General features: G+C 67.1%; 51 protein-coding genes and 1 tRNA gene (2 of these 52 only partly in view). 25 read left to right on the top strand and 27 right to left on the bottom strand.

Features of this window, described 5'->3' with window-relative positions; genetic code table 11:
• The 3 genes from AC1DYK_RS06700 to AC1DYK_RS06690 form a co-directional block, all read left to right on the top strand.
• Window positions 1-297, top strand: the 3' end of a protein-coding gene (locus AC1DYK_RS06700) for a tetratricopeptide repeat protein (protein WP_478165545.1). Its footprint begins 546 nt before the window's first position; the window shows 297 of its 843 coding nt (coding positions 547-843); its start codon lies beyond the left edge, outside the window; the stop codon is at window positions 295-297.
• Window positions 298-457: 160 nt separating this feature from the next.
• The gene (locus tag AC1DYK_RS06695) at window positions 458-1018 is read left to right on the top strand and encodes a GAF domain-containing protein (protein WP_478165544.1); all 561 of its coding nucleotides are present in this window, start codon (window positions 458-460) and stop codon (window positions 1016-1018) included.
• Window positions 1019-1207: 189 nt separating this feature from the next.
• Entirely contained in the window at window positions 1208-1621 is a 414-nt protein-coding gene (locus AC1DYK_RS06690) for a hypothetical protein (protein WP_478165543.1), read from the top strand.
• Window positions 1622-1624: 3 nt separating this feature from the next.
• Here the strand turns inward: AC1DYK_RS06690 and AC1DYK_RS06685 are convergent, their stop codons facing one another.
• Both AC1DYK_RS06685 and AC1DYK_RS06680 read right to left on the bottom strand, forming a co-directional pair.
• Window positions 1625-2224 carry an isochorismatase family protein gene (locus AC1DYK_RS06685; RefSeq protein ID WP_478165542.1) on the bottom strand — a complete coding sequence of 200 codons (600 nt, stop codon included), beginning with the start codon at window positions 2222-2224 and terminating at the stop codon, window positions 1625-1627.
• A gap of 87 nt (window positions 2225-2311) precedes the next feature.
• Window positions 2312-3373 (bottom strand): PQQ-dependent sugar dehydrogenase, encoded by a 1062-nt coding sequence (locus AC1DYK_RS06680; protein ID WP_478165572.1) that lies wholly within the window; start codon window positions 3371-3373, stop codon window positions 2312-2314.
• 290 nt (window positions 3374-3663) lie between these two features.
• Between AC1DYK_RS06680 and AC1DYK_RS06675 the strand changes: the two genes are divergently transcribed.
• Window positions 3664-4224, top strand: a complete 561-nt coding sequence (locus AC1DYK_RS06675; RefSeq protein ID WP_478165541.1) for a C40 family peptidase — start codon at window positions 3664-3666, stop codon at window positions 4222-4224.
• Window positions 4225-4377: 153 nt separating this feature from the next.
• On the opposite strand, the gene lpdA is transcribed toward AC1DYK_RS06675, so the two are convergent.
• The 4 genes from lpdA to aceE all read right to left on the bottom strand — a co-directional run bounded on the left by lpdA (window position 4378) and on the right by aceE (window position 11268).
• Entirely contained in the window at window positions 4378-6204 is a 1827-nt protein-coding gene (lpdA, locus tag AC1DYK_RS06670; RefSeq protein WP_478165540.1) for a dihydrolipoyl dehydrogenase, read from the bottom strand.
• Window positions 6201-6791: an MFS transporter gene (locus AC1DYK_RS06665; RefSeq protein WP_478165539.1), complete on the bottom strand. Its 591-nt coding sequence runs from the start codon at window positions 6789-6791 to the stop codon at window positions 6201-6203. The genes lpdA and AC1DYK_RS06665 overlap by 4 nt, the downstream gene beginning before the upstream one ends.
• 70 nt (window positions 6792-6861) lie before the next feature.
• On the bottom strand, window positions 6862-8514 hold the full coding sequence (gene aceF / locus AC1DYK_RS06660; RefSeq protein WP_478165538.1) for a dihydrolipoyllysine-residue acetyltransferase: 1653 nt from the start codon (window positions 8512-8514) through the stop codon (window positions 6862-6864).
• Between the two features lie 39 nt (window positions 8515-8553).
• The gene (gene aceE / locus AC1DYK_RS06655) at window positions 8554-11268 is read right to left on the bottom strand and encodes a pyruvate dehydrogenase (acetyl-transferring), homodimeric type (RefSeq protein WP_478165537.1); all 2715 of its coding nucleotides are present in this window, start codon (window positions 11266-11268) and stop codon (window positions 8554-8556) included.
• A gap of 205 nt (window positions 11269-11473) precedes the next feature.
• Here aceE and AC1DYK_RS06650 point away from each other — a divergent pair, with 205 nt between their 5' ends.
• The 5 genes from AC1DYK_RS06650 (at window position 11474) to AC1DYK_RS06630 (ending at window position 18326) form a co-directional block, all read left to right on the top strand.
• Entirely contained in the window at window positions 11474-14011 is a 2538-nt protein-coding gene (locus AC1DYK_RS06650) for a PAS domain-containing sensor histidine kinase (protein ID WP_478165536.1), read from the top strand.
• Window positions 14008-14640 carry a response regulator transcription factor gene (locus AC1DYK_RS06645; protein WP_478092149.1) on the top strand — a complete coding sequence of 211 codons (633 nt, stop codon included), beginning with the start codon at window positions 14008-14010 and terminating at the stop codon, window positions 14638-14640. Before AC1DYK_RS06650 ends, AC1DYK_RS06645 begins: the two co-directional genes overlap by 4 nt.
• 77 nt (window positions 14641-14717) lie before the next feature.
• Window positions 14718-15578 carry a bifunctional methylenetetrahydrofolate dehydrogenase/methenyltetrahydrofolate cyclohydrolase FolD gene (folD, locus tag AC1DYK_RS06640; RefSeq protein ID WP_478165535.1) on the top strand — a complete coding sequence of 287 codons (861 nt, stop codon included), beginning with the start codon at window positions 14718-14720 and terminating at the stop codon, window positions 15576-15578.
• 34 nt (window positions 15579-15612) lie between these two features.
• The gene (locus tag AC1DYK_RS06635; protein ID WP_478165534.1) at window positions 15613-17661 is read left to right on the top strand and encodes a M3 family metallopeptidase; all 2049 of its coding nucleotides are present in this window, start codon (window positions 15613-15615) and stop codon (window positions 17659-17661) included.
• Between the two features lie 35 nt (window positions 17662-17696).
• A complete protein-coding gene (locus AC1DYK_RS06630) occupies window positions 17697-18326 on the top strand; it encodes a glutaredoxin family protein (protein WP_478165533.1) in 630 nt (209 codons plus the stop codon).
• 14 nt (window positions 18327-18340) lie between these two features.
• Here the strand turns inward: AC1DYK_RS06630 and rpiA are convergent, their stop codons facing one another.
• Entirely contained in the window at window positions 18341-19042 is a 702-nt protein-coding gene (gene rpiA, locus AC1DYK_RS06625; protein ID WP_478165532.1) for a ribose-5-phosphate isomerase RpiA, read from the bottom strand.
• Window positions 19043-19089: 47 nt separating this feature from the next.
• Here rpiA and AC1DYK_RS06620 point away from each other — a divergent pair, with 47 nt between their 5' ends.
• Complete coding sequence (locus AC1DYK_RS06620) at window positions 19090-20157, top strand: quinone-dependent dihydroorotate dehydrogenase (protein ID WP_478165531.1); 1068 nt, start codon at window positions 19090-19092, stop codon at window positions 20155-20157.
• Window positions 20158-20167: 10 nt separating this feature from the next.
• Here the strand turns inward: AC1DYK_RS06620 and AC1DYK_RS06615 are convergent, their stop codons facing one another.
• The 13 genes from AC1DYK_RS06615 to uvrB all read right to left on the bottom strand — a co-directional run bounded on the left by AC1DYK_RS06615 (window position 20168) and on the right by uvrB (window position 31087).
• Entirely contained in the window at window positions 20168-20854 is a 687-nt protein-coding gene (locus AC1DYK_RS06615; protein WP_478165530.1) for a phage holin family protein, read from the bottom strand.
• Window positions 20855-20899: 45 nt separating this feature from the next.
• On the bottom strand, window positions 20900-21208 hold the full coding sequence (locus AC1DYK_RS06610; RefSeq protein ID WP_478165529.1) for a glycine zipper domain-containing protein: 309 nt from the start codon (window positions 21206-21208) through the stop codon (window positions 20900-20902).
• Window positions 21209-21301: 93 nt separating this feature from the next.
• Entirely contained in the window at window positions 21302-22399 is a 1098-nt protein-coding gene (locus AC1DYK_RS06605; RefSeq protein ID WP_478165528.1) for an NAD(P)/FAD-dependent oxidoreductase, read from the bottom strand.
• Between the two features lie 55 nt (window positions 22400-22454).
• Window positions 22455-22529, bottom strand: a tRNA-Val gene (locus AC1DYK_RS06600).
• A 67-nt stretch (window positions 22530-22596) separates the two neighbouring features.
• Window positions 22597-23316 (bottom strand): DNA polymerase III subunit epsilon, encoded by a 720-nt coding sequence (dnaQ, locus tag AC1DYK_RS06595; protein WP_478165527.1) that lies wholly within the window; start codon window positions 23314-23316, stop codon window positions 22597-22599.
• On the bottom strand, window positions 23316-23654 hold the full coding sequence (gene fdx / locus AC1DYK_RS06590) for an ISC system 2Fe-2S type ferredoxin (RefSeq protein ID WP_478090824.1): 339 nt from the start codon (window positions 23652-23654) through the stop codon (window positions 23316-23318). The genes dnaQ and fdx overlap by 1 nt, the downstream gene beginning before the upstream one ends.
• Before the next feature lie 3 nt (window positions 23655-23657).
• Complete coding sequence (gene hscA, locus AC1DYK_RS06585) at window positions 23658-25514, bottom strand: Fe-S protein assembly chaperone HscA (protein WP_478165526.1); 1857 nt, start codon at window positions 25512-25514, stop codon at window positions 23658-23660.
• A gap of 42 nt (window positions 25515-25556) precedes the next feature.
• On the bottom strand, window positions 25557-26075 hold the full coding sequence (gene hscB / locus AC1DYK_RS06580) for a Fe-S protein assembly co-chaperone HscB (protein WP_478165525.1): 519 nt from the start codon (window positions 26073-26075) through the stop codon (window positions 25557-25559).
• A gap of 60 nt (window positions 26076-26135) precedes the next feature.
• Window positions 26136-26459, bottom strand: a complete 324-nt coding sequence (gene iscA, locus AC1DYK_RS06575) for an iron-sulfur cluster assembly protein IscA (RefSeq protein ID WP_286507593.1) — start codon at window positions 26457-26459, stop codon at window positions 26136-26138.
• A 1-nt stretch (window position 26460) separates the two neighbouring features.
• Window positions 26461-26874, bottom strand: coding sequence for a Fe-S cluster assembly scaffold IscU (iscU, locus tag AC1DYK_RS06570; RefSeq protein ID WP_478165524.1), 414 nt, complete (start codon window positions 26872-26874; stop codon window positions 26461-26463).
• A 19-nt stretch (window positions 26875-26893) separates the two neighbouring features.
• Window positions 26894-28114 (bottom strand): IscS subfamily cysteine desulfurase, encoded by a 1221-nt coding sequence (locus tag AC1DYK_RS06565; protein ID WP_478165523.1) that lies wholly within the window; start codon window positions 28112-28114, stop codon window positions 26894-26896.
• Window positions 28115-28191: 77 nt separating this feature from the next.
• Window positions 28192-28728, bottom strand: a complete 537-nt coding sequence (gene iscR / locus AC1DYK_RS06560; RefSeq protein ID WP_158720462.1) for a Fe-S cluster assembly transcriptional regulator IscR — start codon at window positions 28726-28728, stop codon at window positions 28192-28194.
• A gap of 256 nt (window positions 28729-28984) precedes the next feature.
• Window positions 28985-31087: an excinuclease ABC subunit UvrB gene (gene uvrB, locus AC1DYK_RS06555; protein ID WP_478165522.1), complete on the bottom strand. Its 2103-nt coding sequence runs from the start codon at window positions 31085-31087 to the stop codon at window positions 28985-28987.
• A gap of 106 nt (window positions 31088-31193) precedes the next feature.
• Here uvrB and AC1DYK_RS06550 point away from each other — a divergent pair, with 106 nt between their 5' ends.
• The 5 genes from AC1DYK_RS06550 to AC1DYK_RS06530 all read left to right on the top strand — a co-directional run bounded on the left by AC1DYK_RS06550 (window position 31194) and on the right by AC1DYK_RS06530 (window position 35760).
• The gene (locus AC1DYK_RS06550) at window positions 31194-32390 is read left to right on the top strand and encodes an amino acid aminotransferase (RefSeq protein ID WP_478165521.1); all 1197 of its coding nucleotides are present in this window, start codon (window positions 31194-31196) and stop codon (window positions 32388-32390) included.
• Entirely contained in the window at window positions 32363-32971 is a 609-nt protein-coding gene (locus AC1DYK_RS06545; protein ID WP_478165520.1) for a nucleotidyltransferase family protein, read from the top strand. Before AC1DYK_RS06550 ends, AC1DYK_RS06545 begins: the two co-directional genes overlap by 28 nt.
• 111 nt (window positions 32972-33082) lie before the next feature.
• Window positions 33083-34486, top strand: a complete 1404-nt coding sequence (locus tag AC1DYK_RS06540) for a polyhydroxyalkanoate depolymerase (protein ID WP_478165519.1) — start codon at window positions 33083-33085, stop codon at window positions 34484-34486.
• Between the two features lie 4 nt (window positions 34487-34490).
• Window positions 34491-35117, top strand: a complete 627-nt coding sequence (locus AC1DYK_RS06535) for an RnfABCDGE type electron transport complex subunit B (RefSeq protein WP_478165518.1) — start codon at window positions 34491-34493, stop codon at window positions 35115-35117.
• Window positions 35118-35124: 7 nt separating this feature from the next.
• Window positions 35125-35760: a LysE family translocator gene (locus tag AC1DYK_RS06530; protein WP_478165517.1), complete on the top strand. Its 636-nt coding sequence runs from the start codon at window positions 35125-35127 to the stop codon at window positions 35758-35760.
• Between the two features lie 12 nt (window positions 35761-35772).
• Here AC1DYK_RS06530 and AC1DYK_RS06525 read toward each other — a convergent pair whose 3' ends face one another.
• From AC1DYK_RS06525 to scpA, 6 genes are read right to left on the bottom strand one after another with little or no spacing between them, the layout of a single operon-like run.
• Window positions 35773-36249, bottom strand: a complete 477-nt coding sequence (locus AC1DYK_RS06525; RefSeq protein WP_478165516.1) for a VOC family protein — start codon at window positions 36247-36249, stop codon at window positions 35773-35775.
• Window positions 36246-37277, bottom strand: coding sequence for a biotin synthase BioB (gene bioB, locus AC1DYK_RS06520; protein WP_478165515.1), 1032 nt, complete (start codon window positions 37275-37277; stop codon window positions 36246-36248). The genes AC1DYK_RS06525 and bioB overlap by 4 nt, the downstream gene beginning before the upstream one ends.
• On the bottom strand, window positions 37278-39326 hold the full coding sequence (locus AC1DYK_RS06515; protein WP_478165514.1) for an acetyl-CoA carboxylase biotin carboxylase subunit: 2049 nt from the start codon (window positions 39324-39326) through the stop codon (window positions 37278-37280).
• Between the two features lie 17 nt (window positions 39327-39343).
• A complete protein-coding gene (locus AC1DYK_RS06510) occupies window positions 39344-40876 on the bottom strand; it encodes an acyl-CoA carboxylase subunit beta (RefSeq protein WP_478156463.1) in 1533 nt (510 codons plus the stop codon).
• 47 nt (window positions 40877-40923) lie between these two features.
• Complete coding sequence (gene meaB / locus AC1DYK_RS06505; RefSeq protein ID WP_478165513.1) at window positions 40924-41985, bottom strand: methylmalonyl Co-A mutase-associated GTPase MeaB; 1062 nt, start codon at window positions 41983-41985, stop codon at window positions 40924-40926.
• A 2-nt stretch (window positions 41986-41987) separates the two neighbouring features.
• A complete protein-coding gene (scpA, locus tag AC1DYK_RS06500) occupies window positions 41988-44147 on the bottom strand; it encodes a methylmalonyl-CoA mutase (protein ID WP_478165512.1) in 2160 nt (719 codons plus the stop codon).
• A 123-nt stretch (window positions 44148-44270) separates the two neighbouring features.
• Between scpA and AC1DYK_RS06495 the strand changes: the two genes are divergently transcribed.
• Window positions 44271-44918, top strand: a complete 648-nt coding sequence (locus AC1DYK_RS06495) for a GntR family transcriptional regulator (protein WP_478165511.1) — start codon at window positions 44271-44273, stop codon at window positions 44916-44918.
• A gap of 140 nt (window positions 44919-45058) precedes the next feature.
• On the opposite strand, the gene dusA is transcribed toward AC1DYK_RS06495, so the two are convergent.
• Entirely contained in the window at window positions 45059-46045 is a 987-nt protein-coding gene (dusA, locus tag AC1DYK_RS06490; protein WP_478165510.1) for a tRNA dihydrouridine(20/20a) synthase DusA, read from the bottom strand.
• Window positions 46046-46209: 164 nt separating this feature from the next.
• Between dusA and AC1DYK_RS06485 the strand changes: the two genes are divergently transcribed.
• From AC1DYK_RS06485 to xylB, 9 genes are all read left to right on the top strand, one after another.
• A complete protein-coding gene (locus AC1DYK_RS06485) occupies window positions 46210-47790 on the top strand; it encodes an aryl-sulfate sulfotransferase (RefSeq protein ID WP_478165509.1) in 1581 nt (526 codons plus the stop codon).
• A gap of 232 nt (window positions 47791-48022) precedes the next feature.
• Window positions 48023-49330, top strand: a complete 1308-nt coding sequence (locus tag AC1DYK_RS06480) for an ABC transporter substrate-binding protein (RefSeq protein WP_478165508.1) — start codon at window positions 48023-48025, stop codon at window positions 49328-49330.
• Between the two features lie 55 nt (window positions 49331-49385).
• Window positions 49386-50243 carry a carbohydrate ABC transporter permease gene (locus AC1DYK_RS06475; protein WP_478156468.1) on the top strand — a complete coding sequence of 286 codons (858 nt, stop codon included), beginning with the start codon at window positions 49386-49388 and terminating at the stop codon, window positions 50241-50243.
• A gap of 10 nt (window positions 50244-50253) precedes the next feature.
• Window positions 50254-51078 carry a carbohydrate ABC transporter permease gene (locus AC1DYK_RS06470; RefSeq protein WP_478165507.1) on the top strand — a complete coding sequence of 275 codons (825 nt, stop codon included), beginning with the start codon at window positions 50254-50256 and terminating at the stop codon, window positions 51076-51078.
• Between the two features lie 169 nt (window positions 51079-51247).
• Window positions 51248-52279, top strand: coding sequence for an ABC transporter ATP-binding protein (locus tag AC1DYK_RS06465; RefSeq protein WP_478165506.1), 1032 nt, complete (start codon window positions 51248-51250; stop codon window positions 52277-52279).
• A 16-nt stretch (window positions 52280-52295) separates the two neighbouring features.
• Window positions 52296-53714 (top strand): D-arabinitol 4-dehydrogenase, encoded by a 1419-nt coding sequence (gene dalD, locus AC1DYK_RS06460; protein ID WP_478165505.1) that lies wholly within the window; start codon window positions 52296-52298, stop codon window positions 53712-53714.
• A complete protein-coding gene (locus AC1DYK_RS06455) occupies window positions 53711-54499 on the top strand; it encodes an L-iditol 2-dehydrogenase (RefSeq protein WP_478165504.1) in 789 nt (262 codons plus the stop codon). Before dalD ends, AC1DYK_RS06455 begins: the two co-directional genes overlap by 4 nt.
• A 24-nt stretch (window positions 54500-54523) precedes the next feature.
• A complete protein-coding gene (locus AC1DYK_RS06450) occupies window positions 54524-55462 on the top strand; it encodes an AraC family transcriptional regulator (protein WP_478165503.1) in 939 nt (312 codons plus the stop codon).
• Between the two features lie 12 nt (window positions 55463-55474).
• Window positions 55475-56197: the start of a xylulokinase gene (gene xylB, locus AC1DYK_RS06445; RefSeq protein ID WP_478165502.1), read on the top strand. The gene runs 732 nt beyond the window's last position; only the first 723 of its 1455 coding nucleotides appear in the window; the start codon lies at window positions 55475-55477; the stop codon falls past the right edge of the window.

Here is a 56197-nt window from a genome sequence, read left to right as displayed (position 1 = left end):
TATCTGAACCTCGGCGCGATGCTGTGCGAAGCCGGCCGCGACGCCGAGGCCGTGGCGCTCTACGACACGGCCCTGGCGCGCTGTCCCGATGTGGCCCTGCTGCACTTCAATCGCGCGGTGGCCTTGGAGGACCTCGGCCGCTACCCAGAGGCCCTTCAAAGCTACGACCGCTGCCTGGTGTTGGAGCCCTGCATCGGTGATGCGCACTTCAATGCCGCGAGGCTGCACGACCATCTGGGAGACAAGCAACAGGCCATTCGCCATTTCAGCGCCTATCGCCGCCTTCAAAAGAAATGAACGGATCTGGCTTTTTGGCGACTCGGCCGCATGCCGTTAGAACTATCGACCGCCTGCCGATGCGGAAAAGCGACCCAGGCCCGACTTTGTGCGCACGGGGCCGGTTCGCGCTCGCAAATCCGACCCCAAAGCGCGGGTCTGCCGGCAAAATTGCTTATCTATGAAAACGATCCTCGAGAGCGGACCCGAAGCGGCGGATGACTGGGCCACGCGCATCGCCACCGTGACGGCGCATGCCGACGTGCGCGACAACGGCCTGATCGCGGGCTCGATCGGCAGCCTGCTGCGCGTGGTGCGCGAGCAGCTCAATCTCGAGGTGGTCTTCGTCGGCGAGTTCGTCGACGGCCATCGCGTGTTCCGCCACATCTCTTCGAAGGCCGACGATGCGGTCATCAAGCCAGGCCAGTTCCACCCGCTGGACGAAACCATCTGCCAACGCATCGTCGACGGCCGGATGCCGTCGATCGTGCACGACGTCGCGAGAGTCCGCTCGGACTACGGTCTGGCCGGCTATTACGAGGCGCTCGGCGGCCACATCGGGGTGCCGGTGCGCCTCTCGGATGGCACGCTGTACGGCATGCTGTGCGGATTCAGCTTCGAGGCCTGCCCCCATCTGGACCCGCGCGACGTGAGGCGGCTCGAGATGGCCGCGAATGCCACGGCCCGCCTGATCGCGCAGGCCGAAGGGCGCGACGTCGACTTGCTGGTTCCGGCCCACTGATCGGCTGCGGGCCCGGGCGACGTTGGGCCCCAAACGTCAAAAGCTGTATCCCCTTCGACGCTCCGATCCGCCGAATGGCGGATACACATCCGCGTCCGCCGGGCCCAGACTGACTGCCCGGCGTTTGGCAACGGAACCCATGAACCCAGACTTCCACACCCTCGGCGCAGCGGCGGCGGCTCGCCGCGGATGACGCCGATCCCTCCCGTGCCCGCCATCGTCTGCGTGCGCCGCAAGTCGGCGCTGCTCGCCGCCATCTCCCTGTTGCTGGTCGCGCTCGGCTGGCAGGGCCATGCGATGGGCTACCCGATGGGCATGACGCTGCTGGCCGCTTCCACGGTGCAGGCCATGATCTGCTGCGCGATGTTCCGCAACCGGCTGCTGAAGGCGATGGTTGCAGCCAATTTCCTGCTCTTCCTTTTCCACGCGATCGTCATCAGCCATTTCCTGGGGCAAGACAGCGCGCCGATCATCTTCCATTTCGCAGACTTCGGCTGCGCCGTCGTCGGCGGCGCCTCGCTCGTGTTCACACCGATCGAGACCATGGCCTTGATCGTGCGCGAGGCCTATCTCCGGCGTCCGCGGCCGCGCACCCCGCCCTGATCCCTATCGGATCAAGGCCTGCAGGTCCCTGAAGCGTGGATGCTCGGCCGTCCGCAGCCATTCGAATCCGACCATCTCCGTGGTCACGAGCTCGGCGCCCGCGCCGGCCAGCCGGTCGAAGGCCGCGTCGCGGTTGCGCTCGGTGCGCGAGCTGCAGGCGTCGGTCACGACCCAGACTTCGAATTCGTCCTCGATCAGGTCGAGCGCGGTCTGCAGCAGGCACACATGGGCCTCGCAACCGGCGATCACGATCGTGTTGCGCTCCTCGGCCGCGGCCGGCTTCTGCAGGTGCTTGGGCAGGCTGCGCGCGTTGCCCTGCGGTGCCTTCGCCGGCGCCCGCAGCCATTCGCCGAGGCCCTCCTCGGCACCGCTGAAATGCATCTTGGCCAGCGTGCGCTGGCACAGGGCGCGGATGTCGGGCAGGTTCTCGCCGAGCTTCGACGGGTTCTGCTCCGTGCCCCAGACCGGGACCTCCACCAGCCGGGCGATCTCGCCGAGCCGGACCGCGTTCTTCGCGACGGCCTCGGCCTCGAAGATGGCGGGCATCAGGCGCGCCTGGTAGTCGACCAGAACCAGTTGGGATTGCGATGCATCGAGCAGCATGGGGAAACTCTTTCGGGGAAATACGTTGGAAGCCCCTAGACCGTACCACCGAACAGACCGTCGACCGTTGCCGAAGCTCTCAGGCTTTCAGTCCGGCAACAAGCGGATCAGCTTGCCGTTGGATTCGTCGGTCAACACATAGAGCAGGCCGTCGGGCCCCTGCCTCACGTCGCGGATGCGCGCCCTGCCGCCTTCGAGCAGCTTGTGCTCGGCCGTGACCTTGCCGTCCTTGAGTTCGATCCGGTCGAGGTAGCCGAACTTCAGCGATCCGATGAAAAGGCCGCCCTTCCAGCCGGCACCGTAGCGCTCGCTGGTCAGGAAGGCCATTCCAGAGGGCGCGATCGAAGGCACCCAGTAGTGCAGCGGCTGCTCCATGCCCTCCTTCTGCGTGATGCCGTCGCCGATCCTGCCGCCGCCATAGTTCTCGCCATAGGTGATCACCGGCCAGCCGTAGTTTCGGCCGGCCTGCGGGATGTTGATCTCATCGCCGCCTTGGGGCCCATGCTCGTGCATCCACAGGGTTCCGTCGGGCGCCAGCGTCGCACCCTGGCCGTTGCGGTGGCCGTAACTCCAGATCTCCGGCAGCGCGCCCGCGCGACCGACGAAGGGATTGTCGGCAGGCACCGACCCGTCCTTGCCGATGCGCACGATCTTGCCCAGGTGGTTGTCGAGCCTCTGGGCGTCTTCCTTGCGGCTGAAGCGATCACCGAGCGTGAGGAACAGCGTGCCGTCCTTGGCCTCGACGATGCGGCAACCGAAGTGGTTCCGGCTCGCCACCTTGGGTTTCTGGCTGAAGATGACGCTGACGCCTTCGAGCCGGCTGCCATCGGCAGACAGCCGGCCCCGCGCCAGCGCCGTGCCGTTGGCCGCCCCCCCCGCCTCCGGCTCGGAAAAGCAGAAGTACAGCGTGCGGTTCCGGGCGAAGGCCGAATCGACCTGCACATCCAGCAGCCCGCCCTGCCCACCCGCCGCGATCGGTGGCAAACCGGCCACCGGCGCACCCAGCTTGCCATCGGCAGTGACGACCCGGAGCCGCCCGGGCCTCTCGGTCACGAGGAAGCGCCCGTCAGGAAGAAAAGCCAGGCCCCAGGGGCTCTCGAGGCCTGAGGCGACAACCTCCGGCCGCGGCTCGGCGTGCGCGACGCCCATCGCCGCCACGGCACCGATCAGGAGACGGGACGACCACCTGCAGACGATCCGGTGCAACAGCACTTTCATGCTTTCCTTCGAAACGGCGAATTCTGGAGCAGCGCCATTTCAACCCGAATTGCAAATCTTTTGCATTACATCGAGCCAAACACTTATCACCCATAACGGTGACTTTTACATTTGGGGATGTGAGAAAAGGAAAAAATTCTTTTCCCGACAATCATTTACATGCAAAATCCCGAATCCGCATGAAATTGACACCCCTGAGTGTCGTCCATATCCTACGCGCCATGCGATTTTTACTCCTCTCCGCCAGCCTGCTGCTCGCCTTTGCAGCCCACGCAGCACCGCAGCTGGACCGGACCGATGACCACCCTGCCGAAGCGCTGACCGTGGACAGGGGCCTGCTGGGTCAGTTCCAGCAGGTTCGCCAGACGGTTGCCGCCCGCACCTCCGATCTTGTGGTCACGGCCATCGGCTTCCTGGGCGTTCCGTACCGCCGCGGCGGCAACACCGTCGAGACCGGCTTCGACTGCAGCGGCTTCGTCCGCGCCATGTACAACCAGACGGTGGGCCACCTGCTGCCGCGCCGTGCCGAAGAGCAGGCCGCCGCCACCGAGAAGATCGACCGCAGCGAACTCAAGCCCGGCGACCTGGTGTTCTTCAACACCATGCGCCGCGCCTTCAGCCATGTGGGCATCTATGTCGGCGAAGGCAAGTTCATCCATTCACCGAAGCCGGGTGCGCAAGTCCGGGTCGAGGACATGAGCGGCAGCTACTGGCAGCGTCGCTTCAGCGGCGCGCGCCGGGTCGCCGCAGCGCAGGACGAGGGCAAGACCTCGGGCGAATAGTCCCAGCCCAAGCCGCACGAAAAAAACCCGCGCCAGGCGGGATTTTTTTTGGGTCGGCCCTTCCAGGAATACCGCGAATCCGGCTTTGCCGGTCCGCCGGTATCGCCCCCTGCAAGGGGGTGGGCGGCTACACGAAGTGAGCCCACCTGGGGGTCATCGCTTGATCGGCGGCAGGTCCGTGCAATGGCCGTGCACCGCCTCCGCGGCCAGGCCGATGCTCTCGCCCAGCGTCGGATGCGGATGGATGGTCTTGCCGATGTCGTAGGCATCGGACCCCATCTCGATCGCCAGCGCGATCTCGCCGATCATGTCGCCGGCATGGGTGCCGACGATGCCGCCGCCGACGATGCGATGCGTTTCGGCATCGAACAGCAGCTTGGTGAAGCCCTCGTCGCGGCCGTTGGCGATCGCCCGGCCCGAGGCCGTCCAGGGGAACAGGCCCTTCTCGATCTTCACGCCCTCGGCCTTGGCCTGGTCCTCCGTGAGGCCAACCCAGGCGACTTCGGGATCGGTGTAGGCCACACTCGGGATCACGCGGGCATTGAAGGCCGCGCTGGACAGTTCCTTGTCGCCCTTCTGCTCGCCGGCGATCACCTCGGCCGCCACGTGCGCCTCGTGCACCGCCTTGTGCTCCAGCATCGGCTGGCCGACGATGTCGCCGACCGCGAAGATGTGGGGCACGTTGGTGCGCATCTGGATGTCGACCGGGATGAAGCCGCGGTCGCTGACGTTGACGCCGGCCTTCTCGGCGCCGATTTTCTTGCCGTTGGGGCTGCGGCCGACGGCCTGCAGCACCAGGTCGTAGAGCTGCGGTTCCTTCGGCGCCTGCTCGCCTTCGAAGGTCACGCGGATGCCGTCCTTGGTGGCCTCGGCCCCGACGGTCTTGGTCTTGAGCATGATGTTGTCGAAGCGCGGCGCGTTGAGCTTCTGCCAGACCTTGACGAGGTCGCGGTCGGCGCCCTGCATCAGGCCGTCGAGCATCTCGACCACATCGAGCCGCGCGCCCAGCGTCGAATAGACCGAGCCCATCTCGAGGCCGATGATGCCGCCGCCCAGGATCAGCATGCGCTTGGGATCGACACCGAGCTCGAGCGCGCCGGTGGAGTCGACCACCCGCGGGTCCTTCGGCATGAACGGCAGGTGCACGGCCTGCGAACCTGCCGCGATCACGCAATGGCGGAACTTGACCGTCTGCGACTTGTCGGTCGTCTGGCGGCCGTCGCCCGTGACTTCCTGCACCTTGACGTGGAAAGCATCGATGAACTCGCCGACGCCGCGCACCGTCGTCACCTTGCGCATCTTGGCCATCGCGGCCAGGCCGCCCGTGAGCTTGGCCACGACCTTGTTCTTGCGGCCGAGCAGCTTGCTGCGGTCGATGGTCGGCGCGCCGTAGCTGACGCCGAGATCGGCGAAGTGCTTGACCTCGTCGATCACCGCGGCGACGTGCAGCAGCGCCTTCGACGGGATGCAGCCGACATTCAGGCAGACGCCGCCGAGCGTCGCGTAGCGCTCGACCAGGATCACCTTGAGCCCGAGGTCGGCCGCGCGGAACGCGGCCGAATAGCCGCCGGGGCCGGCACCGAGCACCAGCAGATCGCAGTCGAAATCGACCGAGCCGGCATAGCTCGATGCGGCGGCCGGTGCCGGTGCCGGCGTCGCCGCAGCGGCGGCCTGCTTCGGCGCGGATGCCGGCGCGGCAGCGGGCGCTGCCGGTGCGGGCGCCGGTGCAGCGGCAGCGCCCTCGACCGCGTCCAGCGTCAGCACCACCGAGCCCTCCTTGACCTTGTCGCCGACTTTCACGGCCACCGACTTGACCACCCCGGCATGGGAGGACGGAATCTCCATCGAGGCCTTGTCCGATTCCACCGTGATCAGCGACTGCTCGGCCTTCACCGTGTCGCCGGCCTTCACCAGCACCTCGATCACCGCGACTTCATCGAAATCGCCGATGTCGGGCACCTTGACTTGTAGTTCGCTCATTTGGACACCTTGAGTTTGAGTGTGAGAGAGTCGACCGGTCCGGCCGAATTGCGATCGAATTCGCAGGCCGCGGCCACGCCGGCCTCGGCGACGTCGCGCGCCGACCGCGCCTTGTCGTAGACCGCGTGCATGGCGCCGAGCGCAAAGCTGCGTCCCGAGCCGATGCTCCAGAACTGCTTGAACTCGAACACTTCGCGGTAGCTGTAGATACCGTAGATGCCGCTCGCGTTGGCCAGCAGCATCGTGAACTGGCTCGACTCGTAGGGCTCGTGCTCGTCTTCCTTGGTCTGCAGGAAGAAGGAATCCTTCAGCACCGGATGCAGCAGCGTGAAGGTGCGGAAGATCTCGTCCTTGCTGCCGAAGCGCAGCGCCTCCGTGGGCTGCGCAGCCAAGGCGTGCTGCAGCACCAGGAAATGCGCCGCAGCGCCGGCCACCGCGAACATGCTCTCGCCCGCCGCGTCCTTGACCATGAACAGCTTCTGATTGGCTTCGGCGCGATGCGACAGCCGCGTGTCGCCGAAGGTCACCAGCGAATCCGCCGCCATCACGACCTGGCCGCCCTTGCGGACAGCCACCACGGTCGTCATAGGGGCTCGCGCCGGGCCGCCCCAAGGGAGCCGCCCCCTTCAGGGGGAAGCGCCACAGGCGCCTCGGGGGTCATAGCAGCACCCGTCGGAAGTCCGCGAGCACCTGGCCCAGGTAGGCGTTGAATCGTGCCGCCGCGGCGCCGTCGATCACGCGATGGTCATAGGACAGCGACAGCGGCAACGTCAGGCGCGGCACGAACTGCTTGCCGTCCCACACCGGCTTCATCTGGCCCTTGGACAGGCCCAGGATGGCCACCTCGGGCGCATTGATGATCGGGGTGAAGTGCGTGCCGCCGATGCCGCCGAGCGAGCTGATCGAGATGCAGCCGCCCTGCATGTCGGCCGAGCCGAGCTTGCCGTCGCGCGCCTTCTTGGCGAGCTCGCCCATTTCCTGGCTGATCTGCAGCACGCCCTTCTTGTCGGCGTCTTTCAGCACCGGCACCACCAGGCCGTTCGGCGTATCGGCCGCGAAGCCGATGTTGTAGTACTGCTTATAGACCAGCTGGTCGCCGTCCAGGCTGGTGTTGAAGTCCGGAAACTTCTTCAGCGCCGAGACCACCGCCTTGATCACGAAGGCCAGCATCGTCACCTTGACGCCCGACTTCTCGTTCTCCTTGTTGGTCGCCACGCGGAAGGCCTCGAGCTCGGTGATGTCGGCCTCGTCGTTGTTCGTGACGTGCGGGATCATCACCCAGTTGCGATGCAGGTTGGCGCCGCTGAGCTTCTTGATGCGCGACAGGTCGCGGCGCTCCACGGTGCCGAACTTGGTGAAATCGACCTTGGGCCAGGGAATCAGGCCCAGGGCTTCGCCGCCGCCACCCGCAGGAGCCTTGGCGCCGACAGCCTTGGTCGTGGCCGCACCGCTCATCACCGCCCGGGTGAAGCTCTGGACGTCTTCCTGGGTGATGCGCCCCTTGGGGCCGCTGCCCTTGACTTCCTCGAGCGGCACGCCGAGTTCGCGCGCGAACTTGCGCACCGAGGGCGAGGCATGCGGCAGCTTGCCACTGGGCGCGACCGTGGGGTCGTGCGCCGGTGCGGCGGCGGCCGGCGCGGCGGCGGCGGGTGCCGGTGCGCTCGCCACCGCGGGTGCGGCGGCTGCAGCTGCCTGCGCCGGAGCTGTGGCCGGCGCTGCCGAAGCCGCGCCCGCACTGCCTTCGATCACCGCGATCAGGTCGCCGATGTTGACCGTGTCGCCCACCTTGACCTTGAGCTCCTTGAGCACGCCGGCCGCGGAGGACGGGATCTCCATCGACGCCTTGTCCGACTCCACCGTGATCAGCGACTGCTCCACCTTGATCGTGTCGCCGGGCTTCACCAGCACCTCGATCACGGCGACGTCCTTGAAGTCGCCGATGTCGGGCACCTTGATGTCGATCGGTCCGGCCGCGGCCGCCGGTGCCGGGGCAGGCGCCGGCGCCGCTGCGGAGGCCGTTGCCGGTGCAGCGGCCGCCGCGGGAGCAGGTGCCGCGGCAGGCGCCGCCGCACCCTCGCCTTCGAGCACCAGCACCACCGAGCCTTCCTTGACCTTGCTGCCGACCTCGACCTTGAGTTCCTTCACGACGCCGGCCTGGCTCGACGGGATCTCCATCGAGGCCTTGTCCGACTCCACCGTGATCAGCGACTGCTCGGCCTTCACCGTGTCGCCGACCTTGACCAGCACCTCGATCACCGCGACCTCGTCGAAGTCGCCGATGTCCGGCACCTTGATTTCCACTGTTGCCATATCGTGTGTCTCCCGCCCTTCGGGCGCCGTTGATTGGTGTTATGCGTAGAGCGGGTTGATCTTCTCGGCGTTGATGCCGTACTTCTTGATTGCGTCTGCCACCTTCTGGGCCGGCACGGTGCCGTCCTCGGCCAGCGCCTTCAGCGCCGCCACCACGATGAAGTGGCGGTTGACCTCGAAGTGCTCGCGCAGCTTGTTGCGGAAGTCGCTGCGGCCGAAGCCGTCGGTGCCGAGCACCTTGTAGTTGCGGCCCTTCGGGATGAACGGGCGGATCTGCTCCGCATAGGCCTTCATGTAGTCGGTCGACGCCACGACCGGGCCGGCGCTGGCCGACAACTGCTGCGCAACGAACGAGACGCGCGCCGTTTCGGTCGGATGCAGCAGGTTCCAGCGATCGGCCTCCTGGCCGTCGCGCGTCAGCTCGTTGAAGCTCGGGCAGCTCCAGACCGCGGCGCTCACGCCCCAGTCCTTCTCGAGCAGTTCCTGGGCCGCGAAGCTCTCGCGCAGGATGGTGCCGCTGCCCAGCAACTGCACCGAAGGCGACTTGGCCTTGAGCGCCGGCGCCTGCTTGCACAGGTACATGCCCTTGATGATCTGCTCCTCGGTGCCGGGCTGCAGGCCGGGCATCGGGTAGTTCTCGTTGAGCAGCGTGATGTAGTAGTAGACGTTGTCCTGCTTCTCGACCATGCGCTTGAGGCCGTGGTGCAGGATCACGCCGACCTCGTGCGAGAAGGTCGGGTCGTAGCTGACGCAGTTCGGGATCGTGTTGGCCAGGATGTGGCTGTGGCCGTCCTCGTGCTGCAGGCCTTCGCCGTTCAGCGTGGTGCGTCCCGAGGTGCCGCCGAGCAGGAAGCCGCGTGCCTGCATGTCGCCGGCCGCCCAGGCCAGGTCGCCGATGCGCTGGAAGCCGAACATCGAGTAGTAGACATAGAACGGCACCATGATCCGGTTGTTGGTGCTGTACGAGGTGGCAGCCGCGATCCAGCTCGACATGCCGCCGGCCTCGTTGATGCCTTCCTGCAGGATCTGGCCGGCCTTGTCCTCGCGGTAGTACATGACCTGGTCCTTGTCGACCGGCGTGTACTGCTGCCCCGCGGGGTTGTAGATGCCGATCTGGCGGAACAGGCCTTCCATGCCGAAGGTGCGGGCTTCGTCGACCAGGATCGGCACCACACGCGGACCCAGCGCCTGGTCGCGCAGCAGCTGCGTGAGGAAGCGCACATAGGCCTGCGTGGTCGAGATCTCGCGCCCTTCGGCGGTCGGCTCCAGCACGGCCTTGAAGGTCTCGAGCGACGGCACCGTGAAGCTCTCGTCGGCCTTCACGCGGCGATGCGGCAGGTAGCCGCCGAGGGCCTTGCGGCGCTCGTGCAGGTACTTCATCTCGGGCGTGTCGTCGGCCGGCTTGTAGAACGGCAGGTCGGCGATCTGGCTGTCCGGGATCGGGATATTGAAGCGATCGCGGAAGGCCCTGATGTCCTCGTCGCCGAGCTTCTTGGTCTGGTGGACCGTGTTCTTGCCTTCGCCGATCTTGCCCATGCCGAAGCCCTTGACCGTCTTGACCAGCAGCACGGTCGGCTGGCCCTGGTGCTTGACGGCGGCGTCGAAGGCGGCATAGACCTTCTGCGAATCGTGGCCGCCGCGGCGCAGGTTCCAGATCTCGTCGTCGCTCATCTTGGCGACCATCTCGAGCGTGCGCGGATCGCGGCCGAAGAAGTGCTTGCGCACATAGGCGCCGTCGTTGGCCTTGAACGACTGGTAGTCGCCGTCGTTGGTCTCCATCATGATCTTGCGCAGCGCGCCGTCCTTGTCGCGCGCCAGCAGCGGATCCCAGTTGCTGCCCCAGATCAGCTTGATCACGTTCCAGCCCGAGCCGCGGAATTCGCCCTCGAGCTCCTGGATGATCTTGCCGTTGCCGCGCACCGGGCCGTCCAGGCGCTGCAGGTTGCAGTTGATCACGAAGACCAGGTTGTCGAGGTTCTCGCGCGCCGCCAGGCTGATCGCGCCGAGCGACTCGACCTCGTCCATTTCGCCGTCGCCGCAGAACACCCAGACCTTGCGGTTCTCGGTGTTGGCGATGCCGCGGGCGTGCAGGTACTTGAGGAAACGGGCCTGGTAGATCGCCATCAGCGGGCCCAGGCCCATAGAGACGGTCGGGAACTGCCAGAACTCGGGCATCAGCTTCGGATGCGGGTAGCTCGACAGGCCCTTGCCGTCGACTTCCTGGCGGAAGTTCAGCAGCTGTTCTTCGGTCAGGCGGCCCTCGAGATAGGCGCGGGCATAGATGCCGGGCGACACATGGCCCTGGATATAGAGGCAGTCGCCGCCGTGGTTCTCGCTCTCGGCATGCCAGAAGTGGTTGAAGCCGGCGCCGAACATGCTGGCCAGCGAGGCGAAGGAGCCGATGTGGCCGCCGAGGTCGCCGCCTTCGGGCGGGTGGTGGCGGTTGGCCTTGACGACCATCGCCATCGCATTCCAGCGCATGTAGGAGCGCAGGCGCTCCTCGATTTCGGCGTTGCCCGGCGAGCGCTCCTCCTGGACGGTCTCGATGGTGTTCACATAGGCCGTATTGGCCGAGAACGGTTTGTCGATGCTGTTCTGGCGCGCGTGCTCGAGCAGTTGCTCAAGCAGGAAGTGCGCACGCTCGGGCCCCTCGCTCTCGATGACGGCCGACAGGGCGTCCATCCATTCACGCGTCTCCTGCGCGTCCAGGTCGTTCGCGGCCGAGCCGAACAGGTTCTCGGGATTTGCCGACATGTTTGTCTCCTTTGTGAGGGGGGTGTGGCTGTAATTTAGTGCCGTATCCGGCAGCGCGCGGAGTTTCGCACAGAATTCTTTGAATTTCAAATGGTGCTTACTGATTTCTTATTATGAAATTCACCAATGAAATGTGGCCGCACATCGGTCCCTGACACTCGCCTGCCGCCGCTCGATGGCAGGGGCCATCACCTAAACTTGGCCGATGCCCCTTTCCTCTCCGATCGCGGTCGCCCGCAGCGCCGCATCGCCGCTGTCGTGGTGGCGCCGCKGGTGGCGCCGCCAGACGCCGGTGCTGCAGGACGCCGTGGCGATGCTCGCGCCGCTGGCCGCCGTGCTGCTGTTCCTCGCGGCCATCGTGTCGGCGTTCTGGTACTTGCGCGCCGAGGAAGTGGAACGGGTCCAGGAGTCGGTGAAGCGCGATGTGGAGTACGCCCAGCAACGCGTGCGCTTGCGGCTGCTGGAGCGCCAGGAGCAGCTGATGCGGCTCGCGCGCGACGCCTCCAACCGCGAAATCGACCCCGCCGAGTTCACCAGCCGCGCGGAGTCGCTGGTGAGCCAGTTCCCGGAGTTGCAGTCGGTCAGCTGGATCGACGATCGCCGCCGCTTCAAGGCCAATTACGCCGCGCCGAGCGTCCATCCGGCGCTCCAGCATGCGATCGGCGAGGTGCTGCGACCGGGCGACATCGAGAGCAACTACGCGCTGGCGCGCGAGCTGCGCCAGCCGGTCTTCTCGCAGCCGCTGGCCGGCGGCGAGCCGCCGCCGATGCTGGGGCTCTATATCCCGTTGTTCGACCAGGGCCTGTTCGCCGGGATGCTGCTCGGAGAGTTCTCGATCGATGGACTGCTGCGCTACGGCATGCCGTCCGAGGTCTCGGCGCGCTACGCGGTCTCGCTGCTCGACGCCAAGGGCGGCCTGATCGCCGGCAACACGGTCGCCAACCCGCGCGGCGCCGGTACGCGGCTGCTGCCCTGGACGGCGCGCACCAACGAGTACGAAGTCCCGGTCTCTCCCGTGGGCAACGCGCTGGTGCTGAGGGCGCAGGCCTACCGCACCTCGCAGGGCGTGGTCGGCAACGGCCTCTTCTGGCTGGTCGGCGCGCTCAGCGTGCTCACCAGCTGGATGCTGATCGGCACCTGGCGCCACACGCGCAGGCGGCTGCAGGCGCAGCAGGCGCTGGTCGCCGAGACCAACTTCCGGCGCGCGATGGAGAACTCCATGCTGACCGGCATGCGCGTGCTCGACCTCGAAGGCCGCATCACCTATGTCAACGCGGCCTTCTGCGCCATGACCGGCTGGAGCGAGAACGAGCTGGTCGGCCAGACCCCGCCCTTCCCCTACTGGCTTGAATCCGACCGCGAGGTCATGAACGAGCGGCTCGAGGAAGAGCTGCACGGGCGCGCCCTGCCCGGCGGCTTCCAGGTCCGGGTGAAACGCCGCAACGGCAGCGTCTTCAACGCCCGGCTCTATGTCTCGCCGCTGATCGACGCCCGCGGCCACCAGACCGGCTGGATGACCTCGATGACCGACATCACCGAGCCGACCCGGATCCGCGAGCAGCTGTCGGCCTCCTACGAGCGCTTCACCACTGTGCTGGAAGCGCTGGACGCCTCGGTCTCGGTGGCCCCGCTGGGCAGCGAGGAGCTGCTGTTCGCCAACAAGCTCTACCGGCTCTGGTTCGGCTCCAACACGGTCGGCCACCTCGGCATGGTGGCGCAGGCCGGCGTGCCGGCGACCCAGGCGCGCGATGAAGAACTGGACGACGTCGACTCCTTCGCCGGACTGCCGATCGACCAGCTCACCGCCGCCCAGCCGGCCAACAACGAGATCTTCGTTCCGGAGCTCGGCAAGTGGCTCGAGGTGCGCTCGCGCTACCTGACCTGGGTCGACGGCCGGCTGGCCCAGCTGGTGATCGCCACCGACATCACGCCGCGGCGCGACGCCGAAGACCTGGCAGCGGCCCAGGCCGACCGGGCCCACGCCGCCAGTCGGCTGATCACCATGGGCGAGATGGCCTCCAGCGTCGCGCACGAGCTCAACCAGCCGCTGACCGCGATCACCAACTACTGCAACGGCATGGTGTCGCGCATCAAGGGCCAGCAGATCGATTCGGACGCCCTGCTCGCGGCACTCGAGAAGACCTCGAAGCAGGCCCAGCGCGCCGGCCAGATCATCCAGCGCATCCGCTCCTTCGTGAAGCGCAGCGAGCCCAACCGGACGCCGGCCGAGGTCTCGACCATGGTCAGCGAGGCGGTCGAACTGGCCGGCATCGAGTTGCGCCGGCGCAACGTGCGCCTGAACCACTACGTGGCCGCGCGGCTGCCGATCCTGCGGGTTGACCCGATCCTGATCGAGCAGGTGATGGTCAACCTGCTGAAGAACGCGGCCGAGTCGATCGACCTGGCCAACCGGCCGCTGGCGCGCCGCAGCGTCGAACTGCGGGTGCTGCCCAAGACCATCGACGGCCAGCCCGCGGTCGAGTTCTCGGTCCAGGACACCGGCATGGGTCTGGCCCCCGAAGTGATGGAAAGGCTCTACGAGGCCTTCTTCTCCACCAAGCCCGAGGGCATGGGGATCGGCCTCAATTTGTGCCGCACCATCGTCGAGTCGCACCGCGGCCGGATGCAGGCGGAGAACATCTACAATGGGCCGGATGTGGTCGGATGCCGTTTTTCCTTCTGGTTACCGGTGTTGGACGCTATCGATTCCGTAGCAAGCAACGAGGCGAAAGTACCTGCATGAGTTTGATTCCGAAGAAGGGCACGGTCTATGTCGTCGATGACGACGAAGCAGTCCGCGATTCGTTGCAATGGCTGCTCGAGGGCAAGGACTACCGAGTCCGCTGCTTCGATTCGGCCGAATCCTTCCTGTCGCGCTACGACCCGCGCGAGGTGGCCTGCCTGATCGTCGACATCCGCATGGCCGGCATGTCCGGCATCGAGCTCCAGGACCGGCTGATCGAGCGCCGCTCGCCGCTGCCGATCGTGGTCATCACCGGCCATGGCGACGTGCCGATGGCGGTCGACAGCATGAAGAAGGGTGCGATGGATTTCATCCAGAAGCCCTTCAACGACGAGGCGCTGGTGACGCTGGTCGAGCGCATGCTCGAACACGCGCGCGGCGCCTTCGCGCAGCACCAGCAGTCGGCCAGCCGCGACGCCCTGCTGTCCAAGCTCACCGGCCGCGAGGCCCAGGTGCTCGAGCGCATCGTCGCCGGCCGCCTCAACAAGCAGATCGCCGACGACCTCGGCATCAGCATCAAGACGGTGGAGGCGCACCGCGCCAATATCATGGAAAAGCTCAACGCCAACACCGTGGCCGACCTGCTGAAAATCGCCCTCGGACAGGCGGCGACGCCGGCCAAGGCCTAGCCCGGCCGCCCCGGCGCTCCCGACCGACCTCACGCCTGCGCAAGCGGGCGTTTCCATTTCTGAAGATCGAAAAAACGATGACAGCTCAACTGATCGACGGCAACGCCCTCTCCAAGACGCTCCGCACCGAGGTCGCGGCCCGCGCCGCCGCGCTCAAGGCCCGCGGCGTGGTCCCCGGCCTGGCGGTGGTGCTGGTCGGCGAAAACCCCGCCAGCCAGGTCTACGTGCGCAACAAGGTCAAGGCCTGCCAGGACAGCGGCCTGCACTCGGTGCTCGAGAAGTACCCGGCCGACCTGAGCGAGGCCGACCTGCTGGCCCGCGTCGACGCGCTCAACAACGACCCGTCGATCCACGGCATCCTGGTGCAGCTCCCGCTGCCCGCGCACATCGACGCGCAGAAGGTGATCGAGGCGATCGCACCGTCCAAGGATGTCGATGGCTTCCACGTCGCCAGCGCCGGTGCCCTGATGACCGGCTCGCCCGGCTTCTGGCCCTGCACGCCCTACGGCTGCATGAAGATGCTCGAGTCGATCGGCTTCGAGCTGCGCGGCAAGCACGCGGTGGTCATCGGCCGCAGCAACATCGTCGGCAAGCCGATGGCGCTGATGCTGCTGGCCAGGAGCGCCACGGTCACCATCTGCCACAGTGCGACCGCCGACCTGGGCGCCATCACGCGCCAGGCCGACGTGGTGGTCGCAGCCGTGGGCAAGCGCAATGTGCTCACGGCCGACATGGTCAAGCCGGGCGCGGTCGTGATCGACGTCGGCATGAACCGCAACGACGAAGGCAAGCTCTGCGGGGACGTCGACTTCGCCGGCGTGCGCGAGGTCGCGGGCTGGATCACGCCGGTGCCCGGCGGCGTCGGCCCGATGACCATCACGATGCTGCTGGTCAACACCCTCGAGGCCGCCGAACGCGCGGCCGCCAGCACCACTTGAACTCGCGCCGTCCGTCCGCCATCTGAACAAGACCATGACCAATCCGCTCCTCGACTTCAACGACCTCCCGCTGTTCGACCAGATCCGGCCGGAGCATGTCGCCCCGGCGGTCGACACCCTGCTCGCCGACGCCGAGTCGGCGCTGCAGGAAGTGACCGCGCCCGGATTCCCGGCCGACTGGACCGCGATCGCGAAGGTCCTGGACGTGGCCTCGGAGCGCCTCAGCCGCGCCTGGGGCGCGGTCGGCCATCTCAATGCGGTCGCCGACACGCCCGAGCTGCGCGCCGCCTACAACGACGCGATGCCGCGCGTCACCGCCTTCTGGACCCGGCTGGGTTCGGACGAACAGCTCTACGCCAAGTACAAGTCGATCGACCCGGCGACGCTCAACCCCGAACAGCGCCAGGCGCACCGCTATGCGATCCGCAACTTCGTGCTCGGCGGCGCCGAACTGCAGGGTGCGGCCAAGGCTCGTTTCGCGGAGATCCAGGAGCGCCAGGCCGAGCTGAGCCAGAAGTTCAGCGAGAACGCGCTCGACGCCACCGATGCCTTCGCCTGGTATGCGGAGCTCGCAGATCTCGACGGCCTGCCGGAGGACGTCATCAGCGCCGCCCGCTCGGCCGCCGAAGCCGAGGGCAAGGACGGCTACAAGCTCACGCTCAAGATGCCCTGCTACCTGCCGGTCATGCAGTTCGCGAAGAGCAGTGCGCTGCGCGAGCGGCTCTATCGCGCCTACGTCACGCGCGCCAGCGAATTCGGCGACCCCGCCTTCGACAACACCGCGCTGATCCGCGAGATCCTGGCGCTGCGCCAGGAGGAGGCCAAGCTTCTCGGCTACCCCAATTTCGGCGAGCTCTCGATCGTGCCGAAGATGGCCGAATCGGCCGACCAGGTGATCAAGTTCCTGCGCGATCTCGCCGCCAAGGCCAGGCCCTACGGCGAGCGCGACCTGGCCGACCTTCGCAGCTTCGCGGTGCAGCACCTGGGCCTCGCCGATCCGCAACCCTGGGACTGGAGCTACATCGGCGAAAAGCTCAAGGAAGCGCGTTACGCCTTCAGCGAGCAGGAGGTCAAGCAGTACTTCCCCGCGCCGAAGGTGATGGCCGGCCTGTTCAAGATCGTCGAAACCCTGTTCGAGGTCTCGATCCGGCGCGACACGGCGCCGGTCTGGCACCCGAGCGTGGAGTTCTATCGCATCGAGCGCGCCGGCCAGAAGGTCGGCCAGTTCTACCTCGACCCGTCGGCCCGTGCCGCCAAGCGCGGCGGCGCCTGGATGGACGACGTGCGCGCGCGCTGGCTTCGCCCCGACACCGGCGCGCTGCAGACGCCGGTGGCGCAATTGGTCTGCAACTTCGCCGAAGGCGTCGACGGCAAGCCGCCGCTGCTGACGCACGACGACGTGACCACCCTGTTCCACGAATTCGGTCATGGCCTGCACCACATGCTGACCCGGATCAACGAGCGCGACGTCTCGGGCATCAGCGGCGTCGAGTGGGATGCGGTCGAGTTGCCGAGCCAGTTCATGGAGAACTTCTGCTGGGAATGGGACGTGCTCGCGCACATGACCTCTCAAGTCGACACCGGCGCGCCGCTGCCGCGCGCCCTGTTCGACAAGATGACGGCCGCGAAGAACTTCCAGAGCGGCCTGCAGACCCTGCGCCAGATCGAGTTCTCGCTCTTCGACATGCTGCTGCACACCGGCTACGACGCCGCCAGCGCCCAGCCGGGCGATGTGATGGCGCTGCTGGCCAAGGTGCGCGACGAGGTCGCGGTGATGCCCTCGCCGGCCTTCAGCCGCACGCCGAACACCTTCAGCCACATCTTCTCGGGCGGCTATGCGGCCGGCTACTACAGCTACAAGTGGGCCGAGGTGCTCAGCGCGGACGCCTACGCGGCTTTCGAGGAGACCGCCGGCGCCAATGGCGAGCCGAGCATCGAGACCGGCCGCAAGTACCGCGAGGCCATCCTCGAAGCCGGCGGCAGCCGCAGCGCGATGGAATCCTTCAAGGCCTTCCGCGGCCGCGAACCGCAACTGGACGCCTTGCTTCGACACCAGGGAATGGCCGAGGCGCAACCAGCCTGAGATACTTCGCTCCATCCGATTTCGGGAAATCATCGATGAAGCTCAACGCCGCCCTCGCGGGCCTCACCCTGCTGCTGGTCGCCGGCGCCACGCTGGCGCAGCCGGTCTATCGCAACGTCGACAAGAACGGCAAGGTCACCTTTTCCGACCAGCCGCCGAGTGCCAACGCTGCTCCGGCGGCTCCGGCACGGGCCGGCGGCAGCTCGGGCGCCGGCGCCGGCACCGGCCTGCCCTACGAACTGCGGCAGGTCGTGCAGCGCTATCCGGTGACGCTCTACACCGGCGAGGCATGCAGTCCCTGCGACGCCGGCCGCTCGCTGCTGATCACGCGCGGCGTGCCCTTCGACGAACGGACCGTCAAATCCAACGAGGACGTCGACGCGCTGCAGCGCCTGAGCGGCCAGGCCTCGCTGCCGCTGCTGACCATCGGCTCGCAGCAGCTCAAGGGCTTTGCGGATTCGGAGTGGTCGCAATACCTCGACGCCGCGGGCTACCCCAAGAGCTCGCAATTGCCGGCCAGCTATCGCAATGCGCCGGCTCGGCCCCTGGTGGCCCTGCAACCCGCGGCCGAGCCCGCGCCGGCCGCTGCTGCACCGGCGCCTGCCGAGGCCCCGCCGCCAGCCAGCGGGCCGAGCCCGAGCAACCCCGCCGGCATCAAGTTCTAGGGCGGCAGGCTCAGTCAGTCGAAGCGCAGCGTCCGCACGCCCGACGCGGTGCCCAGCAGGCACACATTGGCGCGCTGGCGCGCGAACACGCCCACGGTGACAACGCCCGCCCACTGGTTCACTTCGCTCTCGAAATCGAGCGGATCCGTGATTCGCAGGCCGGTCACGTCGATGATGTGCTGGCCGTTGTCGGTGACCAGCGGAACGCCGTCCTTCTCGCGCACCTGCGCCAGGCCGCCCAGGCGTGCGAACTGCCGAATCACCCGCCGTGCCGCCATCGGGACCACCTCCACCGGCAGGGGAAATGCGCCGAGCGTGTTCACGAGCTTGGAGGCATCGGCGATGCAGACGAAACGCTTGGACTGCGCGGCGACGATCTTCTCGCGCGTGAGCGCCGCGCCGCCACCCTTGATCATGTAACCGCGGCCGTCGATCTCGTCGGCGCCGTCGATATAGACCGCCAGTTCCTCGACCTCGTTGCTGTCAAACACCGGGATGCCCAGCGCCCGCAGGCGTTCGGTCGAGGCCACCGAGCTCGACACGGCGCCGCGGATCTCGCCCTTGAGGCTTGCCAGCGCATCAATGAACTTGTTGACCGTCGAGCCGGTGCCCACCCCGACGATCTCGCCCTTGACCACGTAGTCCAGCGCGGCGCGGCCCACCTGGGCCTTGAGTTCGTCCTGGGTCGGGGCGGGAACAGGTGCGGTGGAGGTCATCGGGGAGAATCCTGGGCTGATTGAAGTCTGAAGCCGAGAATTATCCGATGCTCCTGCCGTTACCCTCCTCTCTTTACGGGCTTGCCCGCCCCTTCCTGTTCGGCGTCGACCCCGAACGGGCCCATGAACTGACCCTCGACGCACTGGCAAGGACCCAGAACACGCCACTGGCCTGCGCCTATGCGGCGCCTCGCGTGGCCGACCGGGTCACGCTCGCCGGGCTCTCGTTCCCGAACCGCATCGGCCTCGCCGCGGGCCTCGACAAGAACGCCCGCTGCATCGACGCCTTCGCCGCCATGGGTTTCGGCTTCGTCGAGGTCGGAACGGTCACGCCCCAGCCGCAGCCGGGCAATCCGAGGCCGCGCATCTTCCGCCTGCCGCAGCGCGACGCGCTGATCAACCGGCTCGGCTTCAACAACGAAGGCCTGGCGGCCTTCATCGCCAACGTCCAGCGCGCGCGCTTCCGGCGCGACACCTCGAAGCCACCCATGCTGCTGGGCCTCAATATCGGCAAGAACGCGGCCACGCCGATCGAGCGCGCGGTGGACGACTACCTGATCTGCCTGGACGGCGTCTATTCGCACGCCGACTACGTCGTGGTCAACATCTCGAGCCCGAACACCGCCAACCTGCGCTCGCTGCAAAGCGATGAAGCGCTCGACGCGCTGCTGGGCGCCGTGGCGGACAAACGCGAGGCGCTGGCCGCGCGCCAGAACAAGCGGGTCCCGCTGTTCGTGAAGATCGCACCCGATCTCGACGAGGCCCAGGTCAAGGTGATCGCGGCGACGCTGCTGCGCCATGGCATGGACGGCGTCGTCGCGACCAACACCACCCTGGCGCGCGATGCCGTGGCGGGCCTGCCCCATGCGGAGGAATCGGGCGGGCTTTCGGGCGCGCCGGTGCGGGAGGCCAGCAACCGCGTGATCGGCCAATTGCGCGCCGCACTCGGACCGAAGTTCCCGATCATCGGCGCCGGCGGAGTGCTCAGCGCGGCCGACGCCGTGGAAAAAATCGAGGCCGGGGCCAACCTGGTGCAGATCTACACCGGCCTCATCTATCGCGGACCGGCATTGGTGCGCCAGGCGGCCCAGGCGCTGCGCGAGCGCAAGGCCTGAGCCGGCGCGCTCACCGCATGCGCCAGAGCACGGGAGCCACCACCGACGCCCAGCGCACCAGCCGGCGCGGACCCAGTACGGCGATGACCGCAGCGGTCGCCACGCCGGTGGCGACCGGATGCTCGCGCGCAATGCGCAACGCCGCCGCGGTGGCGGTCTCGTTCGGGACCGGTGCCTCGCCGGCGCCGCTCGAAGCCGCCTGGAGTGTCGCAATCCGCTGACGCTGGCGCTCGATGCGGGCAAGCAGCTGATCGCGGTCAAGCGCCACGGATACGGGCGGCGCCTCTTCTTCGTCGTCATGAGGGCCGAAGCGGTCATGGACCCATTCGAGATCGCGCTCGAAGATCTCACGCGCCGGCGCGAAGGCCGACGACTCGCGCAGCGTCCCCAGGAGCGCCAGCACGGCAGCCACCCAGAGCCCGACCCAGATCAGCGCCAAGACCCAGGCCGCCGTATTCCGATGCGGCGTATCCCAGAAGTGAACCACGATCGCGACCGACAGCAGCGCGATGGCAACGGTGGTCAGCCCGATGACAGCGATCCCCAGACCCATGACCAGCCGCAGGCGCTTCTTCTCTTCATCCCAGGCCAGTCTCAGGAGCTGTGCACGATCCTCGGCGGCCAGTGCACCTTCACCGGCGAGGATGCGCAGGCGCCGCAGACGGGATTTCAGGCCGAACAGGGACGCCAGGCTCATGACGCAGCCTCGGCGCCCACCTTCTGCGCGCCGCGGAGGCCGCGCTCAGCGGCGGCCAAGCAGCAGACCCACCAGCACGCCCACGGCCAATGCGGCGCCGGCGATCTGCCACGGCTCGTCATGCGCATAAGCATTGGCCGAGGTGGCGGCTTCACGAGCCTTCTGGGCGGCGATCCGACTCTTCTCGGCGGCGATCTCGCGCGCAATCGCCAACTTGCTGTCGACGCGCTGGCGAAGCGCCTTGATGTGCGGCACGGCGTCCAGATCCTTGCTGGCGAGCACGTTGCGGACGTCGCTCGCAATGTCTTCGGCCACGGCGTTCGCCGCAGCTTCGAGGTTGGTGGATGCAGTCATCGAAAAAAGTCCTCCTCAGGCAGGCCGGCACCGCGCCGGCGACACCACGCCGACAAAACGGCGTGCCGTTCCATGGTACATGCCCGCGCCGGCCTACGAAAGCAGCACGGACACGTGATGGGCGATCGCCAGGCTGCTGGTCAACCCCGGCGACTCGATCCCGAACAGGTTGACCAGTCCCCGCACGCCGTGCGCCTCGGGGCCCTGGATCAGGAAGTCGGCGGCAGCTTCGCCGGGTCCCGAAATCTTGGGGCGGATGCCTGCATAGCCCGGGACCAGCGCAGCGTCCGGCAGCGCCGGCCAGTACTTGCGCACCTCGGCGTAGAAGCCCTCGCCGCGCGCCGCGTCCACGACCAGATCATCGGGCGAAGCCACCCACTGCACGTCCGGACCGAACTTGGCCTGGCCGCCCAGATCGAGCGTGAGGTGCACGCCCAGGCCCGCGGCCTCGGGCACCGGGTAGATCAGTCGTTGGAAGGGGGAACGGCCGGCCAGCGTGAAGTAGCTGCCTTTCGCGAAATAGGCCGTCGGCACCGAAGCGGCCGGCAGACCCTCGAACTGCCGCGCGAGCAGCGGCGCAGCGAGGCCGGCCGCATTCACGACGGTGTTGCAGCGCAGGGCGGTGCCGTCGCGCGACTTCAGCACGATGTCGTTGCCGCGGCACTCGGCACCGACGACCTCGGATTTCAGCGCCACCAGGCCGCCGGCGTGCTCCAGATCCCCCTGCAGGCTCAGCATCAGCGCATGGCTGTCCACGATGCCGGTGCTCGGCGAATGCAGAGCGGCCAGGCATTCGAGCTGTGGCTCCATGGCACGCGCCTGCTCGCGCGTGAGCAGCGCCAGGTCGTCCACGCCATTGGCGCGGGCCTTGGCGGCAATCGCCTCGAGCTGCCCGAGCTGGGCCTCGCTGGTGGCGACGATCAGTTTGCCGCAGCGCCGGTGCGGCAGGCCGCGCTCGCCGGCGTAGGCGTAGAGCCGCTCTTTGCCGTCGACGCACAGCTGCGCCTTCAGCGAGCCTTGGGGATAGTAGATGCCTGCGTGGATCACTTCGCTGTTGCGCGAACTGGTGCCGGTGCCGATCGCCCCTTCGGACTCCAGCACGATGACCTCACGGCCTTGCAACGCAAGGGCCCGGGCCACGGCCAGCCCCACCACACCGGCGCCGATGACGGCGCAATCGAATTCGTCCATCCCGCAAGCTTAAGCGGGATGGCGCCGAGCCCGGCGTGGCAACGAAGAGAATTGATGGTGGGCGGTGGAGGCTTCGAACCTCCGACCCCAGCAGTGTGAATGCTGTGCTCTACCCCTGAGCTAACCGCCCCCGGCGCACGAAGCTGATGCCGTGCGCCATCTGGATTCATTCGCACCGTGTAGTGCGAAGCCTGCGATTATGCCACAGCTTTTTCGCTCATCGGCCGAAAGAGCGTGCGGCCGCTGCTGGACTTGTCCAGTTGCAACAGAACTTCCTCGTGTTCGGCCAGCTCGTGCTCGGTCGCGACCAGCACCGGCAGCTCGAAGGTGCTCAGGTCGACCGCGACCACGGCGCCGTGCACGGGCTCGTTCGACGCGACGTCGATCAGCAGCGCATCCTGGCCGCGCGTGAGGTTGATGTACACGTCGGCCAGCAGCTGCGCGTCGAGTTTGGCGCCGTGGAAAGTGCGGTTCGAGCGATCGATGCCGAAGCGGTCGCACAGCGCATCGAGCGAGTTGCGCTTGCCCGGGTACACCGCCTTCGCCATCGCCAGCGTGTCGGTCACTTCCCCGACGAAACTGCGCAGCGGCGGCAGGCCGGCGAGCTCGAACTCCCGGTTGAGAAAGCCGACGTCGAAGGCCGCGTTGTGGATGATCAGCTCGGCATCGCGCAGGTACTCGACGATATCGCCGGCCAGCATCGCGAACTTCGGCTTGTCGCGCAGGAAGTCGGTGGTCAACCCGTGCACCTTGAGCGCGTCCTCGTGGCTCTCGCGCTCGGGGTTGAAATAGATGTGCAGGTCGTTGCCCGTGAGCTTGCGGTTGAACAGCTCCACGCATCCGAGTTCGATGATGCGGTCGCCGTTGTCCGCCGACAGGCCCGTGGTTTCTGTGTCCAGGACGATCAGTCGGCTCATCAGTGGTTCTCTTTGGCGTGGTTGATCGAGTATTTCGGAATCTCGATCGTCAGGTCGTCCTGCGCGAGGATTGCCTGGCAGCTCAGGCGCGACTGCGGCTCCAGGCCCCAGGCGCGGTCCAGCAGGTCTTCCTCGCTCTCCTGCGCTTCATTGAGCGAATCGATGCCCTTGCGCACGACGACGTGGCAGGTGGTGCAGGCGCAGCTCATCTCGCACGCATGCTCGATGTTGATGTGGTTCTCGAGCAGGGCCTCGCAGATCGAGGTGCCGGCCGGCGCGGAGATCTCGGCGCCTTGCGGGCAGTATTCGGGATGGGGAAGGATCTTGATCGTGGGCATGTTCTAGAGAGATTCGATCTGTCGGCCGGCGAGCGCGCGCGCGATGCCCGCATTCATGCGCTCGGCGGCAAAGGCTTCGGTGCCGTCGGCCAGCGCCTTGGTGGCGGCTTCGACCACCGCGGCATCCTCGGCGGAGCGCGCGTCGCGCAGCGCCGCCATCAGCGCCTCGATCGCGGCGCGCTCCGCGTCCGACAGCAGCGCGCCGTCGGCATCGAGCGCGCTTTGCGTCGCCAGCAGCATGCGGTCGGCATCGACGCGGGCTTCGACCAGCGCGCGCGCCTGCATGTCCTGCTGCGCAGTCGCAAAGCTGTCCCGCAGCATGGTGGCGATCTGGTCGTCGGAAAGACCATAGGACGGCTTGACCGCGACGCTCGCCTCGACGCCGCTGCCCTGCTCCTTCGCCGTGACGCTGAGCAGGCCGTCGGCATCGACCGTGAAGGTCACGCGGATGCGCGCCGCGCCCGCGGCCATCGGCGGGATGCCGCGCAGCTCGAAGCGCGCCAGGCTGCGGCAGTCGGCGACCAGGTCGCGCTCGCCCTGCACCACGTGCAGCGCCAGCGCGGTCTGGCCGTCCTTGTAGGTCGTGAAGTCCTGCGCCATCGCGGTCGGAATGGTCTGATTGCGCGGCACGATCCGCTCGACCAGGCCGCCCATCGTCTCGATGCCCAGCGACAGCGGGATCACGTCGAGCAGCAGCAGGTCGTCGGCGCCGCCGTTGCCGGCCAGCTGGTTGGCCTGGATCGCCGCGCCGAGGGCGACGACCTGGTCGGGATCGAGATTGGTCAGCGGCTCGCGGCCGAAGCACTCGGCCACCGCCCGGCGGATCTGGGGCATGCGGGTGGCGCCGCCGACCAGCACGATGCCTTTCAGCTCGCCCTGCGGCAGCCGCGCATCGCGCAACGCGCGGCGCACGGCCGCGATGGTGCGCGCGGTCAGGCTCGCCGTGGCGGCTTCGAACTGCTCGCGCCGTATGTCGACGCGGACTTCCTCGCCCGACAGGCTGGCGCTGAAGAGGGTGCCTTGGGCGTCCGTCAGAGCCTCCTTGGCGGCCCGGGCTGCCACCAGCAGGGCGGCCCGGTCGGCATCGCTGCGCGCCGCGAGCCCGCTTTGCGACAGCACGAAGTCGGCCAACGCATGGTCGTAGTCGTCGCCGCCCAGCGCCGAGTCGCCGCCCGTCGCGATGACCTCGAAGACGCCTTGCGTGAGCCGCAGGATGGAGATGTCGAAGGTGCCGCCGCCGAGGTCGTAGACCGCGTAGACACCTTCGCTCGCATTGTCCAGACCGTAGGCGATCGCAGCCGCGGTCGGTTCGCTGATGAGCCTCAGCACGTTCAGCCCCGCGAGCTGGGCCGCGTCCTTGGTGGCCTGCCGCTGGCCCTCGTCGAAGTACGCCGGCACCGTGATCACGACGCCATGGAGTTCGTCGTCGAAGGTGTCTTCGGCCCGATAGCGCAAGGTCGCGAGGATCTCGGCGCTGACTTCGATCGGGGACTTCTCGCCGGCCGCTGTCCGCACCTTGACCATGCCGCCCTCGCCCGTGAGGCGATAGGCCATCGCCTCGCGGTTGGCGATGTCCGACAAGCCACGGCCCATCAGCCGCTTGACCGAAGTGATGACATTGGAAGGATCGGCGGCCCGCGCCGCCACCGCTTCGAAGCCGATCTGCCGGCGATCGGCGTCGAGGTAGCGCACCGCCGAGGGCAGCAGCACGCGGCCTTCGGCGTCAGGCAGGCATTCGGCGACGCCGTTGCGTACCGCCGCCACGAGCGAATGCGTGGTGCCGAGGTCGATGCCGACGGCGATGCGGCGCTGATGCGGATCGGGCGCCTGGCCCGGTTCTGAAATCTGGAGCAATGCCATCAGGCCTCCTCGAGGTGATGGACGGAGGAATGAGTCATGCCGCTATTGTCCCCACTGATCGGCCCGGGCCTCGATGTCCTCGGCAAAACGCTCTATGAACATGAGGGCTCTCACCTGCCGCACCGCTTCGGCGTAATCGCCCTTTTCGTCGATCAGCCAGTCGAGCGAGGACAGCGCGCGCGCGCGGCCGGCCTCGACTTCGCTGCGCAGCTTGTCGAGCGCGGCGGCGTCGCCCGCCTCGTCGAGCTCCTCGCGCCACTCCATCTGGCTCATCAGGAACTCGGGCGGCATCGCGGTGTTGGTTTCGGCGTTCAGGCGCGCGCCGTGGAGCTCGCACAGGTAGGTCGCGCGCTTGATCGGATTCTTGAGCCGCTGGTAGGCCTCGTTGATGCGCACCGACCACTGCATCGCAATGCGCTGGGCCGCGGCGCCCTGGGCCGCGAAACGGTCGGGATGGGCTTCGCGCTGCAGTTCCTTCCAGCGCGCATCGAGCGCGGCCCGGTCCTGCGCGAAGCGCGCCGGCACGGCGAACAGCTCGAAATCAGTGTCGTTCAGGTTCATGGCGATAAAAAGCCGCCAGCACATGACATGGTGGCGGCTCGGGCACGAGGCCGGTCGGGATCAAATGCGGAAGCTTTCGCCGCAGCCGCAGCGGTCGCGTTCGTTCGGATTGTTGAACTTGAAGCCCTCGTTGAGGCCTTCGCGCACGAAGTCGAGCTGCGTGCCGTCGATGTAGGCCAGGCTCTTCGGGTCGACCAGCACCTTGATGCCATGGTCCTCGAAAACCACGTCCTCGGGCGCGAACTCGTCCACGTATTCGAGCTTGTAGGCCAGGCCCGAGCAGCCGGTGGTCTTGACGCCCAGCCGCACGCCCACGCCCTTGCCTCGTTTGCCGAGGTAGCGGGAGACGTGGCGCGCAGCCGATTCGGTCAGGGTCACAGCCATGTCAGTGGACGGCTTCGGGGGCCTTGGCGCCTACGCCATGTTTGGCCTTGTAGTCGCTGACGGCCGCCTTGATCGCATCTTCGGCCAGGATCGAGCAGTGGATCTTGACCGGCGGCAGGGCCAGTTCTTCGGCGATCTGCGCGTTCTTGAGCGCAGCCGCTTCGTCGAGCGTCTTGCCCTTGACCCATTCGGTCACGAGCGAGGACGAGGCGATCGCAGAGCCGCAACCGTAGGTCTTGAAACGCGCGTCTTCGATCACGCCGGTTTCGGGGTTGACCTTGATCTGCAGCTTCATGACGTCGCCGCAGGCCGGTGCGCCGACCATGCCGGTGCCTACCGAATCGTCGCCCTTCTCGAACGAGCCGACGTTGCGGGGATTTTCGTAGTGGTCGATGACCTTGGATGAGTAAGCCATGGGGTACCTCTTTGAATATTCAGTGAGCCGACCACTGGATCGTGCTGATGTCGATGCCGTCCTGGAACATCTCCCACAGCGGGCTCAGCTCACGGAGCTTGGCGACGTTGTGCCTGATGGTCGAGATCGCGTAGTCGATTTCCTCTTCGGTCGTGAAGCGGCCGATCGTCATGCGCAGGCTGCTGTGGGCCAGTTCGTCGCTGCGGCCGAGCGCGCGCAGCACATAGCTCGGCTCGAGGCTGGCCGAGGTGCAGGCCGACCCGCTCGACACCGCCAGGCCCTTGATGCCCATGATCAGCGACTCGCCTTCGACGTAGTTGAAGCTCATGTTCAGGTTGTGCGGCACGCGGTGTTCGAGATGGCCGTTGATGAAGACCTGTTCGACATCCTTCAGGCCGTCGAGCAGGCGCTTCTGCAGCGCGCTCGCCTTGGCGATGTCTTCCTTCATCTCGAGCCTGGCAAGGCGGAAAGCCTCGCCCATGCCCACGATCTGGTGTGTCGGCAAGGTGCCCGAGCGCATGCCGCGCTCGTGGCCGCCGCCGTGCATCTGGGCCTCGAGCCGCACGCGCGGCTTGCGGCGCACGTACAGCGCACCAATGCCCTTGGGGCCGTAGGTCTTGTGCGAAGCCAGGCTCATGAGGTCGATCGGCAGCGTCTTGACGTCGATCTCGACCTTGCCCGTGGCCTGAGCCGCATCGACGTGGAAGATCACGCCCTTTTCGCGGCAGATGTTGCCGAGCGCCACCATGTCCTGGACGACGCCGATCTCGTTGTTCACGAACATCACGCTCGCGAGGATGGTGTCGGGGCGGATGGCCGCCTTGAAGGCCTCGAGGTCGAGCAGACCGTCTTCCTGGACATCCAGGTACGTCACCTCGAAACCCTGGCGTTCGAGCTCGCGCATGGTGTCGAGCACCGCCTTGTGCTCGGTCTTCACCGTGATCAGGTGCTTGCCCTTGCCCTTGTAGAAATGCGCGGCCCCCTTGATCGCGAGGTTGTTCGACTCGGTGGCGCCGGAGGTCCAGACGATCTCGCGGGGGTCGGCGCCGATCAGGTCAGCGACGTCGGCACGCGACTTCTCGACCGCTTCTTCGGCTTCCCAGCCCCAGGCGTGGCTGCGCGACGCCGGGTTGCCGAAATGCTCGCGCAACCAGGGAATCATCGCATCGACGACGCGAGGATCCACCGGCGTGGTGGCGCCGTAGTCGAGATAGATCGGGAAATGAGGAGTGACGTCCATGGCTGGCTCAGGCTGGCGTGGGGTTGATCTTTTGGGGGGTCGAGGCGGCTGGATCGGCGCCCGAAGGCGCCGCCGGATCAGGATTTGGCGAAGGCGTTGCCCAGTGCGAACACGGAGTTCGGCGCGTTGACGCGGATCGGCTTGACCACCGGCTGCGCCGAGATCGCGCGCTTGACGGCCGGCTTGTTCTCGATCTGCACGCCCTTGGCGATCTGGTCGTCGACCAGCTTCTGCAGCGTGACGGAATCGAGGAACTCGACCATGCGCTGATTGAGCGAGGCCCACAGTTCGTGCGTCATGCAGCGGCCCGCTTCGCCGAGGCAGTTTTCCTTGCCGCCGCACTGGGTGGCATCGATCGGCTCGTCGACCGAGACGATGATGTCGGCCACCGTGATGTCGGCCGCCTTGCGGCCGAGCGAGTAGCCGCCGCCAGGGCCGCGGGTCGACTCGACCAGTTCGTGGCGGCGCAGCTTGCCGAACAGCTGTTCGAGGTAGGACAGCGAGATCTGCTGCCGCTGGCTGATCGCAGCCAGCGTGACCGGACCGGTGTTCTGGCGCAGTGCCAAGTCGATCATGGCCGTGACCGCAAAGCGGCCTTTGGTAGTGAGACGCATCGCAAGCTCCTTGAGTGCTTACCGTTGAAATGACACCAGGCCTGGAGGCCGCGGTGACGTCGTCTCCGCCCTGCCCGCCTCCTGCTCCATAGGTGAACCTTTGGGTTGGAGTCGGCCCTTTATCGCGAAGTTCTTTTGTTCTTGAGTGTTTCGGTCAAGTATAGCAGAAGCCCCTGCGGCCCGCTGGGGTAAACCCGGGGGCATGGCTCGCCCCCAAGGTTGGCTCACTGCGTGTAGCCCCGGCCGGGACGCAAACTCAAATGTTGTCGTGGCCGGGGCCGCCGAAGGCCTGCTCCCGGAGTTCCGCCAATTGGTCGCGGACGCGGGCGGCCTTCTCGAATTCGAGATTTCGGGCGTGCTCCAGCATGAGCTTTTCGAGCCGCTTGATCTCGCGCGCGATGTCCTTTTCGGACATGTCCTCGACCTTGGCGCGCTCCAGTTCGCGCTTGGCCGCCTCCTTGCCCGATTTTTCGCTGTAGACGCCGTCGATGAGGTCTCGCACCTGCTTCACGATGCTGCGCGGCGTGATGCCGTGAGCCAGGTTGTGGGCCATCTGGCGCTCGCGCCGCCGCTGGGTTTCGCCGATGGCCTTCTTCATCGATTCGGTCATGCGGTCGGCATAGAGGATCGCCTTGCCGTTCAAGTTGCGTGCCGCCCGCCCGATGGTCTGGATCAGCGAGCGTTCGGCGCGCAGGAAGCCTTCCTTGTCGGCATCGAGGATCGCGACCAGCGACACCTCGGGGATGTCCAGGCCCTCGCGCAGCAGGTTGATGCCGACCAGCACGTCGAAGGTGCCGAGCCGCAGGTCGCGCAGGATCTCGACCCGCTCGACCGTGTCGACGTCGCTGTGCAGGTAGCGCACCTTGACGCCGTTGTCGCCCAGGTAGTCGGTGAGCTGCTCGGCCATCCGCTTGGTCAGCGTGGTGATCAGCACCCGCTCGTTCTTGTCGACCCGCAGGCGGATCTCCTGCAGCACGTCGTCGACCTGGTGGGTGGCGGGGCGGACCTCGACCTCGGGGTCGATCAGGCCGGTCGGGCGCACCAGCTGTTCGACCACGTTGCCGGCATTGTCTTTCTCGTACTGCGCGGGCGTCGCCGAGACGAAGATGCACTGGCGCATGCGCTTCTCGAACTCCTCGAACTTGAGCGGCCGGTTGTCCAGCGCCGAAGGCAGCCGGAAGCCGTACTCGACCAGCGTGGTCTTGCGCGCCCGGTCGCCGCTGTACATGCCGTTGAGCTGGCCGATCATCTGGTGGCTCTCGTCGAGGAACATCAACGCGTCCTTCGGCAGGTAGTCGGTCAGCGTGGCCGGCGGCTCGCCCGGCGCCGCGCCCGACAGGTGGCGCGTGTAGTTCTCGATGCCCTTGCAGTGGCCGATCTCGGCCAGCATCTCGAGGTCGAAGCGGGTGCGCTGCTCGATCCGCTGCGCCTCCACCAGCTTGCCCTCGGAGACGAAGTGCTTCAGCCGTTCGTCGAGTTCGAGCTTGATGGTCTCGACCGCGCTCAGGACCTTGTCGCGCGGCGTCACGTAGTGGCTCGACGGGTAGACGGTGAAGCGCGGGATCTTCTGCCGGATCCGCCCGGTCAGCGGGTCGAACAGCTGCAGCGACTCGATCTCGTCGTCGAACAGCTCGATGCGGATCGCCAGCTCGCTGTGCTCGGCCGGGAAGACGTCGATGGTGTCGCCGCGCACCCGGAAGGTGCCGCGCGAGAAATCCTGCTCGTTGCGCGTGTACTGCATGCGGATCAGCCGGCCGATGACGTCGCGCTGGCCGATCTTGTCGCCCACTCGCATGATGAAGCGCATCTGCGTGTAATCCTCGGGCGTGCCGATGCCGTAGATGGCGCTCACGGTGGCCACGATCACGGTGTCGCGCCGCTCCAGCACGCTCTTGGTGGCCGACAGCCGCATCTGCTCGATGTGCTCGTTGATCGAGCTGTCCTTCTCGATGAACAGGTCGCGCTGCGGCACGTAGGCCTCGGGCTGGTAGTAGTCGTAGTAGCTGACGAAGTACTCGACCGCGTTCTTCGGGAAAAACTCGCGGAATTCGCTATAGAGCTGGGCCGCCAGGGTCTTGTTGGGCGCGAACACGATCGCCGGGCGGCCCAGCCGCGCGATCACGTTGGCCATGGTGAAGGTCTTGCCCGAGCCGGTCACGCCGAGCAGGGTCTGGAACACCTCGCCGTCCTGGATGCCCTCGACCAGCCCGGCGATGGCCGCCGGCTGGTCGCCGGCCGGCGGATAAGGCAGGTAGAGCTCGAACGGAGAACCCGGGAAGGTGACGAATTCGCCCTGCCGGGCAGGGCCCACGGGATCGGCGTGTTGCGGTTCGGGAATGACTTCGGTGGTATCTGGCATGGCGTGGACTCGGGGAGATGGTGGCGCGACCGGTAAAATTCAAGCCAACCGGGCAGCGTAACGCAGGACCCGGCTTCACGTGAACCGATCATCCAAAGGACTTTCCATGTCAATGTTCACCGCCGTCGAGATGGCGCCTCGCGACCCGATCCTGGGCCTCAACGAGCAATATGCGGCCGACGGCAATCCGAAAAAGGTCAACCTCGGCGTGGGCGTGTACTACGACGACAACGGCAAGCTGCCGCTGCTCGCGTGCGTGCAGGCCGCGGAAGAGGACATGATGAAGGCGCCCAGCGCCCGCGGCTACCTGCCGATCGACGGCATCGCCGCCTATGACAACGCGGTCAAGGGCCTGGTCTTCGGCGCCGACAGCGAACCGGTGACATCCGGCCGCGTCGCCACCATCCAGGCGATCGGCGGCACCGGCGGCCTGAAGGTCGGCGCCGACTTCCTCAAGAAGCTGAGCCCGCAAGCCAAGGTGCTGATCAGCGACCCGAGCTGGGAAAACCACCGGGCGCTGTTCACCAATGCCGGCTTCGAGGTCCAGAGCTACCCCTACTACGACGCCGCCAAGCGCGGGATCGACTTCGAAGGCATGCTGGCGGCCCTGAAGGCGGCCCCCGCGGGCACCATCGTCGTGCTGCACGCCTGCTGCCACAACCCGACCGGCTACGACATCACGCCGGCCCAGTGGGACCAGGTCATTGCGGCGGTCAAGGCGAAGCAGCTGACCCCCTTCCTCGACATGGCCTACCAGGGCTTCGGCCACGGCATCCAGGAAGACGGCGCCGTGATCGGCAAGTTCGTCGAAGCCGGCCTCACGTTCTTCGTCTCGACCTCGTTCTCCAAGAGCTTCAGCCTCTACGGCGAGCGCGTGGGCGCCCTCTCGGTGCTGTGCGAAAGCAAGGATGAAGCGGCGCGCGTGCTGTCGCAGCTCAAGATCGCGATCCGCACCAACTACAGCAACCCGCCGATCCACGGCGGCGCGGTGGTGGCGGCGGTGCTCAACGACCCGGCACGGCGCGCTGTCTGGGAAGCGGAGCTGACCGAGATGCGGGTGCGCATCAAGGCAATGCGCCAGAAGCTGGTCGACGGCCTCAAGGCCGCCGGCGTGACGCAGGACATGAGCTTCATCACCTCGCAGATCGGCATGTTCAGCTACTCGGGCCTGACCAAGGACCAGATGGTGCGCCTGCGCGAAGAGTTCGGCGTCTACGGCACCGACACCGGCCGCATGTGCGTGGCGGCGCTCAACAGCAAGAACATCGACTACGTTTGCCAGAGCATCGCCAAGGTCCTCTGACGGGCCTGCAGGATCGCTTCGTCGGGGACGCGCTGCGCAACCCGAACAACCGGGCGATCCTCGAGGGCCTGCCCGCGCTGGCCCTGCCCGATGCCTGGCTGGTGGCCGGCTGCCTGTTCCAGAGCGTCTGGAACCTGCGCTGCGGACGCCCCCCGGAGGCCGGCATCCGCGACTACGACCTGTTCTACTTCGACGCCGCCGACCTGTCGGCCGAAGCGGAGCAGCGTGTCGACGAACGGGTGCGGCGGCACTTCTCGGGGCTGCCCGTCACCATCGAGACCAAGAACCAGGCCAGGGTCCACACCTGGTATGCGGACTATTTCGGCGCCAGCTACGCGCCTTCGCTGTGCTCGCGCGACGGCATCGACCGATTCCTGGTCGACTGCACCTGCGTCGGGCTGCAGCCGCAGGCAGGCGGCCCGCTGCTTTACGCACCCTTCGGCCTTCAGGGGCTCTACGCAGGGGTCCTTCGGCCCAATTCTCGCTGCCATCAGCCACGCCTCTATGCCGCCAAGGCAGCGGATTACCGGTCGCGATGGCCCTGGCTCACGGTCCTGGACGCCACCTCGCCGCAGTCCTGAACGCGGCAATCGGACGAATATCACGACGGCATCGGCTGAATCGGGCGGCCACTCTACTTCCGGTCAAGCGCTGCTGATATATTGCATTGCAACAACTCCCTGGCCACCCCGATGCTCTACCAACTCTACGAAGCGCAGCGTTCCCTCATGGAGCCCTTCGCCGACTTCGCGCAGGCCGCTTCCAAGCTCTACAGCCAGGGCGCGGCCTTCGGCCAGGCGCCGATGGCGCAGCGCATGGCTGCCGGCTACGACCTGCTGTACCGGCTGGGCAAGGACTACGAGAAGCCGGAATTCGGCATCAAGACGGTCATGGTGGATGGCCACGACGTGGTGATCCACGAGAGCGTAGAGATCGAGAAGCCCTTCTGCCAGCTGCGCCGGTTCAAGCGCTTCACGGACGAGCCGGACACCCTGCAGACGCTCAAGAGCCAGCCGGTGGTGCTGATCGTGGCGCCGCTGTCGGGGCACTACGCCACGCTGCTGCGCGACACCGTGCGCACCATGCTGCAGGGCCACAAGGTGTACATCACCGACTGGACCAACGCGCGCCTGGTGCCGCTGTCCGAAGGCGAATTCCATCTCGACGACTACGTCAACTACGTCGAGGACTTCATCCGCTACCTGCAGGCCGAGTACGGCAACTGCCACGTGATCAGCGTCTGCCAGCCCACGGTGCCGGTGCTGGCGGCGGTGTCGCTGATGGCCAGCCGCGGCGAAAAGACGCCACTGTCGATGACCATGATGGGAGGCCCGATCGACGCCCGCAAGTCGCCGACCGCGGTCAACAACCTGGCGATGAACAAGAGTTTCGAGTGGTTCGAGAACAACGTGATCTACCGCGTCCCGGACGGCTTTCCGGGCGCAGGCCGCCGTGTCTACCCGGGCTTCCTGCAGCACACCGGCTTCGTGGCGATGAACCCGGACCGCCACGCCAGCAGCCACTACGACTACTTCAAGGACCTGATCAAGGGCGACGGCGCCAGCACCGAGGCGCATCGCAAGTTCTATGACGAGTACAACGCGGTGCTCGACATGGATGCGGACTACTACCTCGAAACGATCCGCACGGTGTTCCAGAAGTTCGACCTCGTGAACGGCACCTGGGAGGTGAAGAACGCCGACGGCGTGCGCGAAACGGTGCGGCCGCAGGACATCCATTCGCTCGGCCTCCTGACGGTCGAGGGCGAACTCGACGACATCTCCGGCTCCGGCCAGACCCGCGCCGCGCATGACCTGTGCACCGGTGTCTCCGCCAAGGAGCAGCGGCATTTCGAGGTCAAGGGCGCAGGCCACTACGGCATCTTCAGCGGACGCCGCTGGCGCGACCAGGTCTACCCGGAGGTCCGGGACTTCATCGCGGCGCACGACAAGCCGCAGAAACGCGCCGGCCGCGCGATCCTGGCTGCGGAAGACACGATCAAGGCCAGCCCGGCGCGCAAGAAGCCAGTGACGGTGGCGGCGCGCAAGACGCCGGTGACTCGGCGCTCGAGCGCCGTCAAGCGCAAGACCGCATGAGATCGTGACCCCGACGGCCGCACACCTGCTGGAGGCGCTGCCGCAGACGCAGTGCACGCGCTGCGGCTACCCCGATTGCGCCGGCTACGCCGAGGCCATTGCGGCCCATGAGGCCGACATCAACCAATGCCCGCCCGGCGGTGCCGAAGGCGTGCAGCGTCTCGCGCGGCTCACGGGCAGCCCCGTCCGGCCGATCGATCCACAGTTCGGCACCGAGGGGCCGCGCGCCCTGGCCGTGATCGACGAGGCCTGGTGCATCGGCTGCACCCTCTGCCTCGACGCCTGCCCCACCGATGCCATCGTGGGCATTCACAAGCGCATGCACACCGTGATCGACGCGCACTGCACGGGCTGCGAACTGTGCATCCCGGCCTGTCCGGTCGACTGCATCTCGCTGGAGACGGTCACGCCGGGCCGAAGCGGCTGGCAGGCCTGGTCGCAGGAACAGGCCGATCATGCGCGCGCCCGCTACCAGGCGCACGCCAGCCGCCGAGCCCAAGGAGCGCCCTCGGCCGCACCGGCGAAGGACGCGCGAACTGACGCGCCCGACGCCACCGATCGCAAGCGCGCGATCGTCGAAGCGGCGCTGGCCCGTGCCCGCGCGGCAGCCAAGGACTTGCGCCGCCCATGAGCCGTCGATGAGCGTCGACACCCTGCTCCTCTTCGCCTTCGCTTCCATCGCGCTCGCGATCACGCCCGGCCCCACCATGCTGCTGGCGCTCTCCAACGGCATCTCGGGCGGCATGCGTGCCGCCGCCTGGGGCATCGCCGGTGCCTCGCTGGGCAGCTGCATCGTGATCACCACGGTCGCGCTGGGCCTGGGTTCGCTGCTGGCGGCCTCGGAGTGGCTCTTCCATGCAATCCGCGTCGCCGGGGTGCTCTACCTCGCCTGGCTCGGCATCAAGCTCTGGCGCACACCGCCGGCCGACGTCGGAGCCGCGCTGGCCGCCTCCTCGGCCCGGCCGCTGCGCGGCCGGCTGGCGCTGCTGCGCAGCCTGGCGGTGGCCTTGTCGAACCCGAAATCGCTGCTGTTCTTCGCGGCCTTCCTGCCGCAGTTCGTCGATACCGCGCACCGCCAGGCGCCGCAATACCTGACGCTTGGCGCGATCTTCGTCGGCATCGACACGCTGGTGATGCTCGGCTACGCGACGGCCGGCACCCAGGCCGTGCGCTGGCTCTCGCAGGGCAGCCTGCGCGCGCTCAACCGCGGCTGCGCGGCGGGGATGTGGCTGCTGGCAGCGACCCTGGCGATCTGGCGCCGCCCAGGCGCCTGAGGCCACGCGGCTTCAGCCCGCCGCCAACGCTGCGAAGGCGGCCACGACCTCAGGCGGCGCCTGCACCAGTTCGATCAACACACCCTCGCCCGCGATCGGGAATTCGTCGTTGCTCTTCGGGTGCAGGAAACAGATGTCGAAACCGGCGGCGCCCTGGCGGATGCCGCCCGGCGCGAAACGCACGCCCTGCGCCGTGAGCCATTCGACGGCCACGGGCAGGTCGTCGATCCACAGCCCCACGTGGTTCAGCGGCGTGGTGTGGACCGCGGGTTTCTTCTCGGGGTCCAGCGGCTGCATCAGGTCGACCTCGACCTTGAAGGGGCCGCTGCCGATCGCGCAGATGTCCTCGTCGACGTTCTCGCGTTCGCTCTTGAACGTGCCCGTGACCTCCAGACCCAGCATCTCGACCCACAGCTTCTGCAGCCGGCCCTTGTCCGGGCCGCCGATCGCGATCTGCTGGATGCCCAGCACCTTGAATGGACGCGTCATGCGCATGCTCCCTGTTCAACGGTCGAACGGGCCTGGAGACCCAGCTTGGCCAGCAACTTCACATCGGCCTCGACATCGGGGTTGCCCGTGACCAGCAGCTTGTCGCCGTAGAAGATCGAATTCGCGCCGGCCAGGAAGCACAGCGCCTGGACCGCGTCGCCCAATTGCTGGCGGCCGGCCGACAGACGCACGCGCGCCTTCGGCATCGTGATGCGCGCGACCGCGATCATGCGAACGAAATCGAGCGGATCGATCGGTTCCGAATCGGCCAGCGGCGTGCCGGGCACGCGCACCAGGCTGTTGATCGGCACCGACTCCGGATAGGGGTCGAGGTTGGCGAGCTGGGCGATCAGCCCTGCGCGATGCACCGGCGCCTCGCCCATGCCCACGATGCCGCCGCAACAGACGCTGATGCCGGCCGCGCGCACGTGCGCCAGCGTGTCGAGCCGGTCCTGGTAGCTGCGGGTGTCGACGATGTCGCTGTAGTACTCGGGTGCGGTGTCGAGGTTGTGGTTGTAGTAGTCCAGCCCCGCGGCCTTGAGCTGCAGCGCGTGCTGCGGCTCGAGCATGCCGAGCGTGGCACAGGTCTGCAGGCCCAGGCCCTTCACGGCCTCGACCAGCACCGCGACCTTCTCGACGTCGCGGTCCTTGGGTGCGCGCCAGGCGGCGCCCATGCAGAAGCGCGTCGCGCCCGCATCCTTGGCGGCCTGCGCAGCGCGCAGCACCTCGTCGACCTCCATCAGCTTCTGCGCCTGGACGCCAGTGTCGAACTCGGCCGACTGCGGGCAATAGCCGCAGTTCTCGGGGCAGCCGCCGGTCTTGACCGACAGCAGCGTGGCCAGTTCGATATCCGCTGCGGGGAAATGCGCGCGATGCACCGTCTGCGCCTGGAACAACAGGTCGTTGAAGGGCTTGTCGAGCAGGGCCTGGACCGCCTCGACGCTCCACGGGCCGGTGGGTGCGGCGGGCTTCACCGCCGGACGGTGCAGGGTGACGGCCTTCGCGGCCGGAAATTCGTTGGCGCCCATTTACGCAAACTCCATGATCACCTGATCGACCGACAGCGATTCACCCTTGGCCGCAGAGATGCTTCCGACCACGCCGTCCTGCGTCGCGAACAGCACGTTCTCCATCTTCATCGCCTCGATGACCGCGAGCTTCTCGCCGGCCTGCACCTGTTGGCCCGGCTGCACCGAGACCTCGACCAGCAGGCCCGGCATCGGCGACATCAGGAACTTGCTCAGGTCCGGCGGTGCCTTGTACGGCATCAGCGCGAGCAGCCGCGCACCGAGCGGCGACAGCACCATCGCCTCGATCTGCGTTCCGTTGTGCACGACGCGCAGCGCCAGCGGATTCTTGCCGGCGCCGCGTTCGACCTGCGCGGTGAAGACACGGTCATTGACCATGCCTTCGACCCGGATGCTGCCGAGCGGCGCCCTGCTGTCGATCTTGTAGGCGTGGCCGCCCACCGCCACCGCGCTGGAGCCGGAGTGGCCGTGGAAATCGGTGACCGACACGGGCTTGTGCGCATGCATGCCCTTGTCGTCCATCACGACCACCACGAACTGCTCGCCCACCTTCACGCCATGGCCCTCGAGCTGGCCGCTGATGCCGGAGGCGCGCGCCCGGTAGCGGCGGTGCATGTAGGCCGCCAGCGCGACCAGGAAATCGGGATCGTCGTGCGGCACGTCCTCGGCATGGAAGCCGCGGCCGTAGTGCTCGGCGATGAAGCCGGTGTTGAAGTCGCCGCTGACGAACTTCGGATGCGCGAGCAGCGCCGCCTGGAACGGAATGTTGCTGCTGATGCCCCGGATCACGAAACCGTTGAGCGCCTCGCGCATCAGCGCGATGGCGTGCGCGCGGTCGCGGCCGTGCACGATCAGCTTGGCGATCATCGAGTCGTAGAACATCGGGATCTCGCCGCCGTCGTAGACGCCGGTGTCGACCCGCACGCCGTACAGCTGCTCGGTGTCGGCGGAGAACATGGTCTCCTTCGGCGGCTGGAAACGGACCAGCCGGCCGGTCGAGGGCAGGAAGTTGCGGAACGGATCCTCGGCGTTGATGCGGCACTCGATGGCCCAGCCCTCGCGCTTGACGTCCTTCTGCGCCAGCGGCAGCTTCTCGCCGGCGGCAACGCGGATCATGAGCTCGACCAGGTCGAGGCCGGTGATCGCCTCGGTCACCGGATGCTCCACCTGCAGCCGGGTGTTCATCTCGAGAAAGTAGAAGCTCTGGTCCCGGCCGACCACGAATTCGACCGTGCCCGCGCTCTGGTAGTTCACGGCCTTGGCCAGCGCCACGGCCTGCTCGCCCATCGCCTTGCGCGTCGCCTCGCTGATGAAGGGCGACGGCGCCTCCTCGATCACCTTCTGATGGCGGCGCTGGATCGAGCATTCACGCTCGTTGAGGTAGATCACGTTGCCGTGAGAGTCGCCCAGCACCTGGATCTCGATGTGGCGCGGCTCCTCGACGAACTTCTCGATGAACACGCGGTCGTCGCCGAAGCTGTTGCGCGCCTCGTTGCGGCAGGAGGTGAAGCCTTCGAACGCGTCCTTGTCGTTGAAGGCCACGCGCAGGCCCTTGCCGCCGCCGCCGGCCGAGGCCTTGATCATCACCGGGTAGCCGATGTCCTTGGCGATCTCCACGGCGCGCTCGGCGGTCTCGATGGCGTCGTTCCAGCCCGGGATGGTGTTGACCTTGGCCTCGCTCGCGAGCTTCTTCGAGGCGATCTTGTCGCCCATCGCCGCGATCGAATAGTGCTTGGGGCCGATGAAGATGATGCCCTCCTCCTCGACCTTGCGGGCGAAGGCCTCGTTCTCCGACAGGAAGCCGTAGCCCGGGTGCACGGCTTCGGCCCCGGTCTTCTTGCAGGCTGCGATGATGCGGTCGGCCTGCAAGTAGCTGTCGCGGCTGGCCGAAGCGCCGATGTGCACCGCCTCGTCGGCGAGCTCGACATGGCGCGCGTCCTTGTCGGCATCGGAATAGACGGCCACCGTGAGGATGCCCATCTTCCTGGCGGTCTTGATGACTCTGCAGGCGATCTCGCCGCGGTTGGCAATCAGGATCTTCTTGAACATGTTGTGGTCTCCCGATCTCAGAGGGGAATGTTGCCGTGCTTGCGCCACGGATTCTCGAGTTTCTTCTCGCGCAGCATCACCAGGCTGCGGCAGATCCGCTTGCGCGTCTCGCTCGGCAGGATCACGTCGTCGATGTAGCCGCGGGTGCCGGCCACGTAGGGATTGGCGAAGCGCGCCTTGTACTCGGCCTCGCGCGCCGCCAGCTTCTCGGGATCGTTCTTGTCCTCGCGGAAGATGATCTCGACCGCGCCCTTGGCCCCCATCACCGCGATCTCGGCGCGCGGCCAGGCCAGGTTGACGTCGCCGCGCAGGTGCTTCGAGGCCATCACGTCGTAGGCGCCGCCGTAGGCCTTGCGCGTGATCACCGTGATCTTCGGCACCGTGCACTCGGCGTAGGCGTAGAGCAGCTTGGCGCCGTGCTTGATGATGCCGCCGTACTCTTGGGCTGTGCCGGGCATGAAGCCGGGCACGTCGACGAAGGTCACGACCGGGATGTTGAAGGCATCGCAGAAGCGCACGAAGCGCGCCGCCTTGATCGACGACTTGATGTCCAGGCAACCGGCCAGCACCAGCGGCTGGTTGGCGACGATGCCCACGCTCTGGCCTTCCATGCGCGCGAAGCCGATCACGATGTTCTTCGCGTAGTCGGGCTGCAACTCGAAGAAGTCGCCGTCGTCGACCACCTTCGTGATCAGCTCCTTCATGTCGTAGGGCTTGTTGGGGTTGTCGGGCACCAGGGTGTCGAGCGACAGGTCAGCGCGCTCGGCCGGGTCGCCGCTCGGGCGCACCGGTGGCTTCTCGCGGTTGTTGAGCGGCAGGTAGTTGTAGAGCCGGCGCAGCATCATCAGCGCCTCGACGTCGTTCTCGAAGGCCATGTCGGCCACGCCGCTCTTGGTGGTGTGGGTCGAGGCGCCGCCGAGTTCCTCGGCCGTCACGTCCTCGTGCGTCACCGTCTTCACGACCTCGGGGCCGGTGACGAACATGTAGCTGCTGTCCTTCACCATGAAGATGAAGTCGGTCATGGCCGGCGAATACACCGCGCCGCCCGCGCACGGGCCCATGATCATGCTGATCTGCGGCACCACGCCCGAGGCCATCACGTTGCGCTGGAACACGTCGGCATAGCCGCCCAGCGACGCCACGCCCTCCTGGATGCGGGCGCCGCCCGAATCGTTGAGGCCGATGACCGGCGCGCCGACCTTCATGGCCTGGTCCATCACCTTGCAGATCTTCTCGGCGTGGGCCTCGCTGAGGGCGCCGCCGAAGACCGTGAAGTCCTGGCTGAAGATGAAGACCAGGCGGCCGTTGATCATGCCGTAGCCCGTGACCACGCCATCGCCCGGGATCTTGTTGTCGGCCATGCCGAAGTCGCTCGAGCGGTGCTCGACGAACATGTCCCATTCCTCGAAGGTGTTGTCGTCGAGCAGGAGTTCGATGCGCTCGCGCGCGGTCAGCTTGCCCTTGGCATGCTGGGCGTCGATGCGCTTCTGGCCGCCGCCGAGGCGCGCCTGGGCGCGGCGTTTTTCGAGTTGTTCGAGGATTTCTTTCATGACGTTCCGTCGTAAGAGTTGATCTTTTTGGAAGGGACTACCGCAGGCTACGCCTGTCCGGCCTGCGCGGCGAGCAGTTGGCGCGCCGCGGTCGATGCGGGCAGCGTCCCGGCCGCCACCTGGGCCACCGTCTGCGGCAGCAATTCGCGTACCTGCGGATGCTGGCGGAAAGCCTGCTTGAGACCGGCATCCACGCGCTCCCACATCCAGGCCAGCGCCTGCTTCTCGCGCCGCGTGTCGAAGCGGCCGTTGGCCGCCTGCAGCGCCTTGAACTCCAGCACCGCGGCCCAGAAGCCATCGACGCCGGTGCCCAGCAGCGCGCTGAGCTGGATCACCTTGGGCAACCAGAAGCGCACTTCGGCTTCGGGTGTGCCCGGCGTGGCGTGGGCCGCATGCATGACTTGCGCGTGCGCCGGATTGCCGTGATGGCCGAAAAGCCGCAGCGCGGAGGTGATCTGGGCCTGCGCGCGCGTCGCCGCGTCGCGGTCGATGTCGGCCTTGTTGATCACCACCAGGTCGGCCAGTTCCATCACGCCCTTCTTGATCGCCTGCAGGTCGTCGCCGGCATTGGGCAACTGCAGCAGCACGAACATGTCGGTCATGCCCGAGACCGCGGTCTCGCTCTGGCCGACGCCGACCGTCTCGACGATCACGATGTCGTAGCCGGCGGCCTCGCAGACCAGCATCGCCTCGCGTGTCTTCTCGGCCACGCCGCCCAGCGTGCCGCTCGAGGGGCTGGGCCGGATGTAGGCGCGCTCATCCATCGAGAGCCGCTCCATGCGCGTCTTGTCGCCGAGGATGGAGCCGCCCGAGACGGTGGACGACGGATCGATGGTGAGCACCGCGACGCGGTGGCCCTGATCGATCAGGTAGAGCCCCAAGGTCTCGATGAAGGTCGACTTGCCGACCCCGGGCACGCCCGAGATGCCGAGGCGAAAGGACTTGCCGGTATGCGGCAACAGGGCCGTGAGCAGCGCATCGGCCTGCGCACGATGGTCGACGCGGGTCGATTCGAGCAGCGTGATCGCCTTGGCGATCGCGCGGCGCTGCAGCGGCCCCTCGGCCGCCAGCAGCGCTTCCACCGTGACCGGTGCCTTGGCGGGCAGCATCTTCAGGCCGCAACCGCCGCGCGAATCTGCTCGAGCACGTCCTTGGCGCTCGCCGGGATCGGGGTGCCCGGTCCGTAGATGCCCTTGACGCCGGCGTCATAGAGGAAATCGTAGTCCTGGCGCGGAATCACGCCGCCCACGAAGACGATGATGTCGTCGGCGCCCTGCTTCTTGAGTTCCGCGATGATCGCCGGCACGAGGGTCTTGTGGCCGGCGGCCAGTGTGCTGACGCCCACCGCATGGACGTCGTTCTCGATCGCCTGGCGGGCGCATTCCTCGGGGGTCTGGAACAGCGGGCCCATGTCGACGTCGAAACCGAGGTCGGCAAAGGCGGTCGCGACCACCTTCGCGCCGCGGTCGTGGCCGTCCTGGCCCAGCTTGGAGATCATCACGCGCGGCCGCCGGCCCTGTGCCTCCGCGAAGGCGGCGATCTCGTGCTGCAGCGCCTCCCAGCCTTCGGCCGAGTCGTAGGCCGCGGCGTAGACGCCGGTGACCTTCTGCGTGTCGGCGCGGTGGCGGCCATAGATCTTCTCGAGCGCATCGCTGATCTCGCCGACCGTGGCGCGCAGGCGCACCGCCTGGATGCTGAGGTCGAGCAGATTGCCCTGGCCGCTTTCCGCTGCCGCGGTCAGCGCGTCGAGCGCGCCCTGGACGGCGGCGCTGTCGCGCTTCTCGCGGATCGCCTTGAGCTTGGCGACCTGGCCGTCGCGCACCTTCATGTTGTCGATCGACAGGCTGTCGATCGCGTCCTCGGACTTGAGCTTGTACTTGTTGACGCCCACGATCACATCCTTGCCCGAGTCGATGCGCGCCTGCTTGTCGGCCGCGGCGGCCTCGATCTTGAGCTTGGCCCAGCCGCTGTCGACGGCCCGGGTCATGCCGCCCATCGCCTCGACCTCCTCGATGATGGTCCAGGCCGCATCGGCCATGTCCTGGGTGAGCTTCTCCATCATGTAGCTGCCGGCCCAGGGGTCGATCACGCTCGTGATGTGGGTCTCTTCCTGGATGATGAGCTGCGTGTTGCGCGCGATGCGCGAGCTGAATTCGGTCGGCAGTGCGATCGCCTCGTCGAGCGCGTTGGTGTGCAGGCTCTGGGTGCCGCCGAACACCGCGGCCATCGCCTCGATGGTGGTGCGCACGACGTTGTTGTACGGGTCCTGCTCGGTCAGCGACCAGCCCGAGGTCTGGCAATGGGTGCGCAGCATCAGGCTCTTGGGGTTCTTCGGCTCGAACTCCTTCATGATCCGGCACCACAGCAGGCGCGCGGCGCGCATCTTGGCGACTTCGAGGTAGAAGTTCATGCCGATGGCCCAGAAGAAGCTGAGCCGTCCCGCGAAGCCGTCGACGTCGAGGCCCTTGGCCAGCGCGGTCTTCACGTATTCCTTGCCGTCGGCCAGCGTGAACGCGAGCTCGAGCGCCTGGTTGGCGCCGGCTTCCTGCATGTGATAGCCGCTGATCGAGATCGAGTTGAACTTGGGCATGTTCTGCGCCGTGTACTCGATGATGTCGCCGATGATCCGCATGCTCGGCGCCGGCGGGAAAATGTAGGTGTTGCGGACCATGAACTCCTTGAGGATGTCGTTCTGGATGGTTCCGCTCAGCTGGTCCTGCGCCACGCCCTGCTCTTCCGCCGCGACCACGTAGCCCGCCAGCACCGGCAGCACCGCGCCGTTCATGGTCATCGAGACGCTGACCTTGTCGAGCGGGATCTGGTCGAACAGGATCTTCATGTCCTCGACCGAGTCGATCGCCACGCCGGCCTTGCCGACGTCGCCGGTGACGCGCGGATGGTCGCTGTCGTAGCCGCGGTGGGTGGCGAGGTCGAAGGCCACGCTGACGCCCTGGCCGCCGGCCGCCAGCGCCTTGCGGTAGAAGGCATTCGATTCCTCGGCGGTCGAGAAGCCCGCGTACTGGCGGATGGTCCACGGCCGTACCGCATACATCGTGGCCTGCGGGCCGCGCAGGTAGGGCTCGAAGCCGGGCAAGGTGTCGGTGTACTTGAGCCCCTGCAGGTCGGCCGCCGTATAGAGCGGCTTGACCGTGATGCCGTCCGGCGTGACCCAGTTCAACGCTTCGAGGTTGCCGCCCGGTGCGGACTTGGCGGCCGCCTTGGTCCAGGCTTCGAGGGTCGCAGGCGAGAAGGTGTATTCGGTTTTGCTCATGGGCGCCGCTTTGGAAATCATGCGAGGTTCGAGGAGTGCCTGCACTGTTGCAGGACAGCGCCCCGGAGTCTACCTCATCTGTAATTATTAATTCAAAGAACAAACATGCGGTACATTTCAGCCATGTCCGCTGTCACCCTCACCCCGCGCGCCCTCTACGAAGAGGTGGCGGAACTGCTGCGCCAGCGCATCTTCAGCCGCGAACTCGAACCCGGCGGCTGGATCGACGAACTCAAGCTGGCCGAGGAATACGGCATCAGCCGCACGCCGTTGCGCGAGGCGCTGAAGGTGCTGGCGGCCGAGGGGCTGGTGACGATGAAGGTGCGGCGTGGTGCCTACGTGACCGAGGTGTCCGAGAAGGATCTGTCGGACGTCTACCACCTGCTGAGCCTGCTCGAGAGCGACGCCGCCGGCGTGGTCGCCGGTCACGCCACCGATGCCGAACTGGCCGATCTCGAACATCTGCATGTGGAGCTCGAAGCCGCGGCGACGCCGGGCCATGTCGATCGCGAGCACTTTTTCGCCCTCAACGAGCGCTTCCACATGCGCCTTCTCGCGATCGCGAACAACCGTTGGCGCGACCAGATGGTGGCCGACCTGCGCAAGGTGATGAAGCTCAACCGCCACAACTCGCTGTTGAAGGCCGGGCGCATCGGCGAGTCGCTGCGCGAACACCGGGCCATCATGGCGGCGATCAAGGCACGCGATCCGCAGGCCGCCATGGCCCGGACGCAGGAGCATTTCCGCAACGGGCTCGAAGCGGCGAACTGAGCTCGCCCCCAGGTTGGGCTCACTGCGTGTAGCCCGCCCACCCCTGCCGGGGGCAACACCGGCGGACTGGCAAAGCCAGATCCGCGGTGTTTCACGAAGGGGCCTGGCTGCGCCGGCCGGGGGAACTTCGGGTTTTGTGTTCAGGCCGGCTGGTCAACCGTCTCGTGCGCCAGGGCCATGACCTCATGCGGCGCGCGGGTCTTGAGCTTGTGGTCGCTCCACACCTGGCGCCAGCGGCGGGCGCCGGGCAGGCCGTTGCGCAGGCCCAGCATGTGGCGGGCGATGTTGGACCACGGGGTGCCGTGCTCGGCGGCTTCGCGGGCCATGTAGTCGCACATCTGGCGCTCGACCTCCTCCCGCGTCAGCGTCGACGGCGGCTCGCCGTAGAACACCGCATCCCACTCGGCCAGCCACCAGGGGTTGTGATAGGCCTCGCGGCCGATCATGACGCCGTCGAGCAGTCGCAGGTGTGCCTGCATCTGCGCGTTGTCGGCGAAGCCGCCGTTGATCGAGAACGCGAGCGCGGGGAAATCATGCTTGAGCCGATGCACCAGCTCGTAGCGCAGCGGCGGCACCTCGCGGTTCTGCTTCGGCGACAGGCCCTTGAGCCAGGCGTTGCGGGCATGCACGATGAAGGTCTCGCAGCCCGCCTCGCTGACCTTGCCCACGAAGTCGCGCACAAAGTCGTAGCTCTCGATCTTGTCGATGCCGATGCGGTGCTTGACCGTGACCGGCACGTCGACCACGTCGACCATCGCCTTCACGCAGTCGGCCACCAGCTGCGGCTCGTTCATCAGGCAGGCACCGAAGGCGCCGCGCTGCACCCGCTCGCTGGGGCAGCCGCAGTTGATGTTGATCTCGTCGTAACCCCAATCCTCGCCCAGCTTCGCGCAATGCGCGAGATCGGCGGGTTCGCTGCCGCCGAGCTGCAGCGCCACCGGATGCTCCTCGGCGTTGAAACGCAGATGGCGCGGCACATCGCCGTGGATCAGCGCGCCGGTCGTCACCATTTCGGTGTAGAGCAGCGCACGACGCGTGAGCAGGCGATGGAGGAAGCGGCAATGGCGATCGGTCCAGTCCATCATCGGAGCCACGCTGATGACAGTCTGTTGAAGCTCTTGATTCATAAGGGTTTTTTACTCTTTCCGATCGGGCGCATGGCCTTATTTTCTCAGCTACCGACGACGCGCTGCGGGTAGCGGCACGCCCGCCAGCCCAGCTTGAACCCGCATATGGATCGGCGCATCATCGGGCGTCCCTGTCGCCGACCAACAAGAACCGGGGGTGCGCCATGTCCTGTACTGCACGCTGGATGTCCGAGTCGCGCCCCAACCTGCTCTCCTTCGCCGCCCTGGCGCTGGCGCTTTCGGGCTGCGGGGGAGGAGGCAACAACGCCGGGACGATCGCGGCCATCGCCGAGGCGAAGCCTGCCACCGTCGTCGCCGTGCGCAACGGTGTCTCACCCTTCATCGCCTTCGTGGACCTGGAACTGCCCCCGCCCGTTGCCGAGCAGTTGGCCCTGGTGCACTACCGCATCGAGTCCAAGCCGGGCAGCGTCGCGCGCCCGGTCGACGTCAACTATGCGATGAGCTACCTGGAGCGCCGCGGCCATGCCTCCGCCGGTGGCGCCACGGTCACGGTTCCGGTGTTCGGCCTCTACGCGAACTACGCCAACCAGGTGAACATCGACCTCCGGCTCGCCAGCGGATCGCAGCAGCAACTGCGCGTCGAGATCGCCACCGCGGCCTACGCCGATCCGAACGGCATCTATGACCGGCCGAACATCCTGAAACCGCGCACGGCGGGCGACTCGCTGTCCTTCGACTATTTCTACATCAAGTCCGCTTTGGGCAGTCCGGTGGTCGTCGACACCGACGGCCAGCTGCGCTGGGTGGTGCCCGCGAAGACAGGTTCGCTCACATCGATGTTCCATGGCAACCGGTTCATCGTCGGCGACAACAAGTCGCTTCGGCTGCTGCGTCTTGAACTCGACGGCACTGCGAACGAGGCGTTCCTGAGCGCAACGGGCCTCACCAACTTTCACCACAACATCGATCCCGGCAAGGTCGGCCTGCTCGCCGAGATGGATGCCCAGGGCAACGGCGTGGCCGCCATCGAAAGCACGCTGGCCGAGATCGACCCGGACGCCGGCACGGTGTTGAAGCAGTGGGATCTGGCGGACAGCCTGTCGCGCTTCATGCAGAGCCACAGCGATGACCCGGCCTTGTTCGTGCGACCGGGCATCGACTGGTTCCACATGAATGCCGCGACCTACGATCCGAGCGACGACACGCTGATCGTCTCCAGCCGCGAGAACTTTGTCGTGAAGATCGACTACGCCAGCGGCGACCTGGTCTGGATTCTGGGTGATCCGACCAAGTACTGGCACGGTTTTCAGTCCCTTGCGGCCCGGAGTCTGACTCTGAGGGCCGGCGGGCTGTATCCGATCGGGCAGCACTCGGTGTCGATGACGCACGACGGACTGCTGCAGATGTTCGACAACGGCCTGGGCTCGCTCAATCAACCCGCCGGCGCGCCGGCCGGCGAGACCCGCAGCTACAGTGCCGTATCGGCCTATGCGATCGATGCCGCCGGCCGGACCGCGGTCGAAGCCCGACGCTTCGACCACGGGCAGAGCATCTTTTCCGGTGTCTGCTCCAGCGCCTATCAGGCTCCGGCGGGTGCTTCCATGCTGATCAGCTATGCGGTCGCCGACAACGCCACGCACGCACGCCTGGTCGGGCTGGATGAGAGCCAGAACGTGGCATTCGACTTCGAATATGCGAGCTCGGGATGCAACACGAGCTGGAACGCACGACCGATTCCGTTCGAAGCGATGCGCTTCGACAAGACCGCAGTGCCGGCCACCTGAGGGCCTCTCGTTCATCGGCCGTCGAATGACTTGACATCGCGCTGCTGGAAAAGGCCCGCGACGGCGCCTGAACTCTCGCACTCGCACATCCGCAGTTGCCCAGATCAGGGATGACACCGATCGTTCGGTGCATCGAAGTATCGAAACAGGCAAAGGAAGTACCAAACCCGGAAATTCGCGTCTCCACAATCGTTGCACGGCGACCCCAATCGTCGATCAGAAGGAGACAGTCATGAAGCGTTTTCTGAAGGCGGGCCTGGTGCTCGCGCTCGCCGGTGCCGGGCTGGCCCAGGCCGCGACCGAACTCGTGATCGCGACCGTGAACAACGGCCACATGATCGAGATGCAGAAACTCGGCAAGTTCTTCGAGCAGGCCCATCCGGACATCAAGCTCAAGTGGGTCACGCTCGAGGAGGGCACGCTGCGCCAGCGCGTGACCACCGACATCGCGACCAAGGGCGGCCAGTTCGACGTCATGACGATCGGCATGTACGAGACGCCGATCTGGGCCAAGAAGGGTTGGCTCAAGCCGATCGCGACCGATGCCGGCTACGACGTCGACGACCTGCTGCCCGCGATGCGCAACGGCCTCTCGGCCGACGGCAAGCTCTACGCCTCGCCCTTCTACGGCGAGAGCTCGATGCTGATGTACCGCAAGGACCTGGCCGACAAGGTCGGCTTCAAGATGCCCGAGCAGCCGACCTGGGCCCAGGTGAAGGAGCTCGCCGGCAAGATCCACGACCCGAAGGCCGGCGTCTACGGCATGTGCCTGCGCGGCAAGCCGGGCTGGGGCGACAACATGGCGCTGCTCACGACGATGGTCAACACCCACGGCGGCCAGTGGTTCGACATGGCCTGGAAGCCGCAGATCGACACCAAGCCGTGGCATGACGCGATCGGCTTCTACGTCGACCTCATGAAGGCCTACGGCCCGCCCGGCGCCTCGGCCAACAGCTTCAACGAGAACCTGGCGCTGTTCAACGAGGGCAAGTGCGGCATGTGGGTCGACGCGACCATCGCGGCCTCCTTCGTGAGCGACCCGAAGCAGTCGAAGGTGGCCGACAAGGTGGCCTTCGCGCAAGCGCCTGTGGCCGTCACGCCCAAGGGCGCGAACTGGCTCTGGGCCTGGGCGCTGGCGATTCCCGCCGGCTCGCAGAAGGTCGACGCCGCTCAGGCCTTCGTCAAGTGGGCAACCTCCAAGGACTACATCCAGCTCGTGGCCAAGGAAGAAGGCTGGGGCTCGGTGCCGACCGGCACGCGCAAGTCGACCTACGCCTCGCCCGAGTTCATGAAGGCGGCGCGCTTCGCCGAGGCCGAGAAGAAGGCCATCGACACCGCCAATGCCAACGACAGCACCTTGCCCAAGTCGCCTTACGTCGGCGTGCAGTACGCGGCCATTCCGGAGTTCCAGGCGATCGGCGTCGCGGTCGGCCAGCAGATGAGCGCGGCGCTCGCCGGCAAGGTCACGGTCGACCAGGCCTTGAAGACCTCGCAGACCGCGGCCGAGCGCGAGATGACCAAGGCCGGGTACTACAAGTAGCAGCCGCCCCCCTCCCCCGACAGGGGGAGGCGCGGGACAAAAACAAAGGTCTGCCATGAACCGACTTCTGCCCCGTGCGCTGATGGCGCCGGCCGTGGTCACGCTCGTCCTCTGGATGCTGGTGCCGCTGCTGATGTCGATCTATTTCTCGTTCGTCAACTACAACCTGATGCAGCCGGGCGAACGCACCTTCGCCCGCTTCGAGAACTTCCACTACTTCATCACCGACCCGGACTTCTGGCCCGCGGTGTGGAACACGCTGCTGTTGATCGGCAGCGTGATCGTGATCACGGTGGTGCTCGGCGTGCTGCTGGCGCTGCTGGTCAACGAACCGTTTCCGGGCCGCGGCATCGTGCGCGTGCTGCTGATCTCGCCCTTCTTCGTCATGCCCACGGTGAACGCGCTGCTATGGAAGCACATGATGATGAATCCGATCTACGGCGTGCTGGCCGATCTGTGGCGCAGCTTCGGCGCGACGCCGGTCGACTGGCTGACCGACCTGCCGCTGTTCTCCGTGATCGTCATGGTGGCCTGGCAGTGGCTGCCTTTCGCCTGCCTGATCTTCATCACCTCGCTGCAGTCGCTGGACCGCGAGCAGATGGAGGCGGCGCGCATGGACGGCGCCAGCGCGATCCAGCGCTTCGGCTACCTCACGCTGCCCCACCTGGGCCGGCCGATGGCGGTGGTGATCATGATCGAGATGATCTTCCTGCTGTCGATCTTCGCCGAGATCGCGGTCACCACCAATGGCGGGCCGGGCAACGCGAGCACCAACCTCACCTACCTGATCTTCAAGCAGTCGCTGATGAACTTCGACGTCGGCGTGGCGTCGGCGGGCGCGCTGTTCGCGGTGGTGCTGGCCAACATCGTGGCCGCCTTCCTGATCCGGATCATCGGCAAGAACCTCGACTGAGGAGCGACGCATGCAAACCGAACATGTCCTCTTCCTGGCACTGCGAACCGTCGGCGCCTGGGCCCTCGCGCTGCTGCTGTTCTTCCCGCTCGGCTGGCTGGTGCTGACCTCGTTCAAGACCGAGCTGCAGGCGATCCACGTGCCGCCGCTGTTCGTCTTCGAGCCCACGCTGGACAACTTCACCGAGGTGCAGCGGCGCAGCGACTACCTGCTGTTCGCGCGCAATTCGCTGATCACGAGCGTGGGCTCCACGGTCATCGGCCTCATGATCGCGGCGCCGGCGGCCTACTCGATGGCCTTTTTCCGCACCCGGCGCACGCGCGACATCCTGATGTGGATGCTGTCGACCAAGATGATGCCGGCGGTCGGCGCGCTGGTGCCGATCTACGTGCTGGCTCAGACCGCCGGCATGCTCGACACGCGCACCGCGCTGACGGTGGTGTTCATGCTGTCGAACCTGCCGATCATGGTCTGGATGCTCTATTCGGCCTACAAGGACATCCCGAACGAGATCCTCGAGGCCGCGCGCATGGACGGCGCCAACCTGTGGACCGAGTTCCGCCACGTGGTGCTGCCGCTGTCGGTCGGCGGGCTCGCTTCCACCGGCCTGCTGTGCCTGGTGCTGAGCTGGAACGAGGCTTTCTGGGCGCTCAACCTGAGCTCGGCCAAGGCCGGCACGCTGGCCACGCTGATGGCTTCCTACTCGAGCCCCGAGGGGCTGTTCTGGGCCAAGCTGTCCGCGGCCTCGCTGATGGCGATCGCGCCGATCGTGGTGTTCGGATGGTTCAGCCAAAAACAACTCGTGCAAGGCCTGACCTTCGGCGCGGTGAAATGAGCTCGCCCCCAGGTTGGCTCACTTCGTGTAGCCGCCCACCCCCTACCGGGGGCGCCGCCAGCGGCCCGGCAAAGCCGGTTCCGCGGCAGCCCACGAAAAGGCATCGCGTCCCAGGCACCGCGCCAACATCGCTGCAGGGCCTCTCGATCAATCTTCAAGGAGTCATTTGATGGCCTACCTCCAGCTCGACCACATCAAGAAGAGTTTCGGCGATGCCCACATCATCAAGGGCGTCGACCTCGAGATCGACAAGGGCGAGTTCATCGTCTTCGTCGGCCCCTCGGGCTGCGGCAAGTCGACCTTGCTGCGGCTGATCGCGGGGCTCGAGCCGATCACCAGCGGCCGCCTCTCGCTCGACGGCAAGGACATCACGAACACGCCGTCCGGCAAGCGCGACCTGGCGATGGTGTTCCAGAGCTACGCGCTCTACCCGCACATGAGCGTGTACGACAACATGTCCTTCGCGCTCAAGCTCGCGAAGGTCTCGAAGGACGTGATCAGGACCAAGGTCGAGTACGCGGCCAAGACGCTGAACCTCACCGACTACCTGAGCCGCACGCCGAAGGAACTGTCGGGCGGCCAGCGGCAGCGGGTGGCGATCGGCCGCGCGATCGTGCGGGCGCCCAAGGTGTTCCTGTTCGACGAGCCGCTGTCGAACCTCGACGCGGCGCTGCGCGGCAACACCCGGGTCGAGATCCACAAGCTGCATCGCGCGCTCGGAGCCACCAGCATCTACGTCACGCACGACCAGGTCGAGGCCATGACCCTGGCTGACCGCGTGGTGGTGCTGCGCGACGGCCTGATCGAACAGGTCGGCACGCCGATGGATTTGTACGACCGGCCGGCCAACCAGTTCGTCGCCCAGTTCATCGGCATGCCGTCGATGAACATGGTCGACGCCAAGGCGATTCCGAGCTTCTCGGCGCTGACCGGTGGCCGGCTGCCGGCCGACGGGTTCCTCGGCGTTCGGCCCGAAGCGCTGCGCGTGCACGCGGGCCCGGGCGGGGGAGCGCCGGCACGGGTCGAGCTGATCGAGGCGCTCGGCGCCGACACGCTGATCCACATCGATGTCGGCGGCGTGCCGCTGGTCGCGCGGCAGAACGACCGTACCGCGCTGCAGGCCGGCGATGCGGTCAGCGTCGAGCTCGATCCCTCGGTGCTGCATTTCTTCAACCGCGAAGGCCGCACCGTCGAAGCATGACACCGCCCGCCGCGCCATGACCTCCCCCGCCCCCTCCGAATTCGTGGTGTTGCACCTCGGACTCGGCTCCTTCCATCGCGCGCACCAGGCGCTGTACATGCAGAGGCTGATCGACACCGGCGACACCCGCTGGTCGATCATCGGCGCCAACCTGCGGCCCGACATGGCCGAGGTCGAATCCGCCCTGCGCGCGCAGGACGGCCGCTACACGCTGGAGACCGTGTCTCCGGCCGGCGACTACCGCTACCAGCGCATCGCGTCGATCCGCGAGGTGCTGCCCTACGACGCCAGCCTGGCGGCGGTGATCGCCCGCGGCGCCGAGCCGCGCACGCGGGTGATCTCGTTCACGGTGACCGAGGCCGGCTACTACCTCGACCCGCAGGACCGGCTCGACCTCACGGCGCCCGACATCGCCGGCGACCTCGAGCAGGCGGGCCGAGGCGTCGCCGGCGGCACGATCTACGGCGCGGTCTGCGCCATTCTCCGGGCGCGCCGGGCCGCGGACGCGGGCCCCGTCACGCTGCTGAACTGCGACAACCTGCGCCACAACGGGGACCGCTTCCGCAAGGGCCTGATCGCGTTCATCGAGCGCGCCGGCGAGCGCGGGCTGCTCGACTGGGTGCGCAGCCACACGAGCAGCCCGAACGCGATGGTCGACCGCATCACGCCGCGGCCGCCGCCCGAACTGCGCCGGCGGGTGCGCGAGGCCACCGGCTGGGACGACGCCGCGCCGGTCGCCGGTGAGAGCTTCATCCAGTGGGTGATCGAGGACCGGTTCGTCCACGGACGGCCCGACTGGGCACGCGTCGGGGTGCAACTGGTCGATTCGGTCTCGCCCTACGAGGAAGCCAAGATCCGCATCCTCAACGCCAGCCACAGCGGCATCGCCTGGGCCGGCACCCTGGCCGGACTGCAGTACATCCACGAAGGCACGCACACCGCCGCCATCCGGCGCATGGCCTACGACTACGTCACGGACGATGTCATCCCCTGCCTGGACCGGCCCGGGCAGCCGAGCCCGGTCGACCTGCCCGCCTACCGCGACGTGGTGCTCGATCGCTTCGGCAATCCGGCCATCCGCGACACCAACCAGCGGGTGGCGATGGACGGCTTCTCGAAGATCCCGGGGTTCATCGCACCGACGGTGCGCGAGCGGCTTTCGCGCGGCGAGAGCATCGCGAGCGTGGCCATGCTGCCGGCCCTGTTCCTGGCCTTCCTGCAGCGCTGGCACCAGGGCACCCTGCCCTACACCTACCAGGACCAGGGCATGGACGAAGGCGCCGCGCATGCGATCTGCGCCGCCGCCGATCCGGTGGCGGCGCTTTGCGCCGACCACGGGCTGTGGGGCGACGCGGCCGGCGATGCGCGCCTGGTCGCGGCGATGCGCGACGCCGCCGCGCGGGTCCGGCAGTTCATCCAGGGAGCCACGAAATGAGCGGCCGTCTTGCACAACGCCATGTCCTGATCACCGGTGCCGGCGGCGGCATCGGGCTCGCGATCGCCGAAGCCTGCCTGGCCGAAGGTGCGCGCTGCACGCTGGCCGACCGGTCGGCAGAGCCGTCCGATGGCGTCGCGCGGCTGCGGCGCAGGCACCCCGAGGCCGTGGCCTACGTGGCGGCGGACGTCAGCGACGCGGCCGCGGTGGGCGGCCTGCTCTACGCGGCGCGAGCGGCGCACGGAGAGATCCACACGCTGGTCAACAATGCCGCGGTCTTCGAGATGGCGCCGCTGCTCGAGAGCGACGAGGCCTCCTTCGACCGGCTGTTCGCGGTCAACGTCAAGGGCATGTTCTTCACCATGCAGCGCGTGCTGCAGCACATGGTCGACAGCCGTGTCACGGGCGGCTCGGTCATCAACATGGCCTCGCAGGCCGGCCGGCGCGGCGAGGCGCTGGTGTCGCACTACTGCGCGACCAAGGCCGCGGTCATCAGCTACACGCAGAGTGCCGCGCTGGCGATGGCGCCCCACGGCATCCGGGTCAACGCGATCTCGCCGGGCGTGGTCGACACGCCGATGTGGAACCACGTCGACGCGCTGTTCGCCCGCTACCAAGGCCTCCAGCCGGGCGAGAAGAAGCGCCAGGTGGGGCTCGAGGTTCCGCTGGGACGCATGGGAACGCCCGGCGACATCGCCAGCGCCGCCGTGTTCCTGGCCAGCGACGAGGCGCGCTACATCACGGCGCAGACGCTCAACGTCGACGGTGGTAATGTCATGAGCTGAAGGTTCATGGGAAAGGACCGCCTCATGTCATCCCCGCGCCGGCGCCATCTGCCCCGCGACCGAAAGCCCGAACTCGAGCGCGACTTCACGCGTTCGCCCTCGCTGGGCTACGAGGCACCCGAGGACACCGGCCTCGTGCGCTGCCTCGCGCACGGCTTCCCGAGTCCGCTGGTGCGCTGGCATTTCCACGAAGAGTACGAGCTGCATCTGATCACCGAGACCTCGGGCCGGGCCTTCGTCGGCGACTGGATCGGGCCCTTCCATCCCGGCCACCTGGTGCTTTGCGGGCCTCGCCTGCCGCACAACTGGATCTCGCTCGACGTCCCCGAGGGGGGCTCGACCGGCCGCGACCGCGTGATCCAGTTCCGCCACGACCCGATCGAGCGCGCAGCCGCCGACATTCCCGAACTGCGCGAAGCGCTGCAGTTGCTCGGGCGGGCCCGACACGGCATCGAGTTCTTCGGTTTCGAGGCGCGTGCGCTGGCGCACTGGGACGCCATCAAGGCCGCACGCGGATTGCAGCGGCTCGCGCTCTTCCTCGAGTACCTGGCCGAACTCGCGCACTGCAGCGACTACCGCCTGCTGTCCAACGTGCAGATGCAGGGGGTCGAAGGCGACACCGAGGTCGACCAGATCAACATCATCGTCAACCGCATCACCGCCAATCTGGCCGAGCCGGTGGCGATGGCCGACATCGCGAGCGAACTCGGCATGAGCGAAAGCCGCTTCAGCCGCTTCTTCAAGCGCTCCACCGGCAACAGCTTCACCGATTTCGTGAACCGTGTGCGCATCAACAGCGCCTGCCACCTGCTGATGCAGACCGACTACTACGTGACCGACATCTGCTATCAGGTCGGCTTCAACAACGTGGCCAACTTCAACCGGCGCTTCCTCGAGATCAAGGGCATGACGCCGACCGAGTTCCGGCGCCAGAGCGACAGCCGCTTCGGCAGCCTGGCCTGACCAGGGTGCGGCATGTACCTCGGCCTCGATCTCGGAACCTCGGAGCTGAAGGCGCTGCTGCTGGACCGGGACCATCGCATCGTCGCCCTGGCGCGTGCGCCGCTGGAAGTGGACCGGCCGGCACCGCTGTGGTCGGAGCAGCCGCCTTCCCGATGGTGGGGAGCGCTGGAAGCCGCCATGGCGGTTCTTCGCCAGGGCCATGCCGAGGCGCTGGCCGGCGTCCGCGCGATCGGACTGTCGGGTCAGATGCACGGCGCGGTCGCGATCGACGCCGCCGGCGAGGTGCTGCGACCGGCGATCCTCTGGAACGACGGCCGCAGCGCGCCGCAGTGCAAGGCGCTGATGGCGCGGGTGCCCGGCCTCGGCGCGATCGCCGGCACCCTCGCGATGCCGGGCTTCACCGCGCCCAAGCTCTTGTGGATGCGCGAGCACGAGCCCGAGCTTTTCGCGCGCACCGCCTGCGTGCTGCTGCCGAAGGACTGGCTGCGCTACCGGCTGAGCGACACGCGGGCGAGCGACATGTCGGACGCCTCGGGCACCCTGTGGCTCGACGTCGCAGCGCGCGACTGGTCCGACGCCCTCCTGGCCGCGACCGGGCTCACGCGCGACCACATGCCGCGGCTGGTCGAAGGCAGCGAACCGGCAGGCGTCCTGCGCCCCGAACTGGCGGCGCGCTGGGGCCTCGCGGCCGGCATTCCGATCGCCGGCGGCGGCGGCGACAACGCGGCGAGCGCG

Source organism: Variovorax sp. P2_H12 (assembly GCF_056403395.1).
Note: the sequence above shows the minus strand (reverse complement) of the source record. Positions and strands in the feature narration are given on the sequence as shown.

Excerpts from the sequence above, each read along its gene's own strand:
- AC1DYK_RS06525 (WP_478165516.1), bottom strand. The coding sequence starts at position 36,249 with ATGACGCGTCCATTCAAGGTGCTGGGCATCCAGCAGATCGCGATCGGC.
- iscU (WP_478165524.1), bottom strand. The coding sequence starts at position 26,874 with ATGGCTTACTCATCCAAGGTCATCGACCACTACGAAAATCCCCGCAAC.
- dalD (WP_478165505.1), top strand. The coding sequence starts at position 52,296 with ATGACCTCCCCCGCCCCCTCCGAATTCGTGGTGTTGCACCTCGGACTC.
- AC1DYK_RS06530 (WP_478165517.1), top strand. The coding sequence starts at position 35,125 with ATGAGCGTCGACACCCTGCTCCTCTTCGCCTTCGCTTCCATCGCGCTC.
- AC1DYK_RS06455 (WP_478165504.1), top strand. The coding sequence starts at position 53,711 with ATGAGCGGCCGTCTTGCACAACGCCATGTCCTGATCACCGGTGCCGGC.
- AC1DYK_RS06630 (WP_478165533.1), top strand. The coding sequence starts at position 17,697 with ATGAAGCTCAACGCCGCCCTCGCGGGCCTCACCCTGCTGCTGGTCGCC.
- dnaQ (WP_478165527.1), bottom strand. The coding sequence starts at position 23,316 with ATGAGCCGACTGATCGTCCTGGACACAGAAACCACGGGCCTGTCGGCG.
- folD (WP_478165535.1), top strand. The coding sequence starts at position 14,718 with ATGACAGCTCAACTGATCGACGGCAACGCCCTCTCCAAGACGCTCCGC.
- AC1DYK_RS06485 (WP_478165509.1), top strand. The coding sequence starts at position 46,210 with ATGTCCTGTACTGCACGCTGGATGTCCGAGTCGCGCCCCAACCTGCTC.
- bioB (WP_478165515.1), bottom strand. The coding sequence starts at position 37,277 with ATGGGCGCCAACGAATTTCCGGCCGCGAAGGCCGTCACCCTGCACCGT.
- AC1DYK_RS06695 (WP_478165544.1), top strand. The coding sequence starts at position 458 with ATGAAAACGATCCTCGAGAGCGGACCCGAAGCGGCGGATGACTGGGCC.
- hscA (WP_478165526.1), bottom strand. The coding sequence starts at position 25,514 with ATGGCATTGCTCCAGATTTCAGAACCGGGCCAGGCGCCCGATCCGCAT.
- AC1DYK_RS06620 (WP_478165531.1), top strand. The coding sequence starts at position 19,090 with ATGCTCCTGCCGTTACCCTCCTCTCTTTACGGGCTTGCCCGCCCCTTC.
- AC1DYK_RS06465 (WP_478165506.1), top strand. The coding sequence starts at position 51,248 with ATGGCCTACCTCCAGCTCGACCACATCAAGAAGAGTTTCGGCGATGCC.
- AC1DYK_RS06665 (WP_478165539.1), bottom strand. The coding sequence starts at position 6,791 with ATGACGACCGTGGTGGCTGTCCGCAAGGGCGGCCAGGTCGTGATGGCG.
- aceE (WP_478165537.1), bottom strand. The coding sequence starts at position 11,268 with ATGTCGGCAAATCCCGAGAACCTGTTCGGCTCGGCCGCGAACGACCTG.
- AC1DYK_RS06605 (WP_478165528.1), bottom strand. The coding sequence starts at position 22,399 with ATGGACGAATTCGATTGCGCCGTCATCGGCGCCGGTGTGGTGGGGCTG.
- uvrB (WP_478165522.1), bottom strand. The coding sequence starts at position 31,087 with ATGCCAGATACCACCGAAGTCATTCCCGAACCGCAACACGCCGATCCC.
- fdx (WP_478090824.1), bottom strand. The coding sequence starts at position 23,654 with ATGCCCACGATCAAGATCCTTCCCCATCCCGAATACTGCCCGCAAGGC.
- AC1DYK_RS06645 (WP_478092149.1), top strand. The coding sequence starts at position 14,008 with ATGAGTTTGATTCCGAAGAAGGGCACGGTCTATGTCGTCGATGACGAC.
- iscA (WP_286507593.1), bottom strand. The coding sequence starts at position 26,459 with ATGGCTGTGACCCTGACCGAATCGGCTGCGCGCCACGTCTCCCGCTAC.
- rpiA (WP_478165532.1), bottom strand. The coding sequence starts at position 19,042 with ATGACCTCCACCGCACCTGTTCCCGCCCCGACCCAGGACGAACTCAAG.
- AC1DYK_RS06635 (WP_478165534.1), top strand. The coding sequence starts at position 15,613 with ATGACCAATCCGCTCCTCGACTTCAACGACCTCCCGCTGTTCGACCAG.
- AC1DYK_RS06510 (WP_478156463.1), bottom strand. The coding sequence starts at position 40,876 with ATGAAAGAAATCCTCGAACAACTCGAAAAACGCCGCGCCCAGGCGCGC.
- AC1DYK_RS06515 (WP_478165514.1), bottom strand. The coding sequence starts at position 39,326 with ATGTTCAAGAAGATCCTGATTGCCAACCGCGGCGAGATCGCCTGCAGA.
- dusA (WP_478165510.1), bottom strand. The coding sequence starts at position 46,045 with ATGAATCAAGAGCTTCAACAGACTGTCATCAGCGTGGCTCCGATGATG.
- AC1DYK_RS06610 (WP_478165529.1), bottom strand. The coding sequence starts at position 21,208 with ATGACTGCATCCACCAACCTCGAAGCTGCGGCGAACGCCGTGGCCGAA.
- meaB (WP_478165513.1), bottom strand. The coding sequence starts at position 41,985 with ATGCTGCCCGCCAAGGCACCGGTCACGGTGGAAGCGCTGCTGGCGGCC.
- AC1DYK_RS06450 (WP_478165503.1), top strand. The coding sequence starts at position 54,524 with ATGTCATCCCCGCGCCGGCGCCATCTGCCCCGCGACCGAAAGCCCGAA.
- AC1DYK_RS06615 (WP_478165530.1), bottom strand. The coding sequence starts at position 20,854 with ATGAGCCTGGCGTCCCTGTTCGGCCTGAAATCCCGTCTGCGGCGCCTG.
- AC1DYK_RS06550 (WP_478165521.1), top strand. The coding sequence starts at position 31,194 with ATGTCAATGTTCACCGCCGTCGAGATGGCGCCTCGCGACCCGATCCTG.
- AC1DYK_RS06685 (WP_478165542.1), bottom strand. The coding sequence starts at position 2,224 with ATGCTGCTCGATGCATCGCAATCCCAACTGGTTCTGGTCGACTACCAG.
- AC1DYK_RS06680 (WP_478165572.1), bottom strand. The coding sequence starts at position 3,373 with ATGGGCGTCGCGCACGCCGAGCCGCGGCCGGAGGTTGTCGCCTCAGGC.
- AC1DYK_RS06480 (WP_478165508.1), top strand. The coding sequence starts at position 48,023 with ATGAAGCGTTTTCTGAAGGCGGGCCTGGTGCTCGCGCTCGCCGGTGCC.
- AC1DYK_RS06475 (WP_478156468.1), top strand. The coding sequence starts at position 49,386 with ATGAACCGACTTCTGCCCCGTGCGCTGATGGCGCCGGCCGTGGTCACG.
- AC1DYK_RS06495 (WP_478165511.1), top strand. The coding sequence starts at position 44,271 with ATGTCCGCTGTCACCCTCACCCCGCGCGCCCTCTACGAAGAGGTGGCG.
- AC1DYK_RS06690 (WP_478165543.1), top strand. The coding sequence starts at position 1,208 with ATGACGCCGATCCCTCCCGTGCCCGCCATCGTCTGCGTGCGCCGCAAG.
- AC1DYK_RS06540 (WP_478165519.1), top strand. The coding sequence starts at position 33,083 with ATGCTCTACCAACTCTACGAAGCGCAGCGTTCCCTCATGGAGCCCTTC.
- hscB (WP_478165525.1), bottom strand. The coding sequence starts at position 26,075 with ATGAACCTGAACGACACTGATTTCGAGCTGTTCGCCGTGCCGGCGCGC.
- aceF (WP_478165538.1), bottom strand. The coding sequence starts at position 8,514 with ATGGCAACAGTGGAAATCAAGGTGCCGGACATCGGCGACTTCGACGAG.
- AC1DYK_RS06470 (WP_478165507.1), top strand. The coding sequence starts at position 50,254 with ATGCAAACCGAACATGTCCTCTTCCTGGCACTGCGAACCGTCGGCGCC.
- lpdA (WP_478165540.1), bottom strand. The coding sequence starts at position 6,204 with ATGAGCGAACTACAAGTCAAGGTGCCCGACATCGGCGATTTCGATGAA.
- iscR (WP_158720462.1), bottom strand. The coding sequence starts at position 28,728 with ATGCGTCTCACTACCAAAGGCCGCTTTGCGGTCACGGCCATGATCGAC.
- AC1DYK_RS06565 (WP_478165523.1), bottom strand. The coding sequence starts at position 28,114 with ATGGACGTCACTCCTCATTTCCCGATCTATCTCGACTACGGCGCCACC.
- AC1DYK_RS06675 (WP_478165541.1), top strand. The coding sequence starts at position 3,664 with ATGCGATTTTTACTCCTCTCCGCCAGCCTGCTGCTCGCCTTTGCAGCC.
- scpA (WP_478165512.1), bottom strand. The coding sequence starts at position 44,147 with ATGAGCAAAACCGAATACACCTTCTCGCCTGCGACCCTCGAAGCCTGG.